The 55,932-nt window shown below is 66.4% G+C and carries 57 protein-coding genes (2 of these 57 running past the window's edge); 27 read left to right on the top strand and 30 right to left on the bottom strand.

What is annotated here, in order from left to right; all coding sequences use genetic code 11:
• The 13 genes from FJU11_RS09165 to FJU11_RS09105 all read right to left on the bottom strand — a co-directional run.
• Positions 1–71, bottom strand: the 5' end (the start) of a protein-coding gene (locus FJU11_RS09165; RefSeq protein WP_141166741.1) for a DUF4160 domain-containing protein. It extends 178 nt beyond the left edge of the window; 71 of the gene's 249 nt are visible here — the first part of the coding sequence; the start codon lies at positions 69–71; the stop codon falls past the left edge of the window.
• Between the two features lie 3 nt (positions 72–74).
• Positions 75–1,160 carry a phenylalanine--tRNA ligase subunit alpha gene (gene pheS, locus FJU11_RS09160; protein WP_141166740.1) on the bottom strand — a complete coding sequence of 362 codons (1,086 nt, stop codon included), beginning with the start codon at positions 1,158–1,160 and terminating at the stop codon, positions 75–77.
• Between the two features lie 34 nt (positions 1,161–1,194).
• Positions 1,195–2,253, bottom strand: coding sequence for an aromatic ring-hydroxylating oxygenase subunit alpha (locus FJU11_RS09155; protein ID WP_141166755.1), 1,059 nt, complete (start codon positions 2,251–2,253; stop codon positions 1,195–1,197).
• A gap of 312 nt (positions 2,254–2,565) precedes the next feature.
• A complete protein-coding gene (locus FJU11_RS09150) occupies positions 2,566–2,835 on the bottom strand; it encodes an exodeoxyribonuclease VII small subunit (protein ID WP_141166739.1) in 270 nt (89 codons plus the stop codon).
• Positions 2,836–2,837: 2 nt separating this feature from the next.
• A complete protein-coding gene (locus FJU11_RS09145; protein ID WP_141166738.1) occupies positions 2,838–3,767 on the bottom strand; it encodes a histone deacetylase family protein in 930 nt (309 codons plus the stop codon).
• A gap of 104 nt (positions 3,768–3,871) precedes the next feature.
• Positions 3,872–4,489: a glutathione S-transferase family protein gene (locus FJU11_RS09140; protein ID WP_141166737.1), complete on the bottom strand. Its 618-nt coding sequence runs from the start codon at positions 4,487–4,489 to the stop codon at positions 3,872–3,874.
• Between the two features lie 18 nt (positions 4,490–4,507).
• Positions 4,508–5,617, bottom strand: a complete 1,110-nt coding sequence (gene aroC / locus FJU11_RS09135; protein ID WP_141166736.1) for a chorismate synthase — start codon at positions 5,615–5,617, stop codon at positions 4,508–4,510.
• Between the two features lie 128 nt (positions 5,618–5,745).
• The gene (locus FJU11_RS09130) at positions 5,746–6,147 is read right to left on the bottom strand and encodes a DUF1398 domain-containing protein (RefSeq protein ID WP_141166735.1); all 402 of its coding nucleotides are present in this window, start codon (positions 6,145–6,147) and stop codon (positions 5,746–5,748) included.
• Between the two features lie 28 nt (positions 6,148–6,175).
• Positions 6,176–6,628, bottom strand: coding sequence for a MarR family winged helix-turn-helix transcriptional regulator (locus tag FJU11_RS09125; protein WP_210242864.1), 453 nt, complete (start codon positions 6,626–6,628; stop codon positions 6,176–6,178).
• Between the two features lie 130 nt (positions 6,629–6,758).
• Entirely contained in the window at positions 6,759–7,343 is a 585-nt protein-coding gene (locus FJU11_RS09120; protein WP_141166733.1) for a histidine phosphatase family protein, read from the bottom strand.
• Positions 7,344–7,395: 52 nt separating this feature from the next.
• Complete coding sequence (fabI, locus tag FJU11_RS09115; RefSeq protein WP_141166732.1) at positions 7,396–8,214, bottom strand: enoyl-ACP reductase FabI; 819 nt, start codon at positions 8,212–8,214, stop codon at positions 7,396–7,398.
• A 115-nt stretch (positions 8,215–8,329) separates the two neighbouring features.
• A complete protein-coding gene (locus FJU11_RS09110; RefSeq protein WP_141166731.1) occupies positions 8,330–9,316 on the bottom strand; it encodes a DnaJ domain-containing protein in 987 nt (328 codons plus the stop codon).
• Between the two features lie 129 nt (positions 9,317–9,445).
• Complete coding sequence (locus tag FJU11_RS09105; protein ID WP_141166730.1) at positions 9,446–9,943, bottom strand: RT0821/Lpp0805 family surface protein; 498 nt, start codon at positions 9,941–9,943, stop codon at positions 9,446–9,448.
• Positions 9,944–9,993: 50 nt separating this feature from the next.
• Between FJU11_RS09105 and pdxH the strand changes: the two genes are divergently transcribed.
• From pdxH to lon, 3 genes are all read left to right on the top strand, one after another.
• A complete protein-coding gene (gene pdxH / locus FJU11_RS09100; RefSeq protein WP_141166729.1) occupies positions 9,994–10,614 on the top strand; it encodes a pyridoxamine 5'-phosphate oxidase in 621 nt (206 codons plus the stop codon).
• 137 nt (positions 10,615–10,751) lie between these two features.
• Positions 10,752–11,153, top strand: a complete 402-nt coding sequence (locus tag FJU11_RS09095; RefSeq protein WP_235890949.1) for an Hsp20/alpha crystallin family protein — start codon at positions 10,752–10,754, stop codon at positions 11,151–11,153.
• A gap of 18 nt (positions 11,154–11,171) precedes the next feature.
• The gene (lon, locus tag FJU11_RS09090; RefSeq protein WP_141166728.1) at positions 11,172–13,571 is read left to right on the top strand and encodes an endopeptidase La; all 2,400 of its coding nucleotides are present in this window, start codon (positions 11,172–11,174) and stop codon (positions 13,569–13,571) included.
• A gap of 137 nt (positions 13,572–13,708) precedes the next feature.
• On the opposite strand, the gene FJU11_RS09085 is transcribed toward lon, so the two are convergent.
• The 4 genes from FJU11_RS09085 to FJU11_RS09070 all read right to left on the bottom strand — a co-directional run bounded on the left by FJU11_RS09085 (position 13,709) and on the right by FJU11_RS09070 (position 17,451).
• Positions 13,709–14,755 (bottom strand): TadE/TadG family type IV pilus assembly protein, encoded by a 1,047-nt coding sequence (locus tag FJU11_RS09085; protein WP_181408115.1) that lies wholly within the window; start codon positions 14,753–14,755, stop codon positions 13,709–13,711.
• Positions 14,743–15,294: a TadE/TadG family type IV pilus assembly protein gene (locus FJU11_RS18840; protein WP_141166726.1), complete on the bottom strand. Its 552-nt coding sequence runs from the start codon at positions 15,292–15,294 to the stop codon at positions 14,743–14,745. The genes FJU11_RS09085 and FJU11_RS18840 overlap by 13 nt, the downstream gene beginning before the upstream one ends.
• Positions 15,295–15,388: 94 nt before the next feature.
• Positions 15,389–15,922 (bottom strand): TadE/TadG family type IV pilus assembly protein, encoded by a 534-nt coding sequence (locus FJU11_RS09075; RefSeq protein ID WP_181408114.1) that lies wholly within the window; start codon positions 15,920–15,922, stop codon positions 15,389–15,391.
• 182 nt (positions 15,923–16,104) lie between these two features.
• Complete coding sequence (locus FJU11_RS09070; RefSeq protein ID WP_181408113.1) at positions 16,105–17,451, bottom strand: DUF2254 domain-containing protein; 1,347 nt, start codon at positions 17,449–17,451, stop codon at positions 16,105–16,107.
• A gap of 84 nt (positions 17,452–17,535) precedes the next feature.
• Between FJU11_RS09070 and FJU11_RS18275 the strand changes: the two genes are divergently transcribed.
• Entirely contained in the window at positions 17,536–17,859 is a 324-nt protein-coding gene (locus tag FJU11_RS18275) for a hypothetical protein (RefSeq protein ID WP_181408112.1), read from the top strand.
• A 573-nt stretch (positions 17,860–18,432) separates the two neighbouring features.
• Here the strand turns inward: FJU11_RS18275 and tldD are convergent.
• Entirely contained in the window at positions 18,433–19,848 is a 1,416-nt protein-coding gene (gene tldD / locus FJU11_RS09065; RefSeq protein WP_141166723.1) for a metalloprotease TldD, read from the bottom strand.
• Positions 19,849–20,005: 157 nt separating this feature from the next.
• Entirely contained in the window at positions 20,006–20,515 is a 510-nt protein-coding gene (locus tag FJU11_RS09060; RefSeq protein ID WP_407946689.1) for an invasion associated locus B family protein, read from the bottom strand.
• Positions 20,516–20,927: 412 nt separating this feature from the next.
• Here FJU11_RS09060 and coxB point away from each other — a divergent pair, with 412 nt between their 5' ends.
• The 10 genes from coxB to rnhA all read left to right on the top strand — a co-directional run bounded on the left by coxB (position 20,928) and on the right by rnhA (position 29,453).
• Positions 20,928–21,914: a cytochrome c oxidase subunit II gene (coxB, locus tag FJU11_RS09055; RefSeq protein ID WP_407946691.1), complete on the top strand. Its 987-nt coding sequence runs from the start codon at positions 20,928–20,930 to the stop codon at positions 21,912–21,914.
• Positions 21,915–21,920: 6 nt separating this feature from the next.
• Positions 21,921–23,573 (top strand): cytochrome c oxidase subunit I, encoded by a 1,653-nt coding sequence (gene ctaD / locus FJU11_RS09050; RefSeq protein WP_141166721.1) that lies wholly within the window; start codon positions 21,921–21,923, stop codon positions 23,571–23,573.
• Between the two features lie 115 nt (positions 23,574–23,688).
• On the top strand, positions 23,689–24,636 hold the full coding sequence (locus tag FJU11_RS09045; RefSeq protein ID WP_141166720.1) for a heme o synthase: 948 nt from the start codon (positions 23,689–23,691) through the stop codon (positions 24,634–24,636).
• Complete coding sequence (locus tag FJU11_RS18740) at positions 24,636–24,770, top strand: hypothetical protein (protein WP_268935194.1); 135 nt, start codon at positions 24,636–24,638, stop codon at positions 24,768–24,770. Before FJU11_RS09045 ends, FJU11_RS18740 begins: the two co-directional genes overlap by 1 nt.
• Positions 24,771–24,863: 93 nt before the next feature.
• Entirely contained in the window at positions 24,864–25,739 is an 876-nt protein-coding gene (locus FJU11_RS09040) for a cytochrome c oxidase subunit 3 (protein WP_141166719.1), read from the top strand.
• A gap of 27 nt (positions 25,740–25,766) precedes the next feature.
• Positions 25,767–26,150, top strand: a complete 384-nt coding sequence (locus FJU11_RS09035) for a DUF983 domain-containing protein (RefSeq protein ID WP_141166718.1) — start codon at positions 25,767–25,769, stop codon at positions 26,148–26,150.
• A 7-nt stretch (positions 26,151–26,157) separates the two neighbouring features.
• Positions 26,158–26,943 carry an SURF1 family protein gene (locus tag FJU11_RS09030; RefSeq protein WP_141166717.1) on the top strand — a complete coding sequence of 262 codons (786 nt, stop codon included), beginning with the start codon at positions 26,158–26,160 and terminating at the stop codon, positions 26,941–26,943.
• Between the two features lie 71 nt (positions 26,944–27,014).
• Complete coding sequence (ispH, locus tag FJU11_RS09025) at positions 27,015–28,013, top strand: 4-hydroxy-3-methylbut-2-enyl diphosphate reductase (RefSeq protein ID WP_141166716.1); 999 nt, start codon at positions 27,015–27,017, stop codon at positions 28,011–28,013.
• Between the two features lie 7 nt (positions 28,014–28,020).
• Positions 28,021–29,004 carry a homoserine kinase gene (locus FJU11_RS09020; protein WP_141166715.1) on the top strand — a complete coding sequence of 328 codons (984 nt, stop codon included), beginning with the start codon at positions 28,021–28,023 and terminating at the stop codon, positions 29,002–29,004.
• The gene (rnhA, locus tag FJU11_RS09015) at positions 28,998–29,453 is read left to right on the top strand and encodes a ribonuclease HI (protein ID WP_407946690.1); all 456 of its coding nucleotides are present in this window, start codon (positions 28,998–29,000) and stop codon (positions 29,451–29,453) included. Before FJU11_RS09020 ends, rnhA begins: the two co-directional genes overlap by 7 nt.
• A gap of 12 nt (positions 29,454–29,465) precedes the next feature.
• Here the strand turns inward: rnhA and FJU11_RS09010 are convergent, their stop codons facing one another.
• Complete coding sequence (locus tag FJU11_RS09010) at positions 29,466–29,951, bottom strand: peroxiredoxin (RefSeq protein WP_141166713.1); 486 nt, start codon at positions 29,949–29,951, stop codon at positions 29,466–29,468.
• Positions 29,952–30,016: 65 nt separating this feature from the next.
• On the bottom strand, positions 30,017–30,877 hold the full coding sequence (locus FJU11_RS09005) for a protein-disulfide reductase DsbD domain-containing protein (protein ID WP_141166712.1): 861 nt from the start codon (positions 30,875–30,877) through the stop codon (positions 30,017–30,019).
• A 182-nt stretch (positions 30,878–31,059) separates the two neighbouring features.
• On the opposite strand from FJU11_RS09005, the gene FJU11_RS09000 reads away from it, so the two are divergent.
• Positions 31,060–31,668: a YqgE/AlgH family protein gene (locus tag FJU11_RS09000; protein WP_141166711.1), complete on the top strand. Its 609-nt coding sequence runs from the start codon at positions 31,060–31,062 to the stop codon at positions 31,666–31,668.
• A gap of 30 nt (positions 31,669–31,698) precedes the next feature.
• On the opposite strand, the gene FJU11_RS08995 is transcribed toward FJU11_RS09000, so the two are convergent.
• A complete protein-coding gene (locus FJU11_RS08995; protein WP_141166710.1) occupies positions 31,699–32,928 on the bottom strand; it encodes an MFS transporter in 1,230 nt (409 codons plus the stop codon).
• A gap of 150 nt (positions 32,929–33,078) precedes the next feature.
• Here FJU11_RS08995 and FJU11_RS08990 point away from each other — a divergent pair, with 150 nt between their 5' ends.
• Together FJU11_RS08990 and FJU11_RS08985 are read left to right on the top strand one after the other, a co-directional pair.
• On the top strand, positions 33,079–33,549 hold the full coding sequence (locus FJU11_RS08990) for a MarR family winged helix-turn-helix transcriptional regulator (RefSeq protein ID WP_141166709.1): 471 nt from the start codon (positions 33,079–33,081) through the stop codon (positions 33,547–33,549).
• Between the two features lie 117 nt (positions 33,550–33,666).
• Positions 33,667–33,840 carry a YegP family protein gene (locus FJU11_RS08985; RefSeq protein WP_141166708.1) on the top strand — a complete coding sequence of 58 codons (174 nt, stop codon included), beginning with the start codon at positions 33,667–33,669 and terminating at the stop codon, positions 33,838–33,840.
• A 60-nt stretch (positions 33,841–33,900) separates the two neighbouring features.
• Here FJU11_RS08985 and FJU11_RS08980 read toward each other — a convergent pair whose 3' ends face one another.
• From FJU11_RS08980 to thrC, 4 genes are all read right to left on the bottom strand, one after another.
• The gene (locus FJU11_RS08980) at positions 33,901–36,804 is read right to left on the bottom strand and encodes a putative bifunctional diguanylate cyclase/phosphodiesterase (RefSeq protein ID WP_141166707.1); all 2,904 of its coding nucleotides are present in this window, start codon (positions 36,802–36,804) and stop codon (positions 33,901–33,903) included.
• Entirely contained in the window at positions 36,801–37,442 is a 642-nt protein-coding gene (locus tag FJU11_RS08975) for a GNAT family N-acetyltransferase (protein WP_141166706.1), read from the bottom strand. The genes FJU11_RS08980 and FJU11_RS08975 overlap by 4 nt, the downstream gene beginning before the upstream one ends.
• A gap of 121 nt (positions 37,443–37,563) precedes the next feature.
• Positions 37,564–38,859 (bottom strand): M16 family metallopeptidase, encoded by a 1,296-nt coding sequence (locus tag FJU11_RS08970; RefSeq protein ID WP_141166705.1) that lies wholly within the window; start codon positions 38,857–38,859, stop codon positions 37,564–37,566.
• A gap of 4 nt (positions 38,860–38,863) precedes the next feature.
• Positions 38,864–40,273: a threonine synthase gene (gene thrC / locus FJU11_RS08965; RefSeq protein WP_141166704.1), complete on the bottom strand. Its 1,410-nt coding sequence runs from the start codon at positions 40,271–40,273 to the stop codon at positions 38,864–38,866.
• A 220-nt stretch (positions 40,274–40,493) separates the two neighbouring features.
• Here thrC and FJU11_RS08960 point away from each other — a divergent pair, with 220 nt between their 5' ends.
• Positions 40,494–41,057 carry a hypothetical protein gene (locus FJU11_RS08960; protein WP_235890945.1) on the top strand — a complete coding sequence of 188 codons (564 nt, stop codon included), beginning with the start codon at positions 40,494–40,496 and terminating at the stop codon, positions 41,055–41,057.
• Positions 41,058–41,064: 7 nt separating this feature from the next.
• Here FJU11_RS08960 and FJU11_RS08955 read toward each other — a convergent pair whose 3' ends face one another.
• Complete coding sequence (locus FJU11_RS08955) at positions 41,065–41,754, bottom strand: HAD family hydrolase (protein ID WP_141166703.1); 690 nt, start codon at positions 41,752–41,754, stop codon at positions 41,065–41,067.
• 115 nt (positions 41,755–41,869) lie between these two features.
• Here FJU11_RS08955 and FJU11_RS08950 point away from each other — a divergent pair, with 115 nt between their 5' ends.
• Positions 41,870–42,796: an NAD-dependent epimerase/dehydratase family protein gene (locus FJU11_RS08950; protein ID WP_141166702.1), complete on the top strand. Its 927-nt coding sequence runs from the start codon at positions 41,870–41,872 to the stop codon at positions 42,794–42,796.
• Between the two features lie 33 nt (positions 42,797–42,829).
• Here FJU11_RS08950 and FJU11_RS08945 read toward each other — a convergent pair whose 3' ends face one another.
• The gene (locus FJU11_RS08945; RefSeq protein WP_141166701.1) at positions 42,830–43,786 is read right to left on the bottom strand and encodes a LysR family transcriptional regulator; all 957 of its coding nucleotides are present in this window, start codon (positions 43,784–43,786) and stop codon (positions 42,830–42,832) included.
• Between the two features lie 100 nt (positions 43,787–43,886).
• Between FJU11_RS08945 and FJU11_RS08940 the strand changes: the two genes are divergently transcribed.
• The 3 genes from FJU11_RS08940 (at position 43,887) to FJU11_RS08930 (ending at position 46,921) form a co-directional block, all read left to right on the top strand.
• Positions 43,887–45,008 carry a TauD/TfdA family dioxygenase gene (locus tag FJU11_RS08940; protein ID WP_181408111.1) on the top strand — a complete coding sequence of 374 codons (1,122 nt, stop codon included), beginning with the start codon at positions 43,887–43,889 and terminating at the stop codon, positions 45,006–45,008.
• Positions 45,008–45,589 (top strand): HD domain-containing protein, encoded by a 582-nt coding sequence (locus FJU11_RS08935; protein WP_141166699.1) that lies wholly within the window; start codon positions 45,008–45,010, stop codon positions 45,587–45,589. The genes FJU11_RS08940 and FJU11_RS08935 overlap by 1 nt, the downstream gene beginning before the upstream one ends.
• 207 nt (positions 45,590–45,796) lie before the next feature.
• Positions 45,797–46,921: a site-specific DNA-methyltransferase gene (locus FJU11_RS08930; RefSeq protein ID WP_141166698.1), complete on the top strand. Its 1,125-nt coding sequence runs from the start codon at positions 45,797–45,799 to the stop codon at positions 46,919–46,921.
• Positions 46,922–46,951: 30 nt separating this feature from the next.
• Here FJU11_RS08930 and FJU11_RS08925 read toward each other — a convergent pair whose 3' ends face one another.
• Positions 46,952–47,563, bottom strand: a complete 612-nt coding sequence (locus FJU11_RS08925; protein ID WP_141166697.1) for an HAD family hydrolase — start codon at positions 47,561–47,563, stop codon at positions 46,952–46,954.
• A 9-nt stretch (positions 47,564–47,572) separates the two neighbouring features.
• Entirely contained in the window at positions 47,573–48,646 is a 1,074-nt protein-coding gene (gene mutY / locus FJU11_RS08920; protein ID WP_141166696.1) for an A/G-specific adenine glycosylase, read from the bottom strand.
• Here mutY and FJU11_RS08915 point away from each other — a divergent pair.
• The 5 genes from FJU11_RS08915 to FJU11_RS08895 all read left to right on the top strand — a co-directional run.
• Positions 48,593–49,999: an O-antigen ligase family protein gene (locus FJU11_RS08915; protein WP_141166695.1), complete on the top strand. Its 1,407-nt coding sequence runs from the start codon at positions 48,593–48,595 to the stop codon at positions 49,997–49,999. The two genes, mutY and FJU11_RS08915, sit on opposite strands and share 54 nt — an antisense overlap.
• Positions 49,996–50,538 carry a DUF721 domain-containing protein gene (locus tag FJU11_RS08910; protein ID WP_141166694.1) on the top strand — a complete coding sequence of 181 codons (543 nt, stop codon included), beginning with the start codon at positions 49,996–49,998 and terminating at the stop codon, positions 50,536–50,538. The genes FJU11_RS08915 and FJU11_RS08910 overlap by 4 nt, the downstream gene beginning before the upstream one ends.
• A 161-nt stretch (positions 50,539–50,699) precedes the next feature.
• Positions 50,700–51,446: a DsbA family protein gene (locus tag FJU11_RS08905; RefSeq protein WP_141166693.1), complete on the top strand. Its 747-nt coding sequence runs from the start codon at positions 50,700–50,702 to the stop codon at positions 51,444–51,446.
• Between the two features lie 84 nt (positions 51,447–51,530).
• Entirely contained in the window at positions 51,531–54,986 is a 3,456-nt protein-coding gene (gene smc / locus FJU11_RS08900; RefSeq protein ID WP_141166692.1) for a chromosome segregation protein SMC, read from the top strand.
• Positions 54,987–55,331: 345 nt separating this feature from the next.
• Positions 55,332–55,932, top strand: partial view of a metallophosphoesterase family protein gene (locus FJU11_RS08895; RefSeq protein ID WP_141166691.1) — the start only. Its footprint extends 668 nt past the window's final position; only the first 601 of its 1,269 coding nucleotides appear in the window; the start codon lies at positions 55,332–55,334; its stop codon lies off the right edge, out of view.

The raw sequence follows: 55,932 nt of genomic DNA, 5'->3' as shown, positions 1-55,932 counted from the left end.
TGCGGCGGTTCGTTCATGTCCGAACCGTAGAAATGGAAGCGGTATCCGTATCGGCGCAGGACCGTCGGCATCGATCACCCGCTCAACCCCGAAAACAGCGTCGGCACGTCGAGGGGGCGGAAGCCGTAGTGTTCGATCCAGCGCACGTCGGCGTCGAAAAAGGCGCGCAAGTCCGGCATGCCGTATTTCAGCATGGCGAGGCGGTCAATGCCCATGCCCCAGGCGAAGCCCTGGTAGAAGTCCGGGTCGAGGCCGCCGGCGCGAAGCACGTTCGGGTGGACCATGCCGCAGCCGAGGATCTCCATCCAGTCCGTGCCTTCGCCGAACTTCACTTCCGAGCCCGAACGGTCGCACTGGATGTCGACCTCGAGGCTCGGCTCGGTGAAGGGAAAGAAGGATGGGCGGAAGCGCATCGTCACCTGATCGACCTCAAAGAAGGCCTTGCAGAACTCCTCGTGCACCCACTTCATGTTGGCGACGTTCGCCTTGGTGTCGACGACGAGGCCTTCGACCTGATGGAACATCGGCGAGTGTGTCGCGTCGGAATCCTGCCGGTAGGTCTTGCCGGGGATGACGATGCGGATCGGCGGCTTTTGCTTCTCCATCGTGCGGATCTGCACGGGCGAGGTATGCGTGCGTAAGACCTTGCGCTCGCCGGCGTCGTTTTCCGGCAGGAAGAACGTGTCGTGCATCTCGCGGGCGGGATGGCCCTCGGGAAAGTTCAGCGCCGTGAAATTGTAGTAGTCCGTCTCGATGTCCGGGCCTTCGGCGATCGCGAAGCCCATGTCGGCGTAGATCGCGGTCAGCTCGTCGATCACCTGGCTGATCGGATGGATGCGACCGCGCTCGGCGGGCGAGGGGCGAACGGGCAGCGTGACGTCGACGCTTTCGGCCGCAAGCCGCTCGGCGATCGCCGCTTCTCGCAGCTCGCTCTTCCGCGCGGCGATCGCGTCGGTGACTTCCTGCTTGAGCCCGTTGATCGCGGGGCCCGCCGTCTGCCGCTCCTCCGGCGTCATCCGGCCGAGCGTCTTCAGCTTTTCCGAGACCGAGCCCTTCTTGCCGATCGCGCCGACGCGCACGGCCTCGATTTCCCTCTCGTCGCTCGCTGCAGCGACATCGGCGAGGATCGTTTCCTTCAGTGCGGCCAGATCGTCGGACATTCCATTCCTCATGCGTGGAGCTTTTGTCGCCCGGTTACGAGCGCCAGCGCAGCGTCTGCGGTTTCAGCGGGTTGGCGAAGGAGCGGCCTTCGGCGAGCGCTTCCTGCCATTCGGACTTGATGCGCGCCCACCAGCGCGCCTGCGTGTCGGCGTCGTTGATCATCATCAGGCGCGGCTCCCAGACGAGACCTTCGCGCTGGCGCACGACGGCCTCGCGATCCTGCCCGAGGAAGACGTTCATCAGATATTCGGCGAGCGGGCGGCCGTATTTCACGAGGCCCATCGTCGAATAGAAGAACTGGTAGACTTCCGTGCGCTGGCCGTCGATCGGCGTCAGCGCCGTCACGGCGACGACGGAATGCTTCGAGCCGGCGACGTCCTCGATGCGGTAGCCGGGAAGCCGGTAGGCGATCTCGGTCGTGACGTCATCTCCGAGCAGCTTGTAGACGAGGTTTTGCGGCGGCAGCGCGTGGCGCACCATGCGCCAGCCGAAGGGCGCCGGCTCGAAGGACTTCTCCTTCGGGCGCAGCGTCCGGCCGTTCTTCTTGAACCACCAGGAGGTGTGAATATAGGCGGCGTGCGTCGGGTCCATCAGGCCGAAGGCGGCGTGATCCACCGAGCAGTCGAATTCCTGCATGATGGCGGCGGCCGGCGGCGTTTCGGGCGCGATGTGCGGGAAGATCTCGACGTCGGGCATCGGGCCGTCTTCCGGCGCCTCGCCGTTCGCGGCGAAATAGACCCAGACGAGCCCGTAGCGCTCGACGCAGGGATAGGCGCCGCAATTGATCTTCGCGACGTCGATCTTCTGGCCTTCGGCGAGGCTTGGGATCTCGACGCAGGTGCCGTTCTCGTCGAAGCGCCAGCCATGGTAGCAGCAACGCAGCGAGCAGCCTTCGACCATGCCGTAGGAAAGCGGGATGCCGCGATGCGGGCAGAGATCGCGCAGCGCGAAGGCCGTGCCGTCCTCGCCGCGTGCGAGCACGACCGGCTCGCCGAGCAGCGTCTTCGCCTTCGTCTTTCCGCGCTTGAGCGAGCGCGAGGTGGCTGCCACGTACCAGCAGCCGCGCAACATTTCGCTCTTCAAGCCCTGCATTGCCTTCATGGTCGTCGAAACCCCGTCGGGATGCGTCCTCGCCCATGCGGTTAACGCCTCGCGGGACGTCCTGCAATGCGAAAACCCGCACGGGGCGCGGCTGTGCGGGTCGGAAGGTCGGCGAGGTTGCGCCGTGGACTGCCGTCGTACCCGGGTCCGGGCCGAGGCGTCACCCGACTTTCGCCGATCCGAACGACGCCGGATCCTCGGCTCGGATCCACGGCGTTTTTCCGGGGGATCCGGATCGGCGTCTTTGCTCTTTCGCACGAAGGGAAAAGCGGTAGACTTCCGTACGACGACCGCGGGGAAACCTTACTCCTCGTCCAGCGGCTCGGTGCCCTGCGGTTTGCCGCTGCGGTCGAGGCGGATCTTTTCGATGCGGTTTTCCGCGGCGTTGAGCAGCGTTTCGCAGTGCCGCTTCAGCGCTTCGCCGCGCTCGTAGATCTCGATCGACTTGTCGAGGGCGACGTCGCCCTTTTCCAGATGGTCGACGATGCGCTCGAGCTGTTCGACGGCGTGTTCGAACGTCATTTCGGCGATATCGGCGTTCTTTTCCGGCGTTTGCGGCGTCGGATCGGACATGATTACCCCTTCATCAGGCGCAGGATGTGCACGGCTGCCGATTCGGCGAGCCCGGCGAGGTCGTAGCCGCCCTCGAGCACGCTGACCAGCCGGTGGTCGCACAGCCGTCCGGCGATATCCATGAGTTTGCCCGTCGCCCAGTCGAAGTCTCCGTCGAGGAGGTTGAGTTGGCCGAGCGGATCGCGGTGGTGCGCGTCGAAGCCGGCCGAAACGACGATGAGATCCGGCCGGAACGCCTCGACCGCCGGCAGGACGCGGCTCGTGAAGGCCTCGTGGAAATGCTCGCTGCCCGCATGGGCCGAAAGCGGCGCGTTGACGATGGTGCCGTGCGCGCCGGTCTCGGAGCGCGCGCCGGTCCCGGGATAGTGCGGGAACTGGTGCGTCGAGCAGTAGAGGACGGAAGTGTCGGACCAGAAGATGTCCTGCGTGCCGTTGCCGTGATGGACGTCCCAATCGACGATGGCGACGCGTTCGAGCCCGTGTGTGCGCTGGGCATGGCGCGCGGCGATTGCCGCCTGGTTGAAGAGGCAGAAGCCCATGGCCTTGTCGTGCTCGGCATGGTGGCCGGGCGGGCGCGTTGCGACGAAACCGTTGTCGATCTCGCCGGCCATCACGGCGTCGATCGCCAGACATGCGCCGCCGACGCCCGCAAGCGCCGCGTCGAGGCTCTTCGGCGTCATCACCGTGTCGGGATCGAGCGAGACCGTGCCTTCTTCCGGCAGCATGCGGACGAGCTTCGCCAGATGCGCCTCGTCGTGGCATGACAGCACGCTTTCGCGCTCGGCGACCGGCGCCTCGACGCGCTCGAGCCGCGCGAAGTTCTCGTGTTCGAGCGCGACATCGATGGCGCGCAGGCGGTCGGCGCGTTCGGGGTGTCCGTCGGGCGTATGGTGCTCGAGGCAGACGGGATTGGCGTAAAAGCGCGTGGTCATTGCGTTAACATAGATTTAAGCGTTCGCCCGGTCCATCGCAGCGCGCAGACGCGAACCGGTTATCCCCCGGCTTGGGCGCCGGCAGTGACGGGAAAGCCTCACATCTAGGCGTTGAGCGCCGCCGTCGCGGCCTCTTCCTTTTCCCTCCCACGCACGGCCGCCGGTCTTTCGAGACAGCGTTGCATGTAGAAACGAAGCACGGGCGAGGGTGCGAGAACCTTCATGGTTTCCATGAAGCTCAGCGTGCCGGAGATCATGAAGTCGGCCATGGTGAAGCGGTCCGCCGCGACCCACTCGCGTTCGGCGAGCCGGGTTTCGAGCGCCGACATCATCCGGTCGAAGCTGCCCCACGGGTAGGCTGCGGGATTGGCCGGCAGGTCCACGAACTTTTCCGTCATCGCCGGCTCCATCGCCGAGGGCGTGTAGAAGAGCCAGAACAGGAACTCGCCGCGTGCCGGGTCGTCGATGCGCGGAGCGAGATCGCCGGGCGCATAGCGGTCCGCCAGATAGAGCGCGATCGCCGCCGAATCGGCCATTCGGACGTCGCCGTCGACGATCGCCGGCAGCTTGCCGAGCGGGCTCGCGGCCTTGAAGGCGGCTGGATCTTCGCGATCCTTGGCCCTGAAATCGATGAATGCCAGCTCGTAGGGCTGGCCGACCTCTTCCAACGCCCAGAACATGCGGACGGCTCTCGTCTTCGGAGCCCAGTAAAGCGTGATCATGGCATGCTTCCTCGAGGGTTAACGATCGACGACGCGCTCTCCGTTCTGCCCGCGGTCGCGCAGGTAGTGGTCGGCGAGGATGCAGGCGAGCATCGCCTCGCCGATCGGCACGGCGCGGATGCCGACGCATGGGTCGTGCCGGCCCTTGGTGCGGACCGAGACGGCGTTGCCGTCGCGATCGACACTCGGGCGTTCGGTAAGGATGGAAGATGTCGGCTTGACGGCGAAGCGGGCGACGATCGGCATGCCCGTCGAGATTCCGCCGAGGATGCCGCCGGCGTGGTTGGAGGAAAAGGAAGGCGTGCCGTTCTCGCCGGGGTGCATCGCGTCGGCGTTTTCCTCGCCGGTGAGCGCTGCGGCGGCGAAGCCCTCGCCGATCTCCACACCCTTCACGGCATTGATCGACATCAGGCCGCTCGCGATGTCCTGGTCGAGCTTGCCGTAGATCGGGGCGCCGAGCCCGGCCGGCACGCCTTCGGCCACCACCTCGACGATGGCGCCGACGGACGAGCCGCGCTTGCGAATGTCGTCGAGATAGTCTTCCCAGACCGGCACGATCGCCGGGTCGGGCGCGAAGAACGGGTTCTGGTCGGCCGAATCCCAGTTCCAGTTCGCCCGGTCGATCGGCTTGTCGCCGATCTGCACGAGGGCTGCGCGCACGCGCATGCCGGGGACGACCTTGCGTGCAAGCCCGCCGGCTGCGACACGGGCTGCGGTCTCGCGGGCCGAGGAACGCCCGCCGCCGCGATAGTCGCGCAGGCCGTATTTCACGTCGTAGGTATAGTCGGCATGGCCCGGCCGGTATTGCCGGGCGATCTCGGAATAGTCCTTGGAGCGCTGGTCGGTGTTCTCGATCATCATCGAGACGGGCGTGCCGGTGGTTGTCAGATACTCGCCGCCGGCCTCGTCCGGCAGCACGCCGGAGAGAATCTTTACCGCGTCGGCCTCGCGGCGCTGCGTGACGAAGCGCGACTGGCCGGGCTTGCGCCGGTCGAGAAAGTGCTGGATCTCGGCCGGCGTGAAGCGGATGCCGGGCGGGCAGCCGTCGACGACGCAGCCGAGCGCCGGCCCGTGGCTCTCGCCCCAGGTCGTCACGCGGAAAAGATGACCGAAGGTGTTGTGCGACATGAGGGTTCGCCTGCGCTCGATCGATCGGAGCCGAAACTGCGCCGGCCCGTTTGTTCGCCCCGATATCTACGCCAAAGCGTGGCGCGCGCAAACGGGGCGCTTCCGAACGAGACGGAACGGGTGCAGACCTACTGCGGGAGGTGCTCGACATGCGTTTCGGCGGACCTGCCGAAATAGACGGCGCGGCGACCGCTGAACGAAACGATGTAGCCTGCGCAACCGGCTTCCATGATCGTCTTGCAGAACCCCGCATAGCTGTATCCCGGCACGAGCTGCTGCGCTTCGCGGATGGCGCCCTGGATGATTGTCGTGTCGAAATTGGCAGCTACCGATACGGCCGGCCGGTGCGTCGACACGGCGACGCTGTCGCCATCGGGGCGGTAATAGACGGCGCTCGCGCGACGGAAATCGATCGCGTAGCTCTCGAAGCCCTCCTGCATGAGCGTTCCGACGATCTCGGGGAACGTCATCGAATTGTCCTCCGCTCCGCGCAGGCACTTCTCGGCGGCGTCCTTCTGGCTCTGGTCCATCGTCATTCTCCGGGATGAAAAGGGTCGGCTACTCCATCAATACGGCGGCAATGCCGAGCCGTGCGACGGTTTCCTTCAGGATGCGCTCCAGCGCCTTGCGGTCCTCGTCGGGCATGGGCGCGAAGCACTCCGCCTCGTTCCGGTCGGCGAGCACCGCGAGTTCGGGAACGAACCCGTTCCCCTTCGCCGTCAGTTCCAGGGTCTGGGCGCGCCCGTCGTCGGCGCTTGCGCGTCTGGCGACCAGACCCTTGCCGATCAGGCGGTCCGCCAATTTGGTGACGGCACCGCGCGTCAGGCCCATCCGTTCGGCCAGGCGGCTCGGCGGCGTCGGTGGGTGGTCGTAAAGGACGCGCATCACCGCCCATTCCGCGACCGTCACGTCCTTTGCCTCCAGCTTGCGGGCAAAGCTATGCGAGACGTGATTGGAGACCTGACGCAACCAGTAGCCGAGATGGGTCGTAAGATCGGGAATTTCCGCCAGCACGGTTCTCCTTTGTTGAGTAGGAAACTACTTCCGTTTTGTTTCCTAGTCAACAGAGAGAGATAACTTGCCGCCGATCGTCTGTGCGCTAAACGAGGGGGATTCGAACGGAAGAACGGTGGAACCGGGCTCAGAGCCAGTCGAGCGTGGTTCCGTCGTATTTCAGGATACGATCCTGCGGGGTTTCGGCGTGGGCCGCTTCGTCGCCGGGGAGACCGCCGACCAGGAAGAAGATCGCCCGCATGATGCCGCCATGGCACACGCACACGGTATCCTTTTCGACCGAGCGCAGCCACGGCTCGACGCGTTCGGCGAGCATGGCATAGCTTTCCGCGCTTTCGCCGGGCGGCACGAAGCCCCATTTGTCGGCCTCGCGCGCTTCCACCGGGCCGGGTTCAGTCTCGGCGACGGTTTCGAGCGTGCGTCCTTCCCATTCGCCGAAGGAAAGTTCGACGATCCGTTCCTCGGTGCGGAAATCTTCCGGCGGCAGGCCGAGTTCGCCGCGGATGATGCGCATCGTCTCGCGCGTGCGGTCCATCGGGCTCGCGACGTAGTCGAACGTCGCCGCCCGATCGCCGAGGATTTCCGCGAGGTGCTTGCCGTTGCCGTGCGCCTGGGCGCGACCCGTGTCGTTCAGCGGAATGTCGTGGCTGCCCTGAAGCTGCTCCGAGACGTTCCAGTCCGTCTGGCCGTGGCGAATGAAGTAGATGAGCACGCGGCGTGTCCTTGGTCGCGACCGTCTTCGCAAACGGCGGGATTGAGCGGCGTCAGTCCTTGACGACGGAAATGTCGGGGGCGTCGACCGCCTTCATGCCGACCGTGTGGTAGCCGGCGTCGACGTGATGGACCTCGCCGGTGACGCCGCGCGAGAGATCGGAAAGCAGGTAGAGCGCGGAATCGCCGACCTCCTCGATGGTTGTCGCCTTCTTCAGCGGCGCGTTGTACTCGTTCCACTTCAGGATGTAGCGGAAATCGCCGATCGCCGACGCTGCGAGCGTGCGGATCGGCCCCGCCGAGAGCGCGTTCACGCGGATCTTCTTCACGCCGAGATCGACGGCGAGGTAGCGCACGCTCGCCTCGAGCGCCGCCTTCGCGACACCCATGACGTTGTAGTGCGGCATCACCTTTTCGGCGCCGTAATAGGTGAGCGTCAGCACCGATCCGCCGTCGTTCATCAGGCTTTCGGCGCGCTGCATCACCGAGGTGAGCGAATAGACGGAAATGTCCATCGTGCGCTGGAAGTTGTCGCGCGAGGTGTCGATGTAGCGCCCCGTCAGCTCGTCGCGGTCGGAAAAGGCGATGGCGTGCACGAGAAAGTCGATCGAGCCCCATTCCTCGCGGAGGTTCTCGAAGGCCTGATCGATGGAAGCCGGGTCGTTCACGTCGCACTGGCCGGCGGCGATGCCGCCGAGCTCTGCCGCGAGCGGCTCGACACGCTTCTTCACCGCGTCGTTCTGGTAGGTCAGCGCGACTTCGGCCCCGGCATCGGCGCAGGCCTTGGCGATGCCCCACGCGATGGAACGGTTGTTCGCGACGCCCATGACGACGCCGCGCTTCCCGTTCATCAGACCCGTCGCCTGGACCATGTCCTTCTCCTTGAGCTTAAATGACAAATCTGGCTATGGCACAGCCGCTTCGAGCGTTCAAGCTGGCACGCGCCGCCGGGACACCGCGTGCACAGGCGTCGCCGGAAGGCAACAGCTACGCATCCCGGCCACGCTGAACGCGCACGAAATCGGCGATTGCGGCATCGCGCCGGGCATCGACGACGACGCGCAGATGGACGACGAGGTCGCCGCGCGCGCCTTGCGCGTCACGTAGCCCGCGGCCGGAAAGGCGAAGCGTGCGGTCGGAGCCCGACCATGCGGGAACGACGATCGCAAGCGCGCCGTCCGGCAGGTCGATCCTGTGCGTCGCCCCGAGCAGCGCCGTGGCGAGATCGATCGCGAGCACGGTGTGCAGTGTCGTGCCGCTCGACCAGAAACCGTCATGGGCGCACAGGCGGACGACGGCGTCGTACGGACCGGCCGAACCGGCGGTCGAGACGGGAATGCGCTGGCCCTCGCGGAGGTCTCCCGGCAGATCGAGGCGTCGTGTCGCTCCGTTCGGCAGCCGCGCCGTCACCGGCCCGCCGGTCAGCGCCAGCGTGACGGGTACGGCGAGATCGAAGCCGCGTCCGGTCTCGGCGGCGGGGGCGTGCCCGGCGGCACCGCTCGTCCGCTCGCGCCTTCGAAAGAGCGTCGCCAGCGCACGCGAAACGGTGACGCTGCCCTGTCGATCGGGGCGTTGCGCGGTCTGCCGGTCGTCGTGGTCGGGCAGCTCGGGAACGATCTCCGGCGCGAGCTCCGGCGTTTCGGCGAGCTTCGTGCGCGTATCGGGGCCGACGCCGAAAATGCGTTCCATCATTCTTTCGGCGCTGTCGGGTTCGTCCGTTTGGCCGGTGTCGCGTCCGGCCGGTACGCCTGCGCGCGTCGCGGCTTCGCGTGCGCCGGGCATGCGCTCGTCGTCGCTCCGGTATTTTAGAAGAGCTTGGTAGGCCTCGCCGATTTCCTGAAAGCGGCGATGCGCCCGTTCGGCGCCGGCGTGCCGGTCCGGGTGCCAGCGCTTGGCGAGCGCGCGGTAGGCCGCCTTGATGGCATACCGGTCGGCGGATCCGGGCAGGCCGAGGACCGCATAGGGATCACGCATGACACATCCTCTCGCGCCGCTCACTCCGCCCGGCGATGTCGGCTTCGCCGTTCCCGAACGCGGCGAGCGTAAGGCGGCCGGCCTAAGGAAGGGTTTAGCCTCCAAGGTTCGCGAAATGGAAGAAGCCCGTCAGCCGGGCGGCGCGGGAAGGGGCTGGACGTCCGGATCCTTCGGGGCGAAGACGACGAGGTTCCAGGTTTCGCCGTCGCGCGAACAGGTTCGTCCCTCGTAGAGCGCGATGCCGCGATAGCTGTGGCGCGTGGTCGTGAAGGCGCGGCAGACTTCGTCGCCGTTGCGTGTCGTGCGGATCTGCGAGACGATACCGGTCGTCCCGCTCGCGCCGTCCGTCCAGGCAAGCGGTGTCGACGCGTCGCCCTCTTTTACGGCCGCGACGGCGGCGCCGGCGGCTTCGCCATCGCCTTGCGCATCGCTATCGGTCGTCCGGTCCTTCTCAGTGGATGGCGGGGCGATCGAGCCGGTCACGAGCGAACGGTCGGGCTGCGTGCCGCCGGCGAAAAGGTGCGGCTGACGTGCGCAGGCCGAAAGCGCGAGGAGGGCGAGAACGCCGGCTGCCGCGCGAAAGCCAGCCGGCTTGCACACAAGCCTCGACTTTGCCGCATCGTGCACGAAGTAAACCTTCCGAACGGATGAACGCGAAACCCTTCAAGCGAGACACCATGCCCGAACCATCCTTAACAGGCGATGACTTCACCCAGGCCGACGAGCCGGTGGCCCTCTTCGAGCGCTGGCTGAAGGACGCCGAGGAGAGCGAGCCCAACGACCCTTCGGCCGTCGCGCTCTCGACCGTCGACGCCGACGGGCTGCCGGACGTGCGCATGGTTCTCCTGAAGGCCTACGACCAGCGCGGCTTCGTCTTTTATACCAATTTCGAGAGTGCCAAGGGGCTGCAGCTTCTTTCCACCGGCAAGGCGGCGATGTGCTTCCACTGGAAATCGCGACGCCGGCAGGTGCGCCTGCGCGGACGCGTCGAGGAAGTGACGAAGGCCGAGGCGGACGCCTATTTCGCCTCGCGGGCCCGCGGCAGCCGCATCGGCGCGTGGGCGTCGGCCCAGTCGCGTCCGCTCGAAAAGCGCTCCGTGCTGGAAGACGCCGTCGCCGAGCTCGAAAAGCAGTATCCGGAAGGCGAGGTGCCGCGCCCGCCGCACTGGTCGGGCTTTCGCATCGTGCCGGTGCAGATCGAGTTCTGGCAGGACGGCGCCTATCGGCTGCACGACCGGATCGTCTTTTCGCGCGGCGACGAAAACGAGGAATGGACGAAGCAGCGGCTCTATCCGTGATCCCGCATTGCGCCTGCGCGTGCCGGCCTGCTGGAACCGGAACGCGGGTAGGATCGTCTAGCGGGTAACGAACGGAACGCCGGGTCTTCGTCTCGACGACCCGGCCGGCGTCCTGATGGAAAGGGACACGGCACGCCATGCGCACGCTACAGGATCGGATGTGGGCCGAGGCGCTCGGCATGCTGGCACGAGCCGACCGCGCCCAGCGCCAGCTCTACCAGCCGGGGGACGGCCCGGCGCAGCAGGCGGCCTGGGAGCCGCCGGTCGACATCCTCGATACCGGCGGCGACGTGCTGATCGTCGCCGCGCTGCCGGGCGTCGCGCGCGAGGACGTGAAGGTGACGCTCGACGGTGCGGACGTGGTGCTGACGGGCGCGCGCGTGCCGCCGGCCGCCCTTCGCACGGCCGACATCCACCGCATGGAACTTCCGCAGGGACGCTTCCACCGCCGCGTGCCGCTGCCACCGGGACGCTACGATCAGGTGAGCCTCGAAATGCAGGCCGGTTGCCTCTACGTGGCGCTGCGCAAGACGCCGTGAAGCCTTCCGGATGACGCGATGAACGACGAAAACCCGACAGAAGCCGTTTCCTCGGTCGAGATGCGGTCCGCAGGCGAAAGCGCCGTGCCGCAGGTCGACAACGGCCCCTTCATCGTGCTGCCGATGCGCAGCGTCGTGCTCTTTCCCGAGATCGTGGCGCCGCTGACGATCGGCCGGCCGGGCTCCATCGCCGCGGTCCAGCAGGCCGTGCGCGAGCAGCGCCCGATCCTCGTCGTCCTGCAGAAGAATCCCGAGACGGCCGAACCCGACGCCGACGACCTCCATCCCGTCGGCACGCTCGCCAACATTCTGCGCTACGTCACCGGGCAGAACGGCGAGCACCATCTGATCTGCCAGGGCGTGCGTCGTTGTCGGCTCGCATCCGTTTCGCGCACCGGCGGCTATCTGACGGCCGAAGGCGAGACGCTGACGGAGCCGGACGGTTCGGCGCCGGAGGTCGAGGCGCGCTTCATGAACGTCAAGCAGCAGGCGCTGGAGGCGCTGGACCTGCTTGCCAACGCGCCGGACGAACTGCGCCAGACCGTGCGCTCCATCACCGAACCGGCGACGCTTGCCGACATGACGGCGGCCTATCTCGACGCGCAGCCGGCCGAAAAGCAGACGATCCTTGAGACGCTCGACCTCAAGGACCGGCTCGACAGGGTCGGCGACCTGCTCGCCCGCCGGCTGCAGGTGCTCAGGCTCTCCGCCGAGATCGGCCGGCAGACGCAGGAGGCCTTCGGCGAGCGCCAGCGCAAGGCGGTGCTTCGCGAGCAGATGGCCGCGATCCAGCGCGAGCTCGGCGAGGAGGAAGGGACCGGCCAGGAGATCGCCGACCTCGAAGCGGCGATCGACACCGCCGCGATGCCGGAAGAGGTCGACGTGCAGGCACGCAAGGAACTGCGCCGGCTCGCCCGCACGCCGGACGCCTCCACCGAATACGGCATGATCCGCAGCTATCTCGACTGGCTGATCGAGCTGCCATGGGCCGCACCCAGCCCGCCGGCGATCGACATCGCAGAGGCGCGCCGCGTGCTCGACGCCGATCATTTCGGGCTGGAGCGCATCAAGACGCGCATCGTCGAATACCTCGCCGTGCGCAAGCTGGCGCCGGAGGGCCGCGCGCCGATCCTGTGCTTCGTCGGCCCGCCGGGCGTCGGCAAGACCTCGCTCGGCCAGTCGATCGCGCGTGCCATGGGCCGGCAGTTCGCACGCATCTCCCTCGGCGGCACGCACGATGAATCCGAGATCCGCGGCCACCGACGCACCTATGTCGGTGCGATGCCCGGCAACATCATCCAGGCGATCCGCAAGGCCGGCACGCGCGACTGCGTGATGATGCTGGACGAGATCGACAAGATGGGCGCGAGCGCGCACGGCGACCCGTCCGCCGCGATGCTCGAAGTGCTCGACCCGGCGCAGAACGAGACCTTCCGCGACAACTATCTCGGCGTGCCGTTCGACCTGTCGCGCATCGTCTTCATCGCGACGGCGAACATGCTCGACACGATCCCCGGGCCGCTCCGCGACCGCATGGAGATCATCTCGCTCGCCGGCTACACGGCGGGCGAGAAGCTGGAGATCGCCAAGCGCTATCTGGTCGCGCGCCAGAGCGCCGCGAACGGGCTTCGCGACGATCAGGTGACGGTGGACGAAGGGGCGCTGCAGGCGATCATCGCGCGCTACACGCGCGAGGCCGGCGTGCGCAATCTCGAACGCGAGATCGGCCGCGTGATGCGCCATGCGGCCGTCACCGTGGCGGAAGGCAAGACCGACACCGTGCACATTACCGAAGAAGGTCTCGCCGAAGCGCTGGGGCAGCCCCGCTTCGAGAACGAGGTGGCGATGCGCACGAGCGTGCCGGGTGTGGCGACGGGCCTCGCCTGGACGCCGGTCGGCGGCGACATCCTCTTCATCGAGGCGGCCGGCACGCCGGGCAACGGACGGCTGGTGCTGACCGGCCAGCTCGGCGAGGTGATGCGCGAGAGCGCGCAGGCAGCCCTCAGCCTCGTGAAGACGCAGGCCGCCACGTTCGGCCTTTCGCAGGAGCGCCTCGACCGGACCGACATCCACGTCCACGTGCCGGCGGGCGCGACGCCGAAGGACGGACCGAGCGCAGGCGTCGCCATGTTCATGGCGCTCGCCTCGCTGCTGACCGGCCGCACGGTGCGATCCGACACGGCGATGACAGGCGAGATCAGCCTGCGCGGCCTCGTGCTTCCCGTCGGCGGCATCAAGGAAAAGGTCGTCGCGGCCGCCGCCGCGGGCATCACACGGGTGATGCTGCCAGCTCGAAACCGCCGCGACTACGACGAGATCCCGAGGGAAGCGAAGGAGAAGCTGGAATTCGTCTGGCTGGAGCGGGTGGAGGATGCCGTGGCAGCGGGGTTGGAGATGCAGAATTCGACGGGAAGCTAAGGTCCGGGCAAGGCAGGTTTCGTGCGGGTCTGAAGGTCGCGACCGAATGCTCGAGTGTCGAGGACGGGCGATCGCCTGCGGTTATGCGCTGCCCGGCGCCAACCGACGGTGTTTCTATCCGATAGTGCGGAATGGCCTCACTCGACGAGGGCGACGGTGTGCAGCCCGGTCTTTACGGTGACGGGGCATTTGATGATCAACCGAATATCGTTCCAGTCGGCTTCACCGTCGGCAATATGGTCGGGACGATCTTCCCATCCATAGTATGTATAGGTTTTGGAGCAGAACTCGTCGTCCTTCCCATCCTGATCAGCCGATCCGTTCTGGACACTTCCATCTTTGCCCTGGTTCCGATCGCAGTCTTCGACGGTGGCGCAGCTGTACGAATCGAGCAGATCGTACGGCATATTGTAGACTTCCCTGTGATCTCTGATCGTCGTGTCCGTGTAGTAATCGTGAATCCGACCCGCGTGCGATTCCGGGTCGTCCTTGACGGTCTGATAGTCTCCGCCGTTCAAACCGTTCCAAATGTTCATCAGATGATAACTGAGCGTTTCGTCCGCGTCGCATTCCGGCATGGCGGCGCCCTGATAGTCGTCCCCCTCCCTGTCGGTGTTGTCGTAGATCGGGGTTTCTCTGCCCCGCGTATCGGTTACGGGGTTGTAGCAGTACGCGGAAACCTCGTTGTAATCCCATGCGTCCGACGTGAGTTTGAGGGGTATGGGCGGCTCGTACTGTTTCTTGATGCCATTGTAGCGGGCCGTAGCGCTGGTTCTGATCGCGAGTGCCGTCGTCACACCCGGAATGAAGCGCGCGAGCGTAAGTGGCAACGACGCGCTGGCCGTCACCTGATAGTCGCCCACATTGATCCACGAGCCCTCAAAATCCAGCTGGGTCCAGGTTTCCCCGCTGCGGGCTTTCTGCACCATCGCATCGAGAAGTGCCGCGTCCGTATTGTCTGGTCCCCGGGACGCCATCGCCAGTGCAATGGCATCGCTCTTGTCCTGCATATAGGCCCGCGTATCGGTCGCACGCGCGTAGTCGATCGCAAGGCCGGAAAGGCCGAAGAGGGGGATGATCATCAAGGCCGTGAGGACCGCAAAGTTGCCCCTACGATCCTGTCTCAAACGCCGTAGTGCCGCTCGCAGGTCGGCTGCGACGGTCGGGTCCTTCATCTCGTGCATCCGGTACACTCCAGATCTGTTGTCAGACGGGCCCGTGTGACGTTCAGGCTTTTCATTTCGAGTGGTTTGCCGAAGAGGAAGCGCGTCATCGGTTGGTAGTCGTAGAAGGTTCGGGCAACCACGAGGAAATTGCCGTTCGTCCTGCTCAACGCCGGACCGAGCGTATCTGCGTCGAGCCCGGGCATGTTGTCGTCGCTGTCGTGGTGCCATTGCCTCGTGAAATGTCCCTCGTCGTTCATCCTGAGGCCGGCTACCTGGATCCTCAAGGATCGAACCGAATAGGGATACATCGTCGCCGTGGCGATATCGAAAAGGTCGTCGATGCCGTCATCACTCAGTTCCGTGTCCTGCGCGATAAGGTCTCCGATCGTCGATGCCGTTTCCTCGGTCTTCTGGTGCGCAACGATTGCGAAGCTTGCTTCGACAAGGCCCAGATAGAGTACGACGAGGACAGGAAGAACGAAGGCGAATTCGATCGCAGCCGCGCCGCCGCGATCCTTCCACAACCGGGATAATATGTTTTTTGGTCGATGTAGCATGAGCGTTTACCCACGAATAGACGCGGAACATTTACAGGGAAGATGGTTAGCGCAATCAAACGAGTTAAATACGGATTTCATCATTTAATAAGTCTTACTCGGTTTCTTCGCTCATGTATTTAGCCTTCGGCTCGTTACGAAAGAACGTGACCCATGAAATCAGATAATTACCGTCATCGATATTCGAATAATAACGATGTACGAGGTCGGCGACGAGAGGCCAAGCGTAGTAGACCCGCATCTCCATGATCGTACCGGGAGCACCCGGATCGAACTGGAAACCAGTCGTATTGATCTTGCCCTCCCGTACCGGCGGCGACGGTTCGAAGGAGGCGAAGCTTGGAGCGCGATGAAGGTCGATTTGAAGCTTGCTACAGGTGATGGGGACGATGGACGCGTTGCAGATCATCCGGCGGAACGCCTGCTCGCTCATCCCGTCGTTGGCAACTTTGTTGATGCGAACGATCCGGGCAGCTTCCTTTGCAGCTTGGTCGATGCCGAGTTGACCGAGCAGTAAAAGACCGGTTTCGAGAATCGCGAATGTCAGAAGAAAGAAGATCGGACCTAGGATCGCGAATTCGATGGCGGTCGCGCCGCGACGGTCTCCGGTAAAACCTCGAAAAATCATTTTGATATTGCCATAAGTGCGATGACGGAAAGGCCGCATTGCCTCACTGCAAGTATCGATGAGCGAGCGTTTAGAAAGGCTTAAAAGCTTTATCTAATTAAGGAATGATGTTTTCGCACTTCGGAAAGTGCACCGTGTGGACGCGGCATTTGCAGGGAGACGGTCCGGCTCCGGATCGCCGCCTACAACCGCACCGGCGAAGCCTCCGGGTAGGTGACCTTGCCGTCCAGCCAGGCGAGTGCCGCTTCGGCTTCCTCCTGAATGGGGGCGAGGTCGGTGTCGTTTCTGGCCTGGTCGGTTGCGTGGCGGCGGATGCGTTCGACTTCTTCGCGCAGCGCCGGTCGGGCTTCTTCGGGGGCCAGCGCGGCGGCGTTGCGGACGAGCTGGAGGAGGCGCACGACGACGGACGGCTCCGCGCCGCCGTAGCGGGCGGGCTGTTCGACGGCGAGCTGCACGTAGCCGGCGAGGTCGAGGCCGGGCGGGGCGACGAGGAGCGCGCCGTCCTCGTCGCGCACGATGCCGCCGGGCACGCCGTCGCGGGCGAGCCGGCAGACGATCTCCGTCATGTGGTCGATCGCCTGGATCGCCGTATAGGGGTCGTTGAGCGAAGGCGACATGGCGCGCACGGCGACGTCGACGAACTGGCGCAGGCCGTAGGAGACGTCGGTGTCTTCCGTACGGTCCGGACCGATGTCGATCGTCTTTCCAAGGGCGTGTCGGACGGTCTCGGCATCTAGGTCGGCGCCGTTTCGCGACCAGACCCAGGCGAGCGGCGTGCCGGCGACGACATAGTCGCCGATCATCGGGCGGATGCGGACCGAGGCGGCGGTCTTGCGTGCGAAGGCGGCGAGCCGCTCGACGTCTACCTCGCGCACGTAGCCGTTTCGCCAGATGTCGACGACGAGCGCGCCGGCCGGCGGATGCGGCAGTGCCTCGCGTGTGACGGCGCGCGGGTGTTGCGCCGTCATGCCCTGCGCGAGGTCGATCGCGTAGTGCGTATCGCCCATGACGCGGTTCATGGCGCGCTGCACGCGGATCGAGTTCGTGATGTGCTGGGCGAAATAGGCGACGATGCCGACGCAGGCGAGGAAGAGGAACATGCCGAAGAAGATCGCCAGCCGCGGCGGCTCTTCCGCGCTATCGGAGCCGGGCAGGGAGCGCAGCACGGCGAGCATGTAGGAGACCGTACCGGCGAAGACGCCGAGCGTGATCTTCGTCGCGCCGTCGCGCATGAAGTTGCGCAGGAGCCGCGGCGAATATTGCTGGTGGACGGTCTGCAGGCCGGTGATCGTCAGCGAAAAGATGACGCTGAGCGCGGTGACCAGGCCGCCGACGAGCGCCGTCAGCACGGTGCGCGCGCCGGAAGGGCCAGCGCGGAAGAGGACGCTGTCGAAGCCTGTCGGCCCCCACGGTACGGCGCTGAGCACGATGCCCACCACATAGGATATGGCAACTGCGACGAGCGGCCAGATCCACAGCGAGGCGTTTACCTTGCGAAGGGCCGCGGAGGCGCCACGTCTGCGGTTCATGGGCGTCGCTCCGCTCTCACATCGTCGTGAGCAAACGGGGCGAGGGCGTCGCGGTTCCACGAATGGTAGCAATGAGAGGGCGAGGTGATCGACGAACGCTTCGGTGCTGGTCGCGCACGATCGCATTCTTCTTGCATACCGACTCAAACGAAGCGGCGCATAGGCCTATTTGCCAGAACGGCGATCCTGCGGACGGGAAACCGGCATGAGACGCCGTTCGAGGAGAATGCCGCCTGTGCCGACGATCGGAACCAAGAGCAGGAGCCGATTACAGATTGCGATCGCTCGATCTCGAAAAGAAGGCAGTGTGCGAAGCAAACGGTGGCCGTCGCGATTGCGAGCGGAATCCTCCCCGCCCTCAAGCACTTTATTCCTGTTGGAAGCGCCGGCGATGTCGCTTCAGCGTAGCATTGTCGGCAAGGCCCGCCGAAGGGACGCCTCATCCTATCCTTGCGTCATCCTCGGGCTCGACCCGAGGATCCAACCACCTCACCATACGATCAAGGTGTCGGGTGCCCACTGTAAAGCTCGATCCGTGCTCGAGCCGGTACGCCGTTCGTATTGCGACGGGGTTGGATCCTCGGGTCGAGCCCGAGGATGACGTCCTGCGTTGGGTGATGTCGTCGGAGGAGGGGAGCGCCGGCGAGTCCCTTCGCGGCGTTCGCGTGCGTTTCAAATGAAGAACGAGCGGTTCAAGATAAAAACCCTTGTACAGAACGATGACCCAAGTCGGCAGTATCAACACGCAAGCTGTGGAGGTTCCGACAGCGAGACTGTGTATTCGGTTGGCGCGTAATCTGGATGCGTTCGATCTTGCGGTCGGTGAAAATCGCTTCGGTTTTCCGGTGTCTTGGACCGACGATAGTTCAAACTTCAAAGGCCGGATATCCTCGCGCCCGTTCGGCAGACCACATCCAAAACGACGCTATAAACGAGCTTCGTCCGCAATGCTGGAAGTGCCGCTTATCGCGCCATCACGCCTCACGTCTGCGTGCCGCCGACCGTCACGCGGTCCATCCTGAGGTGCGGCTGGCCGACGCCGACGGGGACGCCCTGGCCGGCTTTGCCGCACATGCCGATGCCGGTGTCGAGCTTGGGGTCGTTGCCGACCATCGAGACGCGCTTCATCGCTTCCGGGCCGTTGCCGATCAGCATGGCGCCCTTGACCGGCCGGCCGATCTTGCCGTCCTCGATCATGTAGGCTTCCGTGCAGCCGAAGACGAACTTGCCCGACGTGATGTCGACCTGGCCGCCGCCGAAGGAGACGGCGTAGAGGCCGCGCTTCACAGACGAGATGATCTCGTCCGGCGTCTTGTCGCCGCCGAGCATGTAGGTGTTCGTCATGCGGGGCATCGGCGAATGGGCGTAGCTTTGGCGCCGGCCGTTGCCGGTCGCTTCCATGCCCATCAGGCGCGCGTTCTGCCGGTCCTGCATGTAGCCGACCAGCTTGCCGTCCTCGATCAGCACGTTGTAGCCGGACGGCGTTCCCTCGTCGTCGACCGTCAGCGAGCCGCGGCGCGCCTCGATCGTTCCGTCGTCGACGACCGTCACGCCTTTCGCCGCGACCTGTTCGCCGAGAAGGCCGGCGAAGGCGGAGGTCTTCTTGCGGTTGAAGTCGCCTTCGAGCCCGTGGCCGACCGCCTCGTGCAGCATGACGCCGGGCCAGCCGGAGCCGAGCACGATGTCCATCGTGCCGGCCGGCGCGTCGACGGCTTCAAGGTTGACGAGCGCCTGGCGCAGCGCTTCGTCGGCGGCGAATTTCCAGCTTTCCTCGGCGACGAACTCGCCGAAGGCGCGGCGACCGCCCATTCCGTAGGAGCCCGTCTCCTGCCGGTCTCCGTCGCCGGCGACGACCGAGACGTTGACGCGGGTCAGTGGACGCACGTCGCGCACGCGATGGCCGTCGGCGCGCAGGATGTCGACGATCTGGTAGCTCGCGGCCAGCGAGGCCGTGACCTGGCGCACCTTCGGATCCTTGCCGCGCAGATAGGCGTCGATCTCCTGCAGGAGCTTGACCTTCGCCTCGAAGCTCGGCTCGCCGATCGGATTGTCCTCGCCGTAGAGCTTGCGGTTCGTGCCCTGCGGCGGGGCGGCGTAGGTGCCGGAATAGCCGCGCGTGACGGCACCGACGGCGTCGCCGGCGCGCTTCAGCGCCGCCATGGAGAGTTCGCCCGCATGCGCGAACCCGATCGCCTCGCCAGCGACGGCGCGCAGGCCGAAGCCCTGGTCGGTGTCGAAGGAGCCCGAGCGCAGCCGGCCATTGTCGAAGAGCAGCGATTCGGCCTGCTTGTGCTCGACGAAGAGCTCGCCGTCGTCGGCGTCGGCGAGGGTGTCGGCGACGTGGCGGCGAAGCGTGTCCTCGTCGCAATCGAAGAGGGTTAGGAGATCACTCGACATCGGGCTCGATCCTTTCGGCTGATCGGTGCGATGTAAGGCCTTGGGCGATCACCGGCAAGGAAACGGGCGTCGATGTCGCGATCCGGGGTCGCGATCCGGGGCCGTGATTGGCGGACGCGATCGGGAACCACGATCGGGGGCCGAGATCCGGCGGCTTTCAGGGCAGGGCGTCGAAGCCCTCGCCGAAACCGGTAAGGTCGACGGGAATGCCGATGCCTTCTTCCTGCGTCTTGTAGAGGGTGAAGACGGCCTGCTTGCCGCTCTTCAACGTCTTCAGGAGCTGGTCGTCGATCGTCACCTCCACCTGGCAGCCTTCCTCCCTGCAGACGAGGAAATAGGCCCGGCCGATGCTCTTGCCGTCGATGAAGAGGCCGAGGCCCTTCGGCAGGAGAACGCCGAGCGGCGTCAGGATCTTGAGGATACGCGCCTCGCCGTCCGCCGTCTTCAGCGCGACCACGGAAATCGCCACGTTCGGCTGGTCCTTGGCGACGACGAGCTGCATCAGCGCGCATTGCCTGCCCGGCGCGCCGGGCGGCGTTCCGCATACGGTCGACCAGGCGCCGTGTTTGGCCTCGACGGTGCCCCCCGGTGCCACGCCCTGCGCAAGGACCGGTGCCGCCGCGCTCGCCAGGAAGGCGGCGGCGGCAAGCGCCGTCGCCACCTGCACGAAAGTGCGCCCGGTGCGTTCGCCCCGCGCACACGAGCTTTTGATACGGGCATTCACGTCGGACGGGGAAAGCATGATGGTTGCGATGGCCTTCGCTCGTTGATCCTTTGCCACGCGCTTCTAGAGCCTTTCGCGGCCGTACGAAAGCGCGTGCGTCCCCGCGTGCCGGGCAATGCGAACCGCAGCGTCCGCATCGCGGGCGAAAATGCCGTCGATCGGCGTACGCCTGGCACGCCACCTGCGACGCGTGCGCCCGTGAAGATATGCCGCACCTGCTTCGTGTACGCCAGTTGCGAAGAAGGATAAACTATGGTTTCAAGCGTTGAGGCGGGAGAGGGTCTTTGGCGTCGTGTCGGTTCAACGGTACGCGCGAAACGCGAGAGGGGCTGGAATGCGAGAGGGAGTGAGCCTTTTGAAAGCGATGCGATTCGTCGTTCTCGCCGGGGCAACCGTTCCGGCCTGCGCCACCGGAGCGTTCGCGGCGAAGCCGACGGACTGGGAGACCCAGTTCCAGCCGGCGGCGACCGACATCATGGCGCAGATCCAGTGGTTCGCGAACTACACCATGTGGTTCGTGGTGCCGATCGTGGTGCTCGTCATGGCGCTTCTCGGCATCGTCATGTTCCGCTTTCGCGCAAGCGCCAACCCGACGCCCTCCGGCACCAGCCACAACACGCTGATCGAGGTGGCCTGGACGGTGCTGCCGGTGCTCGTGCTCCTGTTCATCGCGATCCCTTCCTTCCAGTTGCTGACCGCGCAGTATTCGCCGCCGGCGCCGCCGGCCGTGACGGTCAAGGCGACGGGCCACCAGTGGTACTGGAGCTACGACTATCAGGGCGGAGGCAAGCAGGACGTCTCGTTCGATTCGCTGATGCTCGACGCCGACGGCCGCAAGGACGCCGACAAGACCGACATGGCGCAGTACCCGCGGCTTCTCGCCGTCGACAACGAGATGGTGGTGCCGGTCGGCAAGGTCGTTCGCGTGCTGGTGACGTCCGGCGACGTCATCCATTCCTTCGCCATGCCGTCGTTCGGCGTGAAGATGGACGCCATTCCCGGACGCATCAACGAGGCCTGGTTCAAGGTCGAAAAGCCCGGCATCTACTACGGCCAGTGCTCGGAGCTGTGCGGGCAGAACCACGCCTTCATGCCGATCGCCGTCAGGGCGGTCACGCCCGAGCAGTACAGGAACTGGGCCGCTTCGGCAGCCAAGGATCTGGGCTCGGCCAACAAGCAGTTGCGCGCTTCGATCGCCGCCGGGCGGAAGAACGACGATGTGGCTTCGGGCGAACGCGCAGGCACGGTACGCCTTGCCGATGCCGCCGCACACGAGCCTCCATACGGGTCCCAAGGCGCGACGCAGAACACGACGCCCGGTACGTCCACGGGCAGGGAGTGACGAGGAATGGCTGACGCAGCTCTTCACGAGAGCCACGACCACCGCCCGAAGGGCTTCGTGCAGCGGTGGCTCTATTCGACGAACCACAAGGACATCGGCACGATGTACCTGATCTTCGCGATCGTCGCGGGGATCATCGGCGGCCTGCTTTCCGTCGCCATGCGCGCCGAGCTGCAGGAGCCGGGCATCCAGATCTTCACCGGTCTCGCCCAGATGGTCTACGGCTACGCCGACGCGGCGGCCGTCGACGGCGGCAAGAACATGTACAACGCCTTCGTCACCGCCCACGGCCTGATCATGATCTTCTTCATGGTCATGCCGGCGATGATCGGCGGCTTCGGCAACTGGATGGTACCGATCATGATCGGCGCGCCGGACATGGCGTTCCCGCGCATGAACAACATCTCGTTCTGGCTGCTGCCGCCGGCCTTCCTGCTGTTGCTCATGTCGTTCTTCGTGCCCGGAGCGCCGGGGGCCTACGGCGTCAGCGGGGGGTGGACGATGTATCCGCCGTTCTCGACGGTGGGCCAGCCGGGGCCGGCCGTCGACATGGCGATCCTGGCGCTGCACATCGCAGGCGCCTCGTCGATCCTCGGCGCGATCAACTTCATCACGACGATCTTCAACATGCGCGCCCCGGGCATGACGCTGCACAAGATGCCGCTCTTCGCCTGGTCGGTGCTGGTGACGGCGTTCCTGCTGCTTCTCTCGCTGCCGGTGCTGGCCGGCGCGATCACCATGCTTTTGACGGACCGCAACTTCGGCACGACCTTCTTCGAGCCGTCGGGCGGCGGCGACCCGATCCTCTTCCAGCACCTCTTCTGGTTCTTCGGGCACCCGGAAGTCTACATCCTGATCCTGCCCGGCTTCGGCATGATCAGCCACATCGTGTCGACCTTCTCCAAGAAGCCGGTCTTCGGCTATCTCGGCATGGCCTACGCCATGGTGGCGATCGGCGCGGTCGGCTTCGTCGTGTGGGCGCACCACATGTACACGACCGGCATCTCGCTCAACACGCAGCGCTACTTCGTCTTCGCGACGATGGTGATCGCCGTGCCGACGGGCGTGAAGGTGTTCTCCTGGATCGCGACGATGTGGGGAGGGTCGATCGAGTTCCGCACGCCGATGCTGTGGGCGATCGGCTTCATCTTCCTCTTCACCATCGGCGGCGTCACCGGCGTCCAGCTCGCCAACGCCGGCCTCGACCGGCCGCTGCAGGACACCTATTTCGTGGTGGCGCACTTCCACTACGTGCTCTCGCTCGGCGCCGTCTTCGCCATCTTCGGCGGCTGGTACTACTGGTTCCCGAAGATGTTCGGCTACATGTACAACGAGCGCATGGCGAACGTGCACTTCTGGGTGACGTTCATCGGCGTGAACCTCATCTTCTTCCCGATGCACTTCCTCGGGCTCGCCGGCATGCCGCGCCGCTACATCGACTATCCCGATGCGTTCGCCGGCTGGAACTTCGTGTCTTCGATCGGCTCCTACATATCGGCGATCGGCGTGGTCATCTTCCTCTACGTCGTTTGGGAAGCCTTCTCGAAGAAGCGGGTGGCGGCAGACAATCCCTGGGGCGAGGGTGCGACAACGCTGGAATGGCAACTTTCCTCGCCGCCGCCCTATCATCAGTGGGAACAGCTGCCGCGCATCCGGTGATCGGCAGGGAACGAAAACGGAAAGCCGCCGTTCGAGCGGCTTTCCCGATTGAAGGAAAGGCCTTTCCGGCGCGGCGTATCGAGGCTGCGCGGTGGGCTGCGTTCATGGGCAGGCAATGACGGTATTCGACGAGCAGGACGGTCTTCCCTTCGCTTCCGACCTCTCGGAAGGCAGCGCACGCGATTTTATGCGCCTGCTCAAGCCGCGCGTCATGCAGCTCGTGGTCTTCACCGCGATCACCGGGATGGTGCTTGCGCCGGGCACGATCCACCCGCTGATCGGCCTCGTGGCGATCGTGTGCATCGCCGTCGGTGCCGGTGCTGCCGGCGCGCTCAACATGTGGTACGACGCCGACATCGACGGCGTGATGACGCGCACCGCCGGCCGGCCCGTGCCTTCCGGGCGCATACGACCCGGCGAGGCGCTGGCCTTCGGCCTCGTGCTCGCCTTCTTCTCGGTGATGACGCTCGGGCTTGCGGTCAACTGGTTCTCGGCCGCCTTCCTCGCCTTCACCATCGTCTTCTACGTCGTCGTCTACACGGCGTGGCTGAAGCGCCTGACGCCGCAGAACATCGTCATCGGCGGGGCGGCCGGCGCCTTTCCTCCGATGATCGGCTGGGCATGCGTGACCGGCTCGGTCTCGCTCGACAGCTTCGTGCTCTTTCTGATCGTGTTCCTGTGGACGCCGCCGCACTTCTGGGCGCTGGCTCTCTTCAAGCTGCGCGACTACGGCAGCGCCGGCGTGCCGATGCTGCCCAACGTCGCCGGGGAGGCGGCGACCAAGCGGCAGATCCTCGGCTATTCGGTCGTCATGGCGGCGAGCGCCGTCGCGCCGGCCGTTCTCGGTTTCGCAAGCCCGGTCTACGGGCTCGTGGCCGTCGTCGCCGGCGCCGTCTTCGTCCACCGCGCATGGCAGGTGTTCCGCATGCCCGAGGGCGACCGCGCAATGGTTCCGGCCAAACGCCTCTTCGGCTACTCGCTCGTCTACCTCGCCATCATCTTCGGCGCGTTGCTGCTCGACCATCTCGGCGTCGCCGTGCTGCGGGCGTCCGGCGTGCTTTGATGAAGGATCGCGTCAACCTGACGGAGGGGCAGAAGCGGGCGCGACGAAGCCGATCCGTCGCGATCGGGCTGGCGTTGGCGGCCCTTGTCGTGATCTTCTACGTGGTGACGATCATCAAGATGACGTCGGCCTGACGCCGTCGCGGCCGAACCGGAAGGCAGGCGACACGAAAGGCCTGCCGCCCGGTGCGGAAGGAAAGAACAGAGGGAAGAGGGTTCGAGACCGCCATGGCCAACGTCGAGAAACAGCACGACTACCACATCGTCAATCCGAGCCCCTGGCCGATCACGGGATCGATCGGCGCGCTCGTCATGGCGATCGGCGGCATCGGCTACATGAAATATGCCCAGGGCAAGGATTTCTCGCTCTTCGGCATCGACCTGGCGAGCCCGTGGCTCTTCTTCATCGGCCTCGCCATCATCCTCTTCACCATGTTCTCGTGGTGGTCGGACACGATCCGCGAAGGGCGGGAGGGTTACCACACCGGCGTCGTCTCGCTGCATCTGCGCTACGGCATGATCATGTTCATCGCCTCGGAGGTGATGTTCTTCGTCGCGTGGTTCTGGGCCTATTTCGATGCGAGCCTCTTTCCGAACTCGGTCGAGCAGGTCGCGCGGGCGCAGTTCCTCGGCGGGCAGTGGCCGCCCGAGGGCACGCTGTTCATGGATCCGCTGCATCTGCCGCTCTACAACACCATCATCCTGCTTCTCTCCGGAACGACGGTGACATGGGCGCACCACGCGCTGCTCCATCGCGACCGCAAGGGCATGATCATGGGGCTGGTGCTGACCGTGGCGCTCGGCGCGCTCTTTTCCATGGTCCAGGCCTACGAGTACATTCACGCGCCGTTCGCCTTCAAGAACTCCATTTTCGGCGCGACGTTCTTCATGGCGACCGGCTTCCACGGTTTCCATGTGATGATCGGCACGATCTTCCTGCTCGTGTGCCTCATCCGCGCGATCAAGGGGCAGTTCACGCCGGAGAAGCATTTCGGCTTCGAGGCGGCGGCCTGGTACTGGCATTTCGTCGACGTGGTCTGGCTCTTCCTCTTCTTCTGCATCTATGTTTGGGGAAGCTGGGGCGCTCCGATGCTTGCCGAATAGCCGGGTGACGGCGCACGCGAGACGTCCATGACGCATGACGAGACGTCCTACCTGCCTGCGGATGCGATACGGGCCGGCCTTTCCGGCCGGTGCCCGCGTTGCGGCAAGGGCGCGCTCTTCGACGGGTTCGTCGCGCCGCGGGTGCGGTGCGAGCGCTGCGGCCTTGACTACGGCTTCGCCGACGCCGGCGACGGGCCGGCGGTCTTCGTCATCATGGCGATCGGCTTCTTCGTGGTCGGCCTCGCTCTCTGGTCGGAGGTGCGCTTCGCGCCGCCGCTCTGGCTCCATTTCGTGCTGTGGATTCCGCTTGCGGCCGTCCTGTGCCTTGCGGCGCTGCGCCCCTTCAAGGGCGTGATGATCGCGCTCCAGTATCGAAACAGCGCCCGCCAGGGCGAGATCGATTCCCGGTGAGCCGTCCGTGAGCCGCAGCACGGATCACGATGCCCGGCCGTCTTCGAGACCGCGCGGCGGCCGGGTGCGAACGGTCGTCGCCCTCGTGCTCGCGGCGGTCGTCTTCTGCATCCTGATCGCGCTCGGCACCTGGCAGGTTCAGCGCCTGCACTGGAAGGAAGGGCTGCTTGCGACGATCCACGAACGGATGCGCGAGCCGCCGGTCCCGCTGAAGCGCATCGAGGCGATGCATTCGGCCGGCAAGCCGATCGAGTACCGTCCCGTCACCGTCCGCGGCACTTTCGACAAGACGAAGGAACGCCATTTCCTCGCGACGCACGAAGGGGCACCGGGCTTCTTCGTCTATACGCCGCTTTCGACAGAGGACGGCGAGACGCTCTTCGTCAATCGCGGCTTCGTGCCCGACGGGCGCCAGGATCCGGCAAGCCGGCCCGACAGTCTGTCGAAGGGACCCGTCACGGTGACGGGCCTTGCCCGCGAAGCGCCGGCGCAAAAGCCTTCCTGGGTCGTGCCGGCGAACGAACCGAAGCGGAATATCTTCTACTGGAAGGATTTGCAGGCGATGGCCGCCTCCACGGGGTTGACGGATGCGCGCCTCGTCCCCTTCTTCGTCGATGCCGCGCGCAAGCCCGGCTCGAACGCGCTGCCGATCGGCGGGGTGACGGTGATCGACCTGCCGAACAATCACCTGCAGTACGCCGTCACATGGTACGGGCTGGCGCTGGTGCTCCTCGCCGTGCTTGCCGGCTCGTGGTATCGCCGGCGCGACACGGGCGGGAACGAACGTCGCTAAGACTTGACACGACCCCGCCCCGACCGGTTCATGCGGGCCGGATCGAAGGCTCGAACGGAAAGGCCGTGACGATGGACAAAGCGCCGCTCACCATCCGGCTATGCGGCCCGCGCGGCTTTTGCGCGGGCGTCGATCGCGCCATCCAGATCGTCGTGCTGGCGCTGAAGAAATACGGTGCGCCGGTCTATGTGCGCCACGAGATCGTGCACAACCGGTTCGTCGTCGAGGCGCTCGAAAGCCAGGGTGCCGTGTTCATCGAGGAACTGAGCGAGATTCCGGACGCCCATCGCGCGCAACCGGTCGTCTTCTCCGCGCACGGCGTGCCGAAGGCGGTGCCGGCCGATGCGCGCGAACGCGAGCTGTTCTATCTCGACGCGACCTGCCCGCTCGTCTCCAAGGTACACAAGCAGGCGATCCGCCACCATCGCAAGGGCCGCCATGTCGTGCTCATCGGCCATGCCGGCCACCCGGAGGTCGTCGGCACCATGGGCCAGCTGCCCGAAGGTGCGGTTTCGCTGGTCGAAACCGTCGACGATGCGCAGACCTATCGGCCGGCCGATACCGAAAATCTGGGTTTCGTAACGCAGACGACGCTCTCGCTCGACGATACGGCGGGCATCGTCGACGTGCTGAAGAGCCGGTTCCCGGCGCTCACGCCACCTTCGGCGGACTCCATCTGCTACGCCACGACCAACCGGCAGGAGGCGGTGCGCGCCGTCGCGCCGGAGTGCGACATGGTGCTGATCGTCGGCGCACCGAACTCCTCCAATTCACGCCGCCTCGTCGAGGTGGCCGAACGCGCGGGTTCGGGCGACGCGGCGCTCGTCCAGCGCGCCGACGAGATCGACTGGTCCAAGTCGCATGCGTGGCGCACGCTCGGCCTTTCCGCCGGTGCCTCGGCGCCGGAAGTGGTGGTCGAGGAGATCATCGACGCCTTCCGCGCCCGCTTCGACGTCACGCTGACGCTCGCCGAAACCGCTCAGGAGACCGAGCATTTCCCGGTCAATCGCGAACTGCGCGAGGTCGCCCTGACGCCGGCCGACATGGCCTTCGTCAACGGCGGCCGCTGACGCTCGCGTGGCCGTCTACACCGACATTACCGAGGCAGAGCTCGCTGCCTTCCTCGCCGATTACCCGGTCGGGCGAATGCACGCCTACAAGGGCATCGCGGAGGGGGTGGAGAATTCCAACTTCCTGCTGCATCTCGACGACGCGAGCTACATCCTGACGCTCTACGAAAAGCGCGTGGCGCGGGAGGACCTGCCGTTCTTCCTCGGCCTGATGGAGCATCTGGCGGAAAAGGGGCTATCCTGTCCGCTGCCGATCCACCGCAACGACGGGGCGCTGATCGGCGAGCTTGCCGGCCGGCCGGCCGCAGTCATCTCCTTCCTCGAAGGCATGTGGCCACGCGATCCCGCGCCACGGCACTGTTATGCCGTCGGGGCGGAGATGGCGGCCATGCACCGCGCCGGCGCCGACTTCGGGCTGACCCGTGCGAACGCGCTTTCCCTTGCCGACTGGCGCCCGCTCTGGAACGCTTCGCGCGACGATGCGCGGACGCTGCGTCCGGGCCTCGGTGACGACATCAAGGGCGAACTCGCGTTCCTGGAGGCGAACTGGCCTCGAGACCTGCCGAGCGGGGTCATCCATGCGGACCTCTTTCCAGACAACGTCTTCTTTCTCGACGACCGGCTTTCCGGGCTGATCGACTTTTATTTCGCCTGCAACGATCTTCTCGCCTACGACGTCGCGGTGTGCCTGAACGCCTGGTGCTTTTCGCGGGACGGCGCGTTCGACCGGGCCAGCGGGCGGGCACTTCTTGAGGGCTACGAGAGCGAACGCACGCTCACGGCCGGCGAGCGGGCCGCCCTTCCGACGCTTGCCCGCGGTGCCGCGCTCCGCTTCTTCCTGACGCGCCTTTATGACTGGCTGGCGACGCCCGAAGGCGCGTTCGTCGTCAAGAAGGATCCGTTCGAATATCTGCGGCGGCTGCATTTCCATCGCACGGTCGGGACCATCGCCGACTACGGGATCGACGACGAAGGAGACGAGGCATCGTGAAAAGCGTGGAGATCTTCACCGACGGCGCGTGCTCGGGCAATCCGGGACCGGGCGGCTGGGGCGCGATCCTGCGCTACAACGGCACGCAGAAGGAGCTTTCCGGCGGCGAGGCGGCGACGACCAACAACCGCATGGAACTGATGGCGGCGATCTCCGCGCTCGAAGCGCTGAAGACGCCGTGCGAGGTCGCGCTCTATACCGACTCGAACTATCTGCGCGACGGCATTCGCAGCTGGATCGACAACTGGAAGAAGAACGGCTGGAAGACGGCGGCGAAGAAGCCGGTCAAGAACGCCGAACTCTGGCAGGCGCTCGATGCGGCGCGCGAACGCCATACGATTTCCTGGCACTGGGTGAAGGGCCATGCCGGCCACGCCGAGAACGAGCGCGCCGACGAACTGGCCCGCGAAGGCATGGCGCCCTTCAAGCGACGCCGCGGCGCCGCCTGAAGGGCCGAGTGCTCAAAGCTGCTCGAGAATTGCCGCGGCGCCTGATTTTTCGGCCGTGCCCGGCGTTTCCTCGATGTTGAGCGTCTTCACCACGCCGTCCTCGACGATCATCGCGTAGCGCTTCGAGCGCAGGCCGAGCGTGCCGCCGGAAAGATCCGTTTCCATGCCGATCGCCTTCGTAAAGGAAGCGTCCCAGTCGGAAAGGAAGCGCACCTTGTCCTTGCCGCCGGAATGTTCCGCCCAGGCACCCATGACGAAGGCGTCGTTCACCGCGACGACGGCGATCTCGTCGACGCCCTTGGCGCGGATGGCGCCGTTGTGCTCGATGTAGCCCGGCAGATGGTTGAGGTCGCAGGTCGGCGTGAAGGCGCCGGGAACCGCGAAGAGCACGACCTTGCGCCCGGCGAAGATCTCTTCCGTCGTCGTCTCGCGCATTCCCTCGCTCGTGCGTTCCTTGAAAGCGGCCTCGGGCAGTCGATCGCCGGACGAAATCGTCATGGTGTTTTCCTTTATCTGTGCGAACACGGTTCGAACGCGTGGAGATAGGGTCGCTTCGTCGAGGCTCAATCGGCGCGAACGGTCGTTTCCATACTACGGCCGGCGGCGGTCACGACGGCGGTCAGGTCCGTGCCGGCAAGTCTCACGCCGTCGGGTCGGTTGAGAACGGGAACGCCGAAGCGCACCCTGCCGCCGGACATCGAGCCAGGCGCGCCGGCGAGGCCGAATTGCCAGCCTTCCGGCCCGGCGAGGAAGAGGCGCGCTGCCTTCGCGTCGCCGCCTTCGGGCAGGCGCGCTTCGACGACGACGCTCTTCCCGTCGTCGCCGGCGCGTATCTTCTCGACGGCGAAATCGGCGGAAGCCTCCTCCGGCAGTGCCGCGCGGGCCTTCGCGATCGCCAGCGCCTGCCGGCTGCTGCCTGCGCGTGCGGCCGGCTCGACGTTCAGGTGCGCCGTGCCCGAGACCGGAACGCAGACATCGCGGCACATGCCGAGGAGAAAACGCACGGCGAGAACGCTCACCCCGCCCGGCGTGCGCTGTCTGATGGTGAGCGGAAGCGTCACCGGACTGTCGTAGCCGATCGCCGCGACCCCGTTCTCCTCGATCCGGCGAGGTGCCGGAAAGGCGAGGGAAGCGGCTGCGACATTGATGCTGCCGTCCGTTTCGACCTCAGGCGGTATGCCGGCCTCGCCGGGATTGCGCCAATAGGTGATCCAGCCCGGCTTCAAGGCGATTTCGACGGCCGCATGGATGGTGCCGTTCGTTGCCGGCGTCGCGATCACGCGCACCCTCCCGCCGGCGCTTTCCGTCCATGCGCTCGCGCCGGGATCGTCGGAAGCGGCATATGCGGACGCCGAAAGGAAGAGGCAGGCGAGGGCGCCCAATGCCGCGTGATACGAAGCCGTCTTCCGAAAAATCGAGCACATCGCCGGGCGTCACCTCTTTCATGATCGAAGGACCGCGGTCGCTTTAGGCCAGGCACCGTTCGGTGGCCAGAGCGGCGGGGTACACGGATGCTCATTTCGCCGTGACGCGGCTGCGGATGGCGGCGGCACGTTGCTCGCCCTTTTTGCTTTTTCATCCCCCTGCGACTTGCTAGGCTCGCACGATGAAAGGTTTCGACACGGCAGAAACGGACACCAGGCGCGGCTATCTCGATGGCCAGCTTCTGCTTGCCATGCCGGGGATCGACAGCGACGAGTTCGAGCGCACGGTCATCTATGTCTGCGCGCATTCCGAAGACGGCGCGATGGGCTTCGTGCTCAACCGCGCGCGGGACATGAGCTTTTCCGACCTGCTCGTCCAGCTCGAGCTGATCGAGGCCGAGGATACGATCCGTCTGCCTTCGCACATGCGCAAGCTCCAGGTGCAGGCGGGCGGTCCGGTCGATACCGGCCGCGGCTTCGTCCTGCATTCGCACGACTATCTCGCGGATTCGACGATCCCGGTCAGCGACGAACTCTGCCTGACGGCGACGACGGACATCCTGCGCGCCATCTCGGGCGGCAAGGGGCCGTCGCGCGCGACGATGATGCTCGGCTACGCGAGTTGGGCGCCCGGACAGCTCGAGGACGAGATCGCCCGCAATGGCTGGCTTACCTGTCCGGCACGCGACGAACTGGTCTTCGATCGCGATCTGGAATCGAAATACGACAAGGTGCTGACCCTGATGGGCATCAACCCTGCCATGCTTTCCACCGCGGCCGGCCACGCCTGAGCGTTTCACCTCTTTACGCCGCGCTTCCACCTAAGGCGCGGTGGACGATGCGGTGACCTGCGACGTCATCTCCTCCTCGTGCGGCCTGGCGAAGCGTCCGAGCGTGTCGCGCCCGGCGTAAAGCACGGCGATCGCCAGCAGGCAGGAAGCGGCGGCGATGAGGAAGCTCACCGCGGGTGTCGTCAGTTCGGCGATCTTGGGGGCGGCGAAGGGCGCGACCACGCCCGCGAACCAGCGCACGAAATTGTAGCCGGCCGAGGCGACGGGCCGCTGCGCGTTCGATACTTCGAGCGCCATCTCCGTATAGATCGTGTTGTTCACGCCCATCACCGCCCCGGCAAGGACGACGGCGGCGATCACCATGCCGCGCGATCCGAGCGCGATCGCCACGAGCAGGAGGCAGAGCACGACGAGCATCGAGGAGACGAGGCCGAGCCCGGGAAACCGGCTTTGCAGGCGCGGTGCGAGGACGACGGAAAAGAGCGCCAGCAGCAGGCCCCAGCCGAAGAAGATGCCGCCGACCGTATAGGCCGACATGTTCAGGACGAAGGGGACGAAGGCGAGCACGGTGAAGAAGGCGTAGTTGTAGAAGAAGGCGCTGACGGCCGTCGTGCGCAGGCCGCCATGCTTGAGCGCGACCAGCGGGTCGGTAAGCGAGATCTTCTTTTCCGGCGTCGGCGTCTTGCCGAGGAAGAGCGCGATGGCGACGAAGCCGATCGCCATCAGCGTCGCGGTGCCGAAGAAGGGGTAGCGCCACGACATGTTGCCGAGCACGGCGCCGAGAAGCGGGCCGGCGGAAATGCCGAGGCCGAGGGCGGATTCGTACATCAGGATCGCCGCCATCGTGCCGCCGCGGCCGGCCGCGACGATGACCGAAAGCGCGGTGACGACGAAGAACGCGTTTCCAAGCCCCCAGCCGGCGCGGTAGGCGACGAGTTCGGGAACCGAGTTCGAGGTGCCGGCGAGCCCTGCGAAGACGACGATGAGCGCTGCGCCGAGGAGGAGCGTCGCGCGCCCGCCGAGCCGGCTCGCGACGAAGCCGGTGACAAGCATCATGATCGACGTCACCGCGAAGTAGCTCGTGAAGAGCAGCGAGACCTGCGAGGCGCTCGCGTGCAGGCCCCTGGCGATCGAAACGAGGATCGGATCGACGAGGCCGATGCTCATGAAGCCGACGACCGCAGCGAACGCCGTTGCCCACACGGCCTTCGGCTGGTCGAAAAAACTCGGCGCCTTTCCGGATGTCGTCTCGGCCTGCATGGGAGCGCTCCCGCTTCGTTCTTGCATTTTGCTGTACCATACAGCTAAATCCGTCGCGTCGGTCGCGCAACCCCTTGCGTCGGGGAAAGCGACCGGGTGAAAGCCCAGCATCGGCATCGGCATCGGCATCGGCAGGACGGAGATCTAGACTTGGCCCGATCGCGAAGCGACGCGCATACGAGTGCGGAGACGATCGAGGATCTGGAGGAGACGCTCGCCTTCCTCGTCCGCGGCCTGGAAGCGGCGCAGCGCATGCGGACCTACCCGATGGAGCGTGCGCACTACCTGCTGATCCGCTTGATCGAACGGGAAGGGCCGCAGACCGTGGTGGCGGCGGCGCAGCATCTGCTCCTCGACGGCTCGACGGTCACGCGGCAGGTGGCCGTCATGGAACGGCGCGGCCTCGTCGAAAAGACAAGCCATCCCGGCGATGCGCGTGCCACGGTGCTTACCGTCACGCCGGCGGGCTTCGCCGCCGCCCGCCGCATGCGCGAGGAACGGCTGAAACGCATCGAGAACCTGTTCCGCGACTGGCCGGCGGACGATCGGGCGAACGCCGACGCCGTCCTGAAACGGCTAAACCGTTCCCTCGCCGAAATCGTCCGCACCGCGGCCGGGTAGCGGCTTCCAACGGAAAATCGGCTGGATACGGAACTACGCGAGCGGTCGAAGCGTCCCGCAAATGGCCGGCGGGTTCGTCGCCGGACCGCAGATCATCCTGTGCAAGGGAGAAGACCCATGAAATTTCACATCTTCAAGGACAACAAGGGCGAATATCGCTGGCACCTGAAAGCCGACAACGGAGAGATCGTCGCCGACTCCGCCGAGGGCTATTCGACCAAGCAGAGCGCGCAGCACGGTATCGACCTCGCCAAGTCGGCATCGAACGCGCAGGTTCAGGACGATAGTTAGCCGCACCGCTCAGGGCCGGAGAACGTCATCGGGCGGCGTCGACGTTTCGCGTGGCTGTCCTTAGCCCGTCGCCGCGAGCGGCGGATGCTCGGCGAGCAGGGCAGCCGTGTGCTCGGCGTCGGCCGGTGCACCGTAGACGTAGCTCTGGGCCCAGGTGCAGCCGAGATCGGCGAGGTGTTCGGCGTCGACATGCGATTCGACGCCTTCGGCGACGATGCGCATGTCGAGGTCGCTCGCCATGGCGATGATCGACCTCATCAGCGCTTCTCGCTTGTCGCTGGTATCGCGAACCAGCGCCTTGTCGATCTTCAGCGTGTCGAAGGGGAAGCTCGTCAGATAGGCGAGCGAGGAATGCCCCGTGCCGAAATCGTCGAGCGCGAGCCCCATGCCCATCGCCTTCAGTCGTTCCAATACGACGGCGGCCTGCTGCGGGTTCTGCATGACGAGCGTTTCGGTCAGTTCGAGCTTGAACTGCGACGGGCTGCAGCCGCCCTCCTCGAGGATCGCCCGGATATCGGCGTCGAGATCCTGGCGCAGGAGCTGCGCGCTCGAAAGATTGACCGAGACGAAGACGGGGCGTTCGCCATGCGTCGCCTGCCATCGCTTGAGGTCTTCGACGGCACGGGTGAAGGCGAAGCGGCCGAGCTGGTGGATCAGGTCGCACTCTTCCGCAACCTGGATGAAGTCGGCGGCCGGCATCGCGCCGCGGCGGGGATGTTCCCAGCGCATCAGCGCCTCGAAGCCAGCGATCGTGCCCTTTCGGATATCGACGATCGGCTGGTAGGCCATCGTCAGTTCGTCCCGCTCGATCGCCCGGCGGAGATCGGTCTCGAGCTGCAGGCGATCGGTGCTGATCGCGCGGAAGGCGGGACGGAAAGGCTCGATGCGGTTGCCGCCCTGGCGCTTGGCCTGCGCCACGGCGAGTTCGGCATCCTTGGCGAGCTCTGCGGCCGAGGCCTTGCGTTCGACCCACGTCAGGAGGCCGACCGAGGCGGTGAGGATGATCTCGCGCTTGGCGTAGGCGATCGGCTGACGGACCGCCCGGGTGATCGATTCGGCGAACTCGGCCACGCGTCCGGGCTCGGTGCGCGAAAGCAGGATGATCGCGAAGCGGTCACCGCCGAAACGCGCCAGCATGTCGTGCGGCTTCAAGAGCTTCTGCAACCGGCGTCCGAGCGTCAGCAGGATGGTGTCTCCAGCCGCCATGCCGAGCGAATCGTTGACCTGCTTGAAGCGGTCGATGTCGACCATGAGGATCGTCGGGCGCACCCGCGCCTCCGCCTCGGCGAGCGAACCGACGGCGTTCAGCCGGTCGAGGAAGAGTTCGCGGTTGGGCAGGCCGGTCAGGTTGTCGTGCACGGCATCGTGCAGCAGGCGCTCCTCGGCGGTCTTGTGCTCGGTGATGTCGATCAGCGTGCCGACGCAGCGGATGACCTCGCCGTTGGCGCCGAGCACCGGCCGCGCACGCAGCGCGAACCAGCGATAATGGGCGTCGTGGCTGCGCAGGCGGAACTGGTGGACGAGCCTGCCCTTGCGATGTTCGAGCGCGAGATCCAGCGCGCCGCGGAAGCTGTCGCGGTCCTCTTCGTGCATGTGCGGCAGCCAGCTGCGCGCGGGGCCCTCGAAGGTGCCGGGGGTAAGGCCGAGCGCCAGCGAGACGTCGGGGATCGTCGTGATGCGGTCGCGCGAGACGTCCCAGTCGAAGACGGTGTCGCCCGCGCCCGTCAACGCCAGGGAATGGCGTTCGAGGTCGGAGAAGAGGCCCTGGTGGATGGCGCCGCCCGCGAATGCGTGCTGCATCACCGTGAAGCCCATCAGAAGCACGATCAGGACGAGGCCGCCGCCGAGCGCCGGCTGGACGATGTCGTTGGAAAGCCGGCCCGACATGACGAACCAGGCGCCGACGCACCAGCACACGAGCAGCGTCCATGTCGGCACGAGCATGATCGCGCGGTCGTAGCGGCGCATGCCGAGATAGGCGATGAGGGCGATGCCGGCGACGACCGTCGCGGCGAAGGAAGCGCGCGCCAGCCCGGCCGCGAGCGACGGATCGTAGAAGACGGTCGCGAAGATGCAGCCGAGTGCGGCGAGCCAGGTGAAGGCGACGTAGGTGAGCGGCGTGTGCCAGCGGTTGAGTCTCAGATAGGTGAAGAGGAAGACGAGCAGGCCCGTCGCCATGAACACCTCGTTGCCGGCTCGCCACATGCGCTCGTCGAGCGGCGTCACCACGACGAGCTTGGACAGGAAGCCGAAATCGATGCACACATAGGCGAGCACCGCCCAGGCGAGCGCGGCTGCCGCCGGCAGCATCGACGTTCCCTTCACGACGAAGAGCATGGTCAGGAAGACGGCGAGGACGCCGGCGATGCCGAGCACGATGCCGTGGTAGAGGGTGAAGGCGTTCTGCGTGTCCTTGTAGGCCTCCGGCGACCACAGATAGAGCTGCGGCAGGCGCGGCGAATCCAGTTCGGCGACGAAGGTGACGACCGCGCCCGGATTGAGCGTGAGATGGAAGATGTCGGTGTCGGCACTTTGCTGGCGGTCGAGCGCGAAGCCTTCCGAAGGGGTGATCGTCTCGATGCGCTCGGAACCGAGATCGGGATCGAACACGCGCGAACCGGCAAGCCTGAAGTGCGGCGCAACGATCAGCCGGTCGATCTGCTGGTCGGAGGTGTTGGCGAGCGCGAAGACCGCCCAGTCGCCGGAATGGTGGTCGTCGTCGGCGCGCACCTCGATGCGCCGGACGATGCCGTCGCGACCGGGTGCCGTCGAGGTCTGGAAGGCGCTGCCGCGATCGTGCTCGACATGGGTGAAGGGCCTGAGATCGAGCGCGGTCTCGTTGCCGGTGATGCGTACGGGCTCGAGCGCGAGCGCAGGCCGGACGAAGAGGCCGAGAAGGACGATCGCGAGGGTGAGCGCCGCGGCGGGAACGGTAAGGCGGAAGAGGCGGTCCGTCCGTGTCATCCGGCGATCGTCTTGCGGTGTTCGTTCACGGAAGACGCTTTCCTCGCGGTTCGTTGCTCTTCGGCGAGGCGGGCGAACAGGACGTGATCGCGCCATGCGCCGTTGATCTTCAGATAGCTACGCAGATAGCCTTCGCGCCCGAATCCGACCTTTTCGAGAAGACCGATGCTTCGCGCATTGTCGGGGATACAGGCGGCCTCGATGCGGTGCAAGCGCATGGTGTCGAAGGCGTAGGGGATAACCAGTTCGAGGGTCGCGCGCATGAAGCCGTGGCCGGCATGCGGGGCGCCCATCCAGTACCCGATCATCGTCGATTGCGCCGGGCCGCGCCGGATATGGCCGAGCGTGATGCCGCCCAGAAGCGCGTGATCGTCGGCACGGAAGATGAACAGCGGAAGCGCCGTTCCCTGCACGTGGTCCCGGTGGTGGCGGCGCACGCGAAGCCGGAAGGCCGAACGCGTGAGGTCGTCGGTACGCCAGGTCGGCTCCCAGGGTTCCAGAAAGCTCCGGCTCGATTCCCGCAGATCGCGCCAGACGGGGTAATCCGCCATGAGGGGCACGCGCAGATACACCTGTCGATCCTGGAGCACGACATCGTCTGCCGGCCGGGATAGGAAGCGGAGCATCGATTTCGTCATGTCGTCGTCGTTTCGGGCCCGAAGCATTTTCCAGCCAGACTGATCCAGTCTGGCGCCGCGAACAATGCGCAAAACGAAGGAATAGAGCGCCAGGCGTAATTCAATAAGGTTGCGAAGCGCGCTAGCCGGCGGCCGCGGTAGCCGTCGTTCCGGTCGAGAGCGTACCCGAGACGGCGTCGAAGTCCATCAATCCTTCGAGAGGCCCGATCGAGGCGAAGGTGGGCGTCGTGTCGAAGAAGAGCCTGCCGGCGAGATCGGTCAGCCGCCCGGGCGTAATGTTTTCGAGACGGTCCATCAGTTCATCGTTGGAGATCGGCCGGCCGTAGAGCAGCATCTGGCGCGCCACCTGGCCGGCGCGCGCCGCGGGGCTTTCCTGCGACATGAGGAGAGCGGCACGGATCTGCGCGCGCGAACGCTCGATCTCGCTCTGGTCGATGTCGCCGGTGGCCTTGCGCAACTCGTCCAGAATGACGGGAACGAGGATCGGCAGGTCCTTCGAGCCGGTGGCGGCGTGAATGCCGAAAATGCCGCTGTCTGAAAAGCCCCAGTGGAAGGCGTAGATCGAATAGCACAGCCCGCGCAGTTCGCGAACTTCCTGGAAGAGGCGGGACGACATGCCGCCGCCGAGGATGTTGGCGAGCACCTGCGAGGCGTAGAAGTCGCGCGCGTGGTAGGGCCGGCCCTCGAAGCCGATGAGGACCTGCGCGTCCATCAATTCGCGCTCGTGGCGGAAATCGCCGCCGGTATAGACGGCCGGCGTCAGGTCCGGCGTGTTGGCCGGCATCGGCGCGAGCGAGCGGAAGCGCTGCTCGACCTGCTCGACGAGATCGTCGTGGTCGACCGCACCGGCGGCGACGACGATCAGCCGATCGGCCGTGTAGTGCGTCTCGAGATACCGGCGAAGCTGTGCCGGCGTAAACGAAAGCACGGTTTCCGGCGTGCCGAGGATCGGCCGGCCGATCGTCTGGCCGCGGAAAGCGGTCTCGGCGAAATGGTCGTAGACGATGTCGTCGGGCGTATCGCTCGCCGCGCCGATTTCCTGCAGGATGACGTTCTGCTCGCGCGCGAGTTCCTCTTCGTCGAAAAGCGATTCGGTGAGGATATCGGCGAGGATGTCGACGGCGAGCGGCACGTCGTCCTTCAGGACGCGGGCGTAATAGGCGGTCGTCTCCGTCGAGGTCGAGGCGTTCATCTCGCCGCCGACGTTCTCGATCTCCTCGGCGATGCGCCGGGCGGTACGCTTGCGCGTGCCCTTGAAGGCCATGTGTTCGAGGAGGTGGGCGACGCCGTGCTCGGCCTCGCCCTCGTTGCGCGAGCCGGACCGGACCCATACGCCGATCGCGACGCTCTCGATGCCGGGCATGGTGTCGGTGACGACCGTCAGGCCGTTCGCGAGGCGGGTACTCTCTACGTTCATCGCATCATCGGGCATTCGCGTCGCCAGCGCGGGCGGTCTTGCGGATCAGCGCCTGAACCGCGTCGAGATCGTTCGCCAGGACGTCGAACTGCTCCTCCCTGTTCATCAGATCACAAAGCCATGGCGGCAGCGCGGGGTCAATGCCGCACGCCGCCTTCACGGCATCGGGGAACTTCGCCGGATGGGCCGTGGAAAGCACCACCATCGGCGTTCGGCTTGCAGGCATATCACGTGCGACCGTCAGTGCCACGGCCGTGTGCGGATCGAGGACCGCGCCGGTGCGTGTCGCGACGTCGCGGATCACGGCGTCCGCCTCGCACATGCCGGCGCGCCCGGCCGAGAAGTCGCGACGGATTTCGCGCAGCGCCGCCGGATCGATCGTGAAGGCGCCGGCCTGCGCGAGCCCGTCCATCGCCGTGCGCACGGCGGCGGGATCCTCGCCGCCGGCGCAAAACAGCAGGCGCTCGAAATTCGACGAGACCTGGATATCCATCGACGGCGAGGTGGTCGTGACGACGCCCTGTCTTTCGTAACGCCCGGACGCGAGCGCGCGGGCGAGGATGTCGTTCTCGTTGGTGGCGATGACGAGGCGTTCGATCCCGAGGCCCATGCGCTTTGCGGCGTAGCCGGCGAAGATGTCGCCGAAATTGCCGGTCGGCACGGTGAAGGAGACGGTACGTTCCGGGGCGCCGAGGGTGACGGCGGCGGTGAAGTAGTAGACGATCTGGGCCATGATGCGGGCCCAGTTGATCGAGTTGACGCCGGAAAGGCCGACCTCGCCGCGAAAGGCGCGGTCGTTGAACATCGCCTTCACGAGGCTCTGGCAGTCGTCGAAATCGCCTTTCACGGCGATCGCGTGGACGTTGTCGCGCCCATGCGTCGTCATCTGGCGACGCTGGACGGGCGAAACCTTGCCTTCGGGAAAGAGGATGTAGACGTCGGTACGGTTCGAGCCGGCGAAGGCGTCGATGGCCGCACCTCCGGTATCGCCCGACGTCGCGCCGACGATCGTCGCGCGTTCGCCGCGTTCGGCGAGCACATGATCCATCAGCCGAGCGAGGAGCTGCATCGCCACGTCCTTGAAGGCGAGCGTCGGCCCGTGGAAGAGTTCCATGAGGAACGTGTTCGCACCCGACTGGGCGAGCGGTGCGATCGCCGGGTGACGGAACGTGGCGTAGGCCTCGCGAATCATCGCGCGCAGCGTTTCCGGGTCGATCGTGTCGCCGACGAAGGGGGCGATCACGCGTTCGGCGATCGTCTCGTAGGAGGCGCCGCGCATCTCACGGATGTCGTCGGGCGAAAATTGCGGCCAGCTTTCGGGTACGTAGAGCCCGCCGTCCGGCGCGAGACCCGCGAGGATCACATCGTCGAAGCCGGCTTTCGGCGCTTCGCCGCGGGTGGATACGTAATGCACGTCGCTGAACTCCCGGTAGGGCGCGGGATCGAATCGGACCCGGTTCGTGTTCGACGTTCGCACCGGGCAATCGATTTTTCGCGCGGGCGCTGGTATAGACCACGCGAAAGGGTCGGGAAAGGCCCGGCTTCCACCGCCGGACGGAGGGTCCGGCCAGATGCAACCGGTCGAGCGGCCGGGATCTCTCGGAACGGGATCCGCCGGAATGGGATGTGCTGGAATGGGGTATGCTGGAATGCAGTCCAATACGGTGAGGATCGCCGCGGCGCTGTCGGTGCTGACGGTCGTGGCAGGCTGTTCGACCTTCGGTGGGTCCGCGGGCACGAACACGGTGGCCTCGGCGGGCGACACGGGCGGCCAGGCGATCGTGCGCGGCACCTGCCCGAAGGTCGAATTGCGCGAGGGGACGTCCTCCTACCGCACCTACAAGGGCGGTGCGAAGAAGGGGCCGGACTCGGCGGTCGTCCGCCAGGCTTCGATCGACCAGGCCTCGCGCGAGTGCCGCGTGAACGGCAATCAGGTGACGATGAAGGTCGGTGCCGCCGGCCGCGTGATCGCCGGTCCCGCAGGCGGTTCGGGCCCGGTGACGATGCCGATCCGCGTGGCGGTCATCGGCGACAACGGCAACGTGCTCTATTCCAAGCTGACGCAGTACAAGACGACGGTGCCGACGAGTTCCGCCAAACAGTTCCTGTTCACGCACGACGTGCCGCTGACGCTCGCCGAGACGACGTCCGCGCAGGTCTTCGTCGGCTTCGACACGGGCCCCTACGATACGCCGTAGGGCCGGCTCACACCGGCTCCGACCACGCGGAAAGGGCTTCGACCGTCGGCGGCAGGTCGCGCATGCGGTTGATGACCGTTTCGGCGCCTGCCTCCGTCAGCACGTCGGCATGCGAGGGCCAGGTGTGGGCGCCGCCGGTAAAGCCGACCACGCGCATGCCCGCCGCCCGCGCGGCCTGCACCCCGTGCGCCGAATCCTCGACCACGACGGTCGCCGCGGCGTCCTTGTCCATTTGCCGCGCGGCATGGAGGTAGACGTCCGGCGCAGGCTTGGGCTCGACGCCTTCGAGGTCCTTGGCCGAAAAGATGTCCGGCTCGAAGACGGGCAGCAGCCGGGTGCGCTTGAGCATCGCCTCGATGCGGTGCTGGGCCGAGTTCGAGCAGATGCAGCGCGGCAGGTCGATGCGCGCGATCGCCTGGCCGACGCCTTCGATCGCACGGACCTCGCGGGCGAGCTTTTCGTCGAGGATGCGCTCGGAATCCTTGAGGAGCGTGGCGGGAAGGGGATGGTCCGCCTCCTTCTCAATGGCGAGCAGCACGTCCTTCCACGTCATGCCGGCGTAGCGCTGCATCACGGTCTCCGCCTCGATCGGGTGTCCGGCATCGGTCAGAAGCTTGGCCTCGACCTTTGCGGCGATGATCTCGGAATCCACGAGCACGCCGTCGCAATCGAAGATGATGAGGTCGAATCCGGCCATGATGGTTCGGGCCCCTTGTTGCATCGAAAGGCCGAACGCCTACAGGATCGGCGCCGGCGAGACAACGCCGCAGGGGTGGTTCGCACCCGGAAGAGCGTAAACGCAAGGAGCAGCGATGATCGTCGTCACGGGTGCCAGCGGTTTCGTCGGCCGCCATCTCGTCGCAAGGTTGGGGGCGGAGCACCGTTCCGTGCGGGCGGTTTCGCGTTCGGGTGGGGGGCTGGCGACGCGCGCCGATCTCGAACGGGCCGCCGACTGGCCGGCCGTGCTCGAAGGCGCGCAGGCGCTCGTCCACCTCGCCGCCCACAACCCGCCGCCGGGTGCTTTCCGTGCGCGGCGCGACGCGGCCGCGTTCCGGCGCGTCAACGTGGAGGCGAGCGCGCGCCTTGCCGCCCGGGCCGCCGCCGCGGGGGTTAAGCGCATCGTCTTTACAAGCTCCATCCGCGCCTATGCGACGGGCGGCATCGGCCGGTTCGCCGAAAGCGATCCGTTGCGCGCGGCGGATCCCTACGGCGCTTCGAAGGCCGAGGCCGAAGCGGCCATCGCTGCGGCACTCGAAGGCTCCGGCACCCGGCTCACTGTCTTGAGGCCGCCAATGATCTACGGTGTCGAGCGCACGGGTCTGCTCGGGCTTCTCGCGCGGGCCGTGCGCACCGGCGTGCCCGTTCCGGTCGTGAGAGAGCCCGCCGAGCGAAGCGTGCTCGCGGTCGGAAACATGGTCGATGCCGTCCTCGCCTGCCTCGACGACGAAAGTCCGAGCGACCGGGTCTTCAACGTCGCCGACGGGCGCGCGACGAGCGTGCGTGCGCTTGCCGAACTGATCGGCAAGGCGCAGGGACGCGCTCCCCGATTCGCCGTCGTGCCGTCCGCGCTCGCCGTGGCGAGCCGTTCCATACCCGGCGCGGGCGCGCTCGCCGCGCGGCTTCTCCAACCGAGCGCGGTGCAGATCGACCGCATCCGCGAAACGCTCGGCTGGACGCCGCCGTCGACCACGGCAGAGGCGGTGCGAGTGACGTTCGGCGATGAAGCCGGGGGGCGGTAGGGGCGACGAAGGCTTATCAAGCTTCCGTCCGTGTCAGCCCGAGACCGCGAGGCCGCAGCGTGCGAGTACGCGGTCGCTGTCGTTTCGGGCGGCATCGCGGATCCACAGGGCGACGGCACGGCCGCGCGTGTCGGACGGCGTGGCGACGTGCAGCCAATAGCCCCAGTCGCGACGGAAGAAGACCGGGCCGGCGGTCACCAGCCGTTCGGCGTCGAGCATCGGCTCGACGATGCCGCGCCAGCAAAGCGCGATGCCCTTGCCTTCGGCTGCGGCCTGCTCGATCAGCGGATAGTTGTTGTAGAAGAGCCGTGGCGTCGCATGGAAATCGCCGACGCCGTTGGCAGCGAACCAGGCCGGCCAGTTGCACCAGCGCGGATCCTCCTCGTCGAGATGGAGGAGCGGGAGGTCTGCGAGGCGGCGAGCCGGCGTCGCGGTGCCGGAAAGCGCGTGACGGGTCGCGAAGTCCGGGCTGCAGACCGGCTGGGCAACCTCGTGCATGAGGAAATAGGCGCTCGCGGCCGGCCCCGTCATCTCGCCGAAGCGCACGTCGAGGTCCGGCTTGCGCTGGCCCGCGGCATGCGGCGCGTCCTCCGCACGCGCGACGATGTCGATCTGCGGAAAGGCGGTCTCGAGCCGTGGCAGGAGGGGTGCGAGCCACAGATGGGTGAACCCGAAAGGCGCCGAGATGACGAGCGGCGCCCTCGCGCGGACCGTACCCTTCGCCGTTTCGCTGGCCGCCGCGATCGCCTCCAGCGCCTCGGCGATCTCGCTCGCGTAGCGCCGCGCGGCGTCGCTCGCCTTCAGCGAACGGCCGGCACGATGGAAGAGCGTCGTGCCGAGCGCTTCCTCGAGCGTCCGCAGGCGCTGCGAGACGGCCGGCTGGCTCGTGCCGAGTTCGCGCGCCGCGGCTGTCACGGTACCCGTGCGCATCACCGCTTCGAAGGCGACGAGCGCGTTCAGCGGCGGCAGACGTTTGTTCAGTGTTTTCATAAGCCAAGCTTATATGCTGCATAAGCCGTTGTCAGCTTTTTCGTACGCAGCATCGGCGTCATTTTCGTCCTCGACCGCAATCGATCGACCGAGGACGACGATGATTTCCGCGAACGATTTCGAACTTGCCGACGCGACCGTGACGGTCGCGACCGCCAACGGCCGGCAGGTGCTTCCCGCCCTCTGGCTGCGCGAACGCACGCTGGACGAGGCGGCACGCGACGCCACCACCGGACAGCGCTTCTTCAACCCGCACGAATTGCCGGCGGATCTTTCCCTGACGGACGTCGCGGCGAAGGCCGACGGGTTTACGGCGACGTTCAGCGACGGCTTCACGAGCGATTTCCGCTTCGCCGACCTCGCGCTCGGCATCGACGGCGACGCGAGCCCCGTCGAACGGCGTTCCTGGCTCGCCGAAGAGGGGCCGGGCGAGATCCACGACTGGCAGCGCCTCGAAGCGTCCGCCGCCGAGACGCGCCGGTGTCTCGGCCAGTTTCTCGAGCGCGGCTTCGTGATCCTGCGGAACACGCCGACCGAGCGCAATTCGATCCTTTCGGTCGCGCGTCATTTCGGCTTCGTGCGCGAGACGAATTTCGGCTCGTATTTCGAGGTCTATTCGCGACCGGTCTCCAACGATCTGGCCTATCGCCCGGTGCCGCTCGCCCCGCACACCGACAATCCTTATCGTGATCCGGTTCCCGGCATCCAGCTCCTGCACTGCCTCGTCAACGAGACGACGGGCGGGCAGTCGACGCTGGTCGACAGCCTTTCGGTTTGCGAACGGATGCGAAAGGAGGATCCGGACGGCTACCGGCTGCTGACCGAGATCCCCGTCGGCTTCCGCTTCCGCGATCCCGACACGCATCTTTACGATCGCCATCCGATGATCGAGACCGATCACGACGGTTGCCCGACGGGCATCCACTACAGCCCGCGCCTTGACGAGACGCCGCTGCTCGATGCGGAAACGATGGTCGCCTTCCATCGCGCGCGCCAGCGCCTCGGCCAGCTTCTCGGCGACGCCCGCTTCGAGCTGCGCTTCACGCTGAAGCCCGGCGAACTGATGATGTTCGACAACAACCGCGTCCTGCACGGTAGAACGGGCTACGACCCGAGCGAGGGTATGCGCCATCTGCAGGGATGCTATATCGACCGCGATGCGCCGGAGAGCCTCTATCGCATGCTGTCCGCCACGAAAACCGAACGAACGGAGGCCGCCTGATGGAAACCGTCAGCTTTACCCGCATGGAAAACGGCACCACCGAGGACTACGCGCTTCTCGACCGGCTCGAGCGCAAGCATGTAGCCGAACTGCCCGATCGCATCATGGATCACCTGCGCGCGCTCGAACACTCGCTCGAGGGGTACAAGGTTTCGCGGCTCGAGCACTCGTTGCAGGCGGCGACCCGTGCCGAGGAAGACGGCGCCGACAAGGAACTGGTCGCGGCCGCACTGATCCACGATCTCGGCGACGATCTCTCGCCCTACAACCACGCCCAGCTCGCCGCCAGCATCATCCGGCCTTACGTGCGCGAAGAGGTGACCTGGGCGGTCGAGATGCACGGTCTGTTCCAGATGCAGTTCTATGGCGACAAGATCGGCGAGCCGACGGACATGCACGAGAGCCACAAGGACAATCCGTACTACGAGACGTGCATGCGCTTTTGCCGCGATTGGGACCAGGCGGCCTTCGATCCGGACTACCCGTCGAAGCCGCTGGAGCATTTCGAGCCGCTGCTGCGCGAGATCTTCACGCGGCCGGCCTTCGATCCGGCGATCCTGAAGGAGCGTGCTGCCGCCTGACGCGGTGCCCCGCATGCCGTTGATTTCGCTTTCGGCCTGCCCCGGTTTCGTGCGGGGGCGGGCCGAAACGTGTCGGGCGGAAGGGCAGGCGACGTTCGTTTTCGTGGCACGATCGTGGCGGAAGCGTTCCCGCCTTCAGGGAATGGTAACCACCATGGGTAACCATGGGTCGAGATTTTTGTTCTGCGTATCTCGCCCGAGGTTTTCATGTCCCGCATCGCGTCGCCTGCCGAGCTCTCCCCGGAACGCGAAACCGTGGACACCATCATCCGCGGCGATTGCGTCGCGGCGCTGGAGGCGCTGCCGGACCGGTCCGTCGACGTCGTCTTCGCCGATCCGCCCTACAATCTGCAACTGAGCGGCGGCCTGCAGCGGCCCGACCAGTCGCATGTCGACGCCGTCGACGACGAATGGGACCGCTTCGCCTCGTTCGAGGCTTACGACGCCTTCACCCGCGCGTGGCTGCTCGCCTGCCGGCGCGTGCTCAAGCCGACGGGAACGATCTGGGTGATCGGCTCCTACCACAACATCTTCCGCGTCGGCGCGACGCTGCAGGATCTCGGCTTCTGGATCCTCAACGACGTGGTGTGGCGCAAGACCAATCCGATGCCGAACTTTCGCGGCCGTCGCTTCCAGAACGCGCACGAGACGATGATCTGGGCGACGCGCGACCGCGATGCGCGCGGCTACACCTTCAACTACGAAGCGTTGAAGGCGGGCAACGACGACGTGCAGATGCGCTCGGACTGGCTTTTCCCGATCTGCACGGGCGGGGAGCGGCTGAAGGACGAGAACGGCCGCAAGGTGCATTCGACGCAAAAGCCCGAAGCCCTGCTCGCCCGCGTGCTCATGGCGTCTTCCAAGCCGGGCGACCTCGTGCTCGACCCCTTCTTCGGATCGGGCACGACGGGCGCCGTCGCCAAGCGGCTCGGCCGGCATTACGTCGGCATCGAACGCGAACAGGCCTATGTCGATGCGGCCGCCGCACGCATCGCCGCCGTCGAGCCGCTCGGCAAGGCGGAACTGCAGGTGATGCCCGGCAAGCGGAGCGCACCGCGCGTCGCCTTTACGGTTCTTCTGGAATCCGGACTGGTCGCGCCCGGCACCGTTCTCCACGATGCGCGGGAGCGCTATGCCGCAGTCGTGCGCGCCGACGGGACGCTCGTCGCCAACGGCGAAGCGGGCTCGATCCACAAGACCGGCGCGCGTGTACAGGGTCTCGACGCCTGCAACGGCTGGACGTTCTGGCACTTTCGCACACCCGAAGGCCGGCTTGCGCCGATCGACGAACTGCGCGAGGTCGTGCGACGCGAGATGGCGAAAGCCGGCTGACCGCGAGCGGCGTCGACCTTCGCAGATCGCCTACAGCAGGCCGTTTTCCACGAGATCGCGGTGCAGCGTCCCGGAATCGGTGAAGTGCACGGCCTGCCACCCGGCCTCGCGCGCACCCCTTACGTTGGGCATGCTGTCGTCGATGAACAGCGTTGCGGCGGGATCGAGGCCGAAGGCTTCGGCATGACGGTCGTAGATTGCGCGATCGGGCTTGATGAGCCCGACCTCGGCGGAAACGGTCACGCCGCGCGACTCGTTCAGGAACGCGAAACGCTGCTGCGCCTCGCGGAACGTGTCCGAGGCGAAGTTCGTCAGCATGGTCACGTCGTGACCGGCGGCAAGAAGCGCGCGAAGCTCGACGACCGAACCGTCATAGGCGTGCGGCACCATCTCGTGCCAGTGCTTGCGGAACGCGCGGATCTCGTCCGTATGGTCGGGATGGCGGGCGATCGCTTCGGCCTCCGCGTCCGCCCAGGCGCGCCCGCGATCCTGTTCGAGGTTCCATTCGTGCGTGCACACGTTCTCGAAGAAGAAGCGGCGTGCCTCGTCGTCGGGAATGATGCGCGAGAACGGAATATCCGGGTCGTAGTGAATGAGGACCTTGCCGATGTCGAAGACGACGTGGCGGACGGGTTCGGGCATGGATGGCACCTATCGGCGGAAGGTATCGGGGAAGGCGGCGGCGATCGCCTTCTTCATCACGGTCGGCAGGGCCTCGTCGCCGACGCGCTCGGGCGGGGACCACCATCCTTCGGCGGTTTCCGGTCGCCGCACGAGTTCAGCGCCGAATATGTCGAGGCGTAACGAAAAGTGCGTGAAGACGTGCTCGATCGTTCCGGACCGGTGCCAGGCCGCCTCGAAGGGGGCTGCCGCAACCGTCGTGTCGCCATCGAGACGCGAGGTCCAGCCGGTCGTCGGCACCTGCGCCATGCCGGCAAGCAGGCCCTTGTCGGGACGCCGCGTAAGGTAGACGGCACCCGTCCCGTCGATGGCGACGAAGGCCGCGCCGCGCCGCGCCGGCTTTTCCTTCTTCGGCGCCTTTCGGGGCAGGGTCTCGGGGTCCATCGTGGCGAGCGCCGCGCAATCCGCGTTGAGCGGGCAGATGGCGCATGCCGGCCGCCGCGGCGTGCAGATGGTGGCGCCAAGGTCCATCATGGCCTGCGCGAAATCCCCTGGACGCGCGTCGGGCGTCAGTTCGGCCACGCGCTCGCCGATTTCCGGTTTCGCCCGCGGCAGCGGCGTCTCGATTGCAAAGAGGCGCGTCGTCACGCGTTCGACATTGCCGTCGACGACCGGTTCCGGCCGGTCGAACGCGATCGCGGCGATCGCCGCCGCGGTATAGGCGCCGATGCCGGGCAGGGCGCGCAGCCCCGCCGCCGTGTCGGGAAAGATGCCGCCATGGGCAACCGCGATGGTCTCCGCGCACCGCTTCAGGTTGCGGGCGCGCGAATAGTAGCCGAGCCCGGCCCAGGCGCCGAGAACCTCCGTTTCGTCCGCCGAGGCGAGGTCGCCGACCCGCGGCCACCTCTGGACAAAGGCCGCGAAGTAAGGTTTCACGGCACGTACGCTCGTCTGTTGAAGCATGATCTCCGACAGCCAGACGCGGTAGGGGTCCGGCATGATGCCGGCACGGCGGTCGCGCGGCGCGACGCGCCATGGAAGGTCTCGGTGATGACGGTCGTACCACGCGACAAGGCGATCAGCGGGAGTAAGGGTTCCGGGCATCACGACGTCGAAGCCGTCGAAGTCCGGGAGGTGACGGCTACGACCGCGGGAGGCGAACCGAAGACGCCGCGCCGGCGCATGCGGCTGCCGACGATCGCCGAGAACAACCGCATATTCGTCCAGCTTTTGGCTGCACTGCCGGCGGCGGGCGGCTCGACGATTTCGGTGATGCTCGTCATCAGCGACGTATGGGCGCTCATCTCGCTCGGCATGGGCCGGTTTCGCATGCGCTACGCGCCGACCGACCGCTGGGTCGTGGTTCCGGCGGTGTTGTATACGGTGGTCATGCTGGCGTCGATAGCCGGCCATGCCGAAAGCCTGGCCGGGCTCGGGCCGGCGACGAAGCCGCTGATGTACCTCTCGCCGCTGCTCGTCATACCGCGGCTGCGCGCGGCGGCGAAGGTGGACTACTTCATGCTTTTCGTGCGCGCGGCACCCCTATGCGGGCTCCTCGCGCTGCCGATCATGGGCGTTCAGTACTTCACGGGCGCCTCGCGCATCGCCGCGGGAGCGGGCAACGCCTTTCCCTTCGCCATGATCTGCGTCTTCGTCGGTTTCGTCGGCCTTCTCAACCTGCGCGGTGCCAGCGTGCGCATGGCGGCCTACGCCGTGGCCGGGTTCTTCGCCTGCAGCCTCGGTCTGGCGCTTTCCGGCACGCGCACCGTGTGGCCGGTCTTCTTCGTCAATCTCGTCTTCGCCATCTGGTTCCTCGTCTCCTCGCGCAGCGGACGTCTTCGCAAGCGGTTGGTCGTGTGTTCGGGCGTCCTCCTCGCCGTCTTCGTGATCTTCGGCTACGCGCACGAGCGCGACCGCATATCGATGCTCGTCAACGACGTGCATGCCGTGTTCCAGGGCACCGTGCCGGAGGACTCCCTCTCGATCCGCATGGCGCTGTGGAGCGCGGGCGCGCAGGCGTTTTCCGAACGGCCGGTCTTCGGCTTCGGCGCCAACCATCGCCACGACATCATCGACCGGGTGCGCATTCCCGTGAAAACGCCGGCCGGCGAGCCCCAGCGCTACGCGAAGACGCGCGTCACCCATTTTCACAACGGCTTCCTGACCGCCGGTATCGACGCGGGCATCCTCGGCGTCATCGTCACGGCGATGCTGCTCTTCTCGCCGCTTGCGATCGCCTTCGCCGCCCCGCGCGACGAACGCTTCCGCATGCGCATCACCTTTGCGCTGTTCCTGTTCTTCACCTACGCGATCACCGGTTCCTTCAACATCATGTTCGGCCAGGACTTGATCGACGCGCTCTTCGTCTCCGGTCTTCTGATGCTGGCGACGAGCATCGCCACCGGTCCCGCCGCGCCGATCCCGCCCGGCGAGCGCACGAGCGCGAACGCGCCATGAACCAGCATCGTCAGCGTGCCGGAAGCGGGCGTCGCGGCGGCGTGCGGCAGATCAGCGAGATCGCCAACGCGATGATCGACCCGGTGCTCGCCAAGCGCGCCGGCATCAACACCGTGCTTCTCGGCGCGTGGGATGAGATCGCCGGCGCCGATTTCGCCGATTGCACGCGGCCCGAACGCATCCGGTGGGACCGGCGCCGCCGCGAGATCGATCCCGGCGAGGGCGGCGGCGAACCTGGCGTGCTGACGGTCGCCTGCGAGAGTGCCCGCGCGCTCTACCTCGCCCATGCCACGGACGATCTGATCCGGCGGGTGAACGTCTTTTTCGGCTTTCCGGCGATCGATCGGGTCCGCATCGTCCAGAAGCCCGTTTCGGCCGCACCCGGCGCCGCGCTTCGCCGCGCTCGGGTGCGCCCCCTCGCCGAAAGGGAAAAGGTGCGTCTCGACGCCATGCTGGAAGGCGTGGAGGACGATGGGCTGAGGGCTTCGCTGGAGCGTCTCGGCCGCGGCGTGATCGGCGAGCGCGGCACCGGCGACTGACACCCTGCGAATGGCGGCAGAGATGACGCCCTGCGAACGGCACCTTCGAACGGCAGGTGCGAATAACACCGATGTGAGGCTGCGACCACCTGCCGGCCTTGTTCTCGGCCGGCACGCGGGCTATCCGTGAACGACTTCGATCGGCAAGGAAAAAACGAACGATGCCAAAGTCCACCCGCTTCCTCGCGCGTACCGCCACCGGCCTCTTCGCCGCGCTCTTCGGCCTGACGACGTTTGCCGGAGCCGCCTTCGCCGCCGGCACCGACCACACGCCTTCCGGCGTCGACCCGATCGTCACCGCCGCGACCGAGGATGCCGGGCAGGCGCCGAAGCCCGCCGGCAACGTCGACATGGACAAGGTCGTCTCGACCCATACGCTCGATGACCGGGTGATGGGGTCCAAGGACGCGCCGATCACGATGGTCGAGTATTTCTCGATGACGTGCCCGCACTGCCGCGACTTCGAGAACAAGACCCTCGACGGCATCAAGAAGAAATACATCGACACCGGCAAGGTGAAGTATATCGGCCGGCTGTTCCCGCTCTTCTCGCCGAAGCAGGACCCGCGCGGTGCCGCGGCCAGCGCGTTGGCGCGCTGCGTGCCGGCGGACCAGTACTACCCGATGATTTCCGTGCTCTACGAGCAGTGGGACCAGTGGGCGCTGCCTTCGGCCAAGGAGCCCAAGCAGACGCTGATGCGTATTTCCAAGCTCGCCGGACTTTCTGAGGACAAGTTTCGCGATTGCTTGACGAACCAGAAGCTCGTCAGCGATATATTCGACGAACGCAACAACGCGGCGCAGGAATTCGATGTCTCCGCGACGCCGACCTTCTTCATCGACGGCAAGAAGTACGAAGGGTTCATGACCGTTGATCAGATGTCGTCGATCCTCGACAAGGCCAAGTAAGGGTTCCGACATTCCCGTACGAACGGCCGGGCGCGTGCGTCCGGCCGTTTGCGTTCGTGGCGCGTCGCCTCCGGAGTGGCGGCGATGAAGTTCACGAAGCTGCGCCTTCTCGGCTTCAAGTCCTTCGTCGACGCGACCGATTTCCAGATCGAGCGCGGGTTGACCGGCGTCGTCGGGCCGAACGGCTGCGGCAAGTCGAACCTCGTCGAGGCGATGCGCTGGGTGATGGGGGAGAACTCCTACAAGAACATGCGCGCGTCCGGCATGGACGACGTCATCTTCAACGGATCGGGCAACCGGGCGAAGCGCAACACGGCCGAGGTCGGCCTCTTCCTCGACAATTCCACGCGCAATGCGCCGGCCGCCTTCAACGATGCCGACGAGATCCAGGTCACCCGCCGCATCGAACGCGAGGCGGGTTCGGTCTACCGCATCAACGGCCGCGAGGCGCGCGCACGGGACGTGCAGCTTCTCTTCGCCGACGCGGCGACGGGCGCCCGCTCGCCCTCGATGGTCGGTCAGGGCCGCATCGGCGAACTGATCCAGGCGAAGCCTTCCGCGCGGCGCCAGCTTCTGGAGGAGGCCGCCGGCATTTCCGGCCTGCACAGCCGGCGCCACGAGGCGGAACTCCGCCTGAAGGCGGCCGAGGGCAATCTTTCGCGCCTCGACGACGTCACGGGCGAACTGGAAAGCCAGATCGACAGCCTGAAGCGACAGGCGCGTCAGGCCAACCGCTTCAAAGCACTGTCGGCGGAGATCCGCAAGGCGGACGCGACGCTGCTTCACGTGCGCTGGCACGAGGCGACGACGGCGACCGCGCAGGCCGAGACCGCCCTGACGCAGGCGACGGGAAGCGTCGCCGAGGCCGCGCAGCGCCAGATCGCGGCGGCGAAGGAACAGGCGATCGCCGCGCGCGAGGTGCCCGAAAGACGCGAGCGGGACGCCGAAGCGGCCGCCGCCCTGCAGCGCCTGACGATCGCCCGCCAGCATCTCGACGAGGAGACGGAGCGGCTCGCCGCGCGCAAGGCCGAATGCGAACGGCGACTAAAACATACGGGCGAGGACGTCGCGCGCGAGGAACGCCTCGTCGCCGACAATGGCGAAGCCCTTGCCAAGCTCGACGACGAAGAGCGGCATCTGCAACGCAGGCTCGAAGGCGCGGACGAACGGCTCGCCGAGGCGAAGCGCGCCTACGATGCGGCCGGCGAACGGGTGAGCGAAAGCGAGCGAGGACACGCTGCGTTGACGGCAGAACGCGCCGAGGCGGCGGCCAATCGCAGCCGCCATGCCGAAACGCTGCGTGAGCGCGAGGGGCGTCTCGCGAAGCTTCGCGCGCGTCACGACGAGGCGAGCGGCGAGCGCGATGCGCTTTCCGGCAAGATGGAAAGCCTGCCGGATCCCGGGGAAAAGCAGCGTGCCGTCGAAGCGGGCGAAAGCGAACTTGCGGCTGCCGAAACGCGCGTCGGCGATGCGGATGCCGCGCTCGAGGCCGCACGCACGGAGGAGGCCGCCCGGCGCAGTCCGCTCGAGCAGGCGCGCACCGCGCAGAAGGAAATCGAGACCGAGGCGCGCACGATCACCCGCATGCTGAATGCCGGCGGGAGCCATGCGAACGGTCCGCCGGTGGTCGATCGCATCCGGGTGGAGCCGGGTTTCGAGGCTGCGCTCGGTGCCGCCCTCGGCGACGATCTCGACCTGCCGGCGGACGAACGTGCGCCGGCGCACTGGCGCGATCTCGGTGTCGCCGATGGCGATCCGAACTTGCCGGAGGGGGTCCGGGCGCTTGCCGAATGCGTCGAGGCGCCGCCGGAACTCGCCCGCCGGCTGGCGCAGGTCGGCGTCGTCGAGGATGGCGCCGGGATGCAGGCGGCGTTGAAGACGGGGCAATGCCTCGTTTCGCGCGCCGGTGCGCTCTGGCGGTGGGACGGCTACGTTGCCGGAGCCCACGCGAAGACGGCCGCCGCCCTGCGGCTCGAACAGAAGAACCGGCTCGCCGATCTCGAACGGGCGGGCGAGCAGGCTGTCGGCGCGGTAAACCGGGCCGAAGGCGAACTGGCCGAAGCGCAACGTGCCGCGACGGCAGCCGAGGAGGAGCGCCGGAACGCGCGCGAGCGGATGCGGCAGGCGAGCGCGGCGCTCGCCACGGCACGCGAAGCTTATGCCGCGGCCGAACGCGCCGCCGGAGAGATCGCCAGCCGCCGTGCCGTCGTCGACGAGGCGCTGGCGCAGCTTTCCGGCCAGATCGCGGATGCCGAGGCCGAGCGCATCGCGGCGGGGAAAGCGCTCGATGCCTGTCCCGAAATCGGCACGCTCGACGAACGCCTGGCCGCGGCGAGCAGGCACCTCGCCGAAGAGCGAAGCGCGCTTTCCGAAGCGCGGGCTGCGCGCGACGGGCAGGAGCGCGAGATCGCCGGTCGGCGCAACCGCCTGCAGGCGATCGCTCGCGAACGCACGACCTGGCGCGATCGGGCCGCCGGGGCCGAAAAGCATATCGCCTCGCTGCGCGCCCGAGAAAAGGAGGCGCGCGAGGAACTGGCGGCGATGGAAGACGCGCCGGCCGAAATCGACGCCCGCCGCCGGCGTCTCCTTCGCGAGATCGAGGAAGCGGAGAAGGCCCGCAAGCAGGCGGCGGATACGCTGGCGACCGTGGAAGAGCGCCAGCGCGCCGGCGACAAAGCGGCGAGCGAGGCACTGGCGGCCCTTTCGAGCGCACGGGAGGAACGCGGGCGGATCGAGGAGCGGCTCCTCGGTGCGCGCGACCGCCGCGCGCAAGCCGAGACGCGCATCCGCGAGGTGCTGAACTGCGCCCCCCACGAAGCCATCCGGCAGGCCGGCCTCGATCCCGACGCCGCCCTTCCCGATCCCGCACGCATCGAGCGCGACCTCGAACGTCTCAAGCTCGATCGCGAACGGCTCGGCGCGGTGAACCTGCGCGCGGAAGAGGAGCAGGCGGAGCTTGCCGAACGTCTTTCCGGCATCGTCGCCGAGCGCGAGGACGTGATCGCCGCGACCCGCAAGCTGCGCGGCGCGATCCAGGAATTGAACCGCGAGGGCCGCGAGCGCCTCCTTTCGGCCTTCACGGTGGTCGATCGCGAGTTCCGCCGGCTCTTCGAGCACCTCTTCGGCGGTGGCACCGCCGAGCTGCAGCTCGTCGAATCCGACGATCCGCTGGAGGCCGGGCTCGAAATCCTCGCGCGGCCGCCCGGCAAGAAGCCGCAGACGATGACCCTGCTTTCGGGCGGCGAGCAGGCGCTGACGGCGATGGCGCTGATCTTCGCGGTCTTCCTGACGAACCCGGCGCCGATCTGCGTGCTCGACGAGGTGGACGCGCCGCTCGACGACTACAATGTTGAGCGCTACTGCAATTTGATGGACGAAATGGCCCGCTCCACCGAGACGCGTTTCGTCATCATCACCCACAACCCGATCACCATGGCGCGCATGAACCGCCTCTTCGGCGTGACCATGGCCGAGCAGGGCGTCTCCCAGCTCGTTTCCGTCGACCTGCAGGCAGCGGAGGAAATGCGCGAGGCGAGTTGAAGGCTTCCGGTGCGAGCGGCTTCATCGACCCGCCTAACCGCAGTCCCGTCCCAAAACGACGAGGAAGCTGTGGATGGCGGGCACGCGCGCTTCGCCGGCCTCGCGCTTCGACTGCACGGATGATTAGAGTCTTTCAGGTTTATACGGAAGCGCTCTGTTCGATCGTGCCAGTTTCCCACGCGAAGGCGATCGCAGCGCGATGTGGTTCATCGGGCAAGATCGCCGACAGTGAGGCGGAAAAGCAAACGAGCCAGTGACTCGTTTGCCCGCCGAACGGGAGAGCGGCACGGTCGAACCCTTCGCAGAGCGTTTCCGTATAAACCTGAAAGGCTCTAGATTCACCGGATGAGCGTGCGTCTCCTGCACAGTGCCGATCTGCATCTCGACGCGCCCCTGCGCGCGCTGGCGATGCGCGATCCCGAACTTCGCGAACGGGTGGCGACAGCCTCGCGCGGCGCGCTGGAGCGGCTCGTGCGCCACTGCATCGACCATGACGTGAAGGCGCTGCTTCTGGCCGGCGACACGTTCGACCGGACGGTGCAGAGCGTGAACACGCTCGCCCATTTCGCACGCCAGATGGAACGGCTCGACGAAGCGGGCGTCGCCGTCTTCATGATCTACGGCAACCACGACCACGCCAACCCGGCGACCGGTCGATTGCCGCTGCCGGCAAACGTCACGATCTTCGGGCCGGAAGGCGGGAGCGCCGAGATCAAGGGGCTGGGTGCGCAAGGGCCGATCCACGTCCACGGCCTGAGCTACGAGGGGCGCGACGCGCCGGGCTCGCTCGTCGGCCGTTATCCCGCGCCGGCGAGAAGCGCACTCAATATCGGCCTTCTTCATACGTCGCTCGCCGGTTCGGCCGCGCACGATCCATACGCGCCGTGCACGCCGGAAGAACTCGTCGCGCACGGCTACGACTACTGGGCGCTCGGCCACATCCACG

The sequence above is a fragment of the Pararhizobium mangrovi genome (genome assembly GCF_006516965.1).
In the GTDB taxonomy this organism is placed as follows: domain Bacteria; phylum Pseudomonadota; class Alphaproteobacteria; order Rhizobiales; family Rhizobiaceae; genus Pararhizobium_B; species Pararhizobium_B mangrovi.
The sequence above is the reverse complement of the archived record's forward strand: the minus strand, read 5'-3'. Positions and strand labels throughout refer to the sequence as shown.

Coding starts and splice junctions, on each gene's coding strand:
- ctaD (WP_141166721.1), top strand. CDS start 21,921: ATGGCTGACGCAGCTCTTCACGAGAGCCACGACCACCGCCCGAAGGGC.
- tldD (WP_141166723.1), bottom strand. CDS start 19,848: ATGTCGAGTGATCTCCTAACCCTCTTCGATTGCGACGAGGACACGCTT.
- pdxH (WP_141166729.1), top strand. CDS start 9,994: ATGCCCGAACCATCCTTAACAGGCGATGACTTCACCCAGGCCGACGAG.
- FJU11_RS09145 (WP_141166738.1), bottom strand. CDS start 3,767: ATGACCACGCGCTTTTACGCCAATCCCGTCTGCCTCGAGCACCATACG.
- FJU11_RS08950 (WP_141166702.1), top strand. CDS start 41,870: ATGATCGTCGTCACGGGTGCCAGCGGTTTCGTCGGCCGCCATCTCGTC.
- FJU11_RS09095 (WP_235890949.1), top strand. CDS start 10,752: ATGCGCACGCTACAGGATCGGATGTGGGCCGAGGCGCTCGGCATGCTG.
- FJU11_RS09075 (WP_181408114.1), bottom strand. CDS start 15,922: ATGATTTTTCGAGGTTTTACCGGAGACCGTCGCGGCGCGACCGCCATC.
- mutY (WP_141166696.1), bottom strand. CDS start 48,646: ATGCCCGGAACCCTTACTCCCGCTGATCGCCTTGTCGCGTGGTACGAC.
- FJU11_RS08985 (WP_141166708.1), top strand. CDS start 33,667: ATGAAATTTCACATCTTCAAGGACAACAAGGGCGAATATCGCTGGCAC.
- FJU11_RS09000 (WP_141166711.1), top strand. CDS start 31,060: ATGAAAGGTTTCGACACGGCAGAAACGGACACCAGGCGCGGCTATCTC.
- ispH (WP_141166716.1), top strand. CDS start 27,015: ATGGACAAAGCGCCGCTCACCATCCGGCTATGCGGCCCGCGCGGCTTT.
- FJU11_RS09010 (WP_141166713.1), bottom strand. CDS start 29,951: ATGACGATTTCGTCCGGCGATCGACTGCCCGAGGCCGCTTTCAAGGAA.
- fabI (WP_141166732.1), bottom strand. CDS start 8,214: ATGGTCCAGGCGACGGGTCTGATGAACGGGAAGCGCGGCGTCGTCATG.
- FJU11_RS08975 (WP_141166706.1), bottom strand. CDS start 37,442: ATGACGAAATCGATGCTCCGCTTCCTATCCCGGCCGGCAGACGATGTC.
- FJU11_RS08910 (WP_141166694.1), top strand. CDS start 49,996: ATGAACCAGCATCGTCAGCGTGCCGGAAGCGGGCGTCGCGGCGGCGTG.
- FJU11_RS08905 (WP_141166693.1), top strand. CDS start 50,700: ATGCCAAAGTCCACCCGCTTCCTCGCGCGTACCGCCACCGGCCTCTTC.
- FJU11_RS09040 (WP_141166719.1), top strand. CDS start 24,864: ATGGCCAACGTCGAGAAACAGCACGACTACCACATCGTCAATCCGAGC.
- FJU11_RS08930 (WP_141166698.1), top strand. CDS start 45,797: ATGTCCCGCATCGCGTCGCCTGCCGAGCTCTCCCCGGAACGCGAAACC.
- FJU11_RS09130 (WP_141166735.1), bottom strand. CDS start 6,147: ATGGACCAGAGCCAGAAGGACGCCGCCGAGAAGTGCCTGCGCGGAGCG.
- FJU11_RS09005 (WP_141166712.1), bottom strand. CDS start 30,877: ATGTGCTCGATTTTTCGGAAGACGGCTTCGTATCACGCGGCATTGGGC.
- lon (WP_141166728.1), top strand. CDS start 11,172: ATGAACGACGAAAACCCGACAGAAGCCGTTTCCTCGGTCGAGATGCGG.
- FJU11_RS08940 (WP_181408111.1), top strand. CDS start 43,887: ATGATTTCCGCGAACGATTTCGAACTTGCCGACGCGACCGTGACGGTC.
- FJU11_RS18740 (WP_268935194.1), top strand. CDS start 24,636: ATGAAGGATCGCGTCAACCTGACGGAGGGGCAGAAGCGGGCGCGACGA.
- FJU11_RS08960 (WP_235890945.1), top strand. CDS start 40,494: ATGGGGTATGCTGGAATGCAGTCCAATACGGTGAGGATCGCCGCGGCG.
- FJU11_RS08925 (WP_141166697.1), bottom strand. CDS start 47,563: ATGCCCGAACCCGTCCGCCACGTCGTCTTCGACATCGGCAAGGTCCTC.
- FJU11_RS09070 (WP_181408113.1), bottom strand. CDS start 17,451: ATGAACCGCAGACGTGGCGCCTCCGCGGCCCTTCGCAAGGTAAACGCC.
- FJU11_RS08915 (WP_141166695.1), top strand. CDS start 48,593: ATGACGGTCGTACCACGCGACAAGGCGATCAGCGGGAGTAAGGGTTCC.
- FJU11_RS08945 (WP_141166701.1), bottom strand. CDS start 43,786: ATGAAAACACTGAACAAACGTCTGCCGCCGCTGAACGCGCTCGTCGCC.
- FJU11_RS09035 (WP_141166718.1), top strand. CDS start 25,767: ATGACGCATGACGAGACGTCCTACCTGCCTGCGGATGCGATACGGGCC.
- FJU11_RS08970 (WP_141166705.1), bottom strand. CDS start 38,859: ATGAACGTAGAGAGTACCCGCCTCGCGAACGGCCTGACGGTCGTCACC.
- FJU11_RS09110 (WP_141166731.1), bottom strand. CDS start 9,316: ATGCGTGATCCCTATGCGGTCCTCGGCCTGCCCGGATCCGCCGACCGG.
- pheS (WP_141166740.1), bottom strand. CDS start 1,160: ATGTCCGACGATCTGGCCGCACTGAAGGAAACGATCCTCGCCGATGTC.
- FJU11_RS08980 (WP_141166707.1), bottom strand. CDS start 36,804: ATGACACGGACGGACCGCCTCTTCCGCCTTACCGTTCCCGCCGCGGCG.
- FJU11_RS09150 (WP_141166739.1), bottom strand. CDS start 2,835: ATGTCCGATCCGACGCCGCAAACGCCGGAAAAGAACGCCGATATCGCC.
- FJU11_RS09085 (WP_181408115.1), bottom strand. CDS start 14,755: ATGCACGAGATGAAGGACCCGACCGTCGCAGCCGACCTGCGAGCGGCA.
- FJU11_RS09155 (WP_141166755.1), bottom strand. CDS start 2,253: ATGCAGGGCTTGAAGAGCGAAATGTTGCGCGGCTGCTGGTACGTGGCA.
- FJU11_RS08935 (WP_141166699.1), top strand. CDS start 45,008: ATGGAAACCGTCAGCTTTACCCGCATGGAAAACGGCACCACCGAGGAC.
- aroC (WP_141166736.1), bottom strand. CDS start 5,617: ATGTCGCACAACACCTTCGGTCATCTTTTCCGCGTGACGACCTGGGGC.
- FJU11_RS08995 (WP_141166710.1), bottom strand. CDS start 32,928: ATGCAGGCCGAGACGACATCCGGAAAGGCGCCGAGTTTTTTCGACCAG.
- smc (WP_141166692.1), top strand. CDS start 51,531: ATGAAGTTCACGAAGCTGCGCCTTCTCGGCTTCAAGTCCTTCGTCGAC.
- FJU11_RS08955 (WP_141166703.1), bottom strand. CDS start 41,754: ATGGCCGGATTCGACCTCATCATCTTCGATTGCGACGGCGTGCTCGTG.
- FJU11_RS09140 (WP_141166737.1), bottom strand. CDS start 4,489: ATGATCACGCTTTACTGGGCTCCGAAGACGAGAGCCGTCCGCATGTTC.
- FJU11_RS18840 (WP_141166726.1), bottom strand. CDS start 15,294: ATGCTACATCGACCAAAAAACATATTATCCCGGTTGTGGAAGGATCGC.
- FJU11_RS09045 (WP_141166720.1), top strand. CDS start 23,689: ATGACGGTATTCGACGAGCAGGACGGTCTTCCCTTCGCTTCCGACCTC.